Origin of the sequence: Microvirga aerophila (genome assembly GCF_003332305.1) — a bacterium.
Classification (GTDB): domain Bacteria; phylum Pseudomonadota; class Alphaproteobacteria; order Rhizobiales; family Beijerinckiaceae; genus Microvirga; species Microvirga aerophila.
In genome coordinates this window covers 230,687-274,748 of record NZ_QOIO01000001.1, presented here as the reverse complement: position 1 = coordinate 274,748, position 44,062 = coordinate 230,687, and the positions used below count along the sequence as shown (strand labels likewise).

General features: G+C 61.9%; 42 protein-coding genes and 3 pseudogenes (1 of these 45 only partly in view). 36 read left to right on the top strand and 9 right to left on the bottom strand.

Going from position 1 to position 44,062, the window contains the following annotated elements:
- The 7 genes and pseudogenes from DRB19_RS01280 to DRB19_RS01255 all read right to left on the bottom strand — a co-directional run.
- Positions 1-218: pseudogene (locus DRB19_RS01280) on the bottom strand (hypothetical protein); the annotation flags it as partial.
- Between the two features lie 794 nt (positions 219-1,012).
- A complete protein-coding gene (locus DRB19_RS29690; RefSeq protein ID WP_162815549.1) occupies positions 1,013-1,150 on the bottom strand; it encodes a hypothetical protein in 138 nt (45 codons plus the stop codon).
- A 514-nt stretch (positions 1,151-1,664) separates the two neighbouring features.
- On the bottom strand, positions 1,665-3,434 hold the full coding sequence (locus DRB19_RS01275; protein ID WP_114184221.1) for a DEAD/DEAH box helicase: 1,770 nt from the start codon (positions 3,432-3,434) through the stop codon (positions 1,665-1,667).
- Positions 3,435-3,487: 53 nt separating this feature from the next.
- On the bottom strand, positions 3,488-3,814 hold the full coding sequence (locus tag DRB19_RS01270) for a hypothetical protein (protein WP_114184191.1): 327 nt from the start codon (positions 3,812-3,814) through the stop codon (positions 3,488-3,490).
- A gap of 92 nt (positions 3,815-3,906) precedes the next feature.
- Positions 3,907-4,377, bottom strand: a complete 471-nt coding sequence (locus DRB19_RS29685) for a ribonuclease H family protein (protein ID WP_162815548.1) — start codon at positions 4,375-4,377, stop codon at positions 3,907-3,909.
- Positions 4,378-4,384: 7 nt separating this feature from the next.
- On the bottom strand, positions 4,385-5,218 hold the full coding sequence (locus DRB19_RS01260; RefSeq protein WP_114184190.1) for an exonuclease domain-containing protein: 834 nt from the start codon (positions 5,216-5,218) through the stop codon (positions 4,385-4,387).
- 116 nt (positions 5,219-5,334) lie between these two features.
- Positions 5,335-6,114, bottom strand: a complete 780-nt coding sequence (locus DRB19_RS01255) for an IclR family transcriptional regulator domain-containing protein (RefSeq protein ID WP_114184189.1) — start codon at positions 6,112-6,114, stop codon at positions 5,335-5,337.
- Between the two features lie 188 nt (positions 6,115-6,302).
- Between DRB19_RS01255 and DRB19_RS01250 the strand changes: the two genes are divergently transcribed.
- From DRB19_RS01250 to DRB19_RS01190, 13 genes are all read left to right on the top strand, one after another.
- Complete coding sequence (locus DRB19_RS01250; RefSeq protein ID WP_162815550.1) at positions 6,303-7,475, top strand: ABC transporter substrate-binding protein; 1,173 nt, start codon at positions 6,303-6,305, stop codon at positions 7,473-7,475.
- Between the two features lie 87 nt (positions 7,476-7,562).
- On the top strand, positions 7,563-8,426 hold the full coding sequence (locus DRB19_RS01245) for a branched-chain amino acid ABC transporter permease (protein ID WP_114184187.1): 864 nt from the start codon (positions 7,563-7,565) through the stop codon (positions 8,424-8,426).
- 10 nt (positions 8,427-8,436) lie between these two features.
- Positions 8,437-9,435 (top strand): branched-chain amino acid ABC transporter permease, encoded by a 999-nt coding sequence (locus tag DRB19_RS01240; protein WP_114184219.1) that lies wholly within the window; start codon positions 8,437-8,439, stop codon positions 9,433-9,435.
- The gene (locus DRB19_RS01235) at positions 9,435-10,199 is read left to right on the top strand and encodes an ABC transporter ATP-binding protein (RefSeq protein ID WP_114184186.1); all 765 of its coding nucleotides are present in this window, start codon (positions 9,435-9,437) and stop codon (positions 10,197-10,199) included. The genes DRB19_RS01240 and DRB19_RS01235 overlap by 1 nt, the downstream gene beginning before the upstream one ends.
- A complete protein-coding gene (locus DRB19_RS01230) occupies positions 10,180-10,896 on the top strand; it encodes an ABC transporter ATP-binding protein (RefSeq protein WP_114184185.1) in 717 nt (238 codons plus the stop codon). The genes DRB19_RS01235 and DRB19_RS01230 overlap by 20 nt, the downstream gene beginning before the upstream one ends.
- 8 nt (positions 10,897-10,904) lie before the next feature.
- The gene (gene pcaD, locus DRB19_RS01225) at positions 10,905-11,699 is read left to right on the top strand and encodes a 3-oxoadipate enol-lactonase (RefSeq protein ID WP_114184184.1); all 795 of its coding nucleotides are present in this window, start codon (positions 10,905-10,907) and stop codon (positions 11,697-11,699) included.
- A 31-nt stretch (positions 11,700-11,730) separates the two neighbouring features.
- On the top strand, positions 11,731-12,099 hold the full coding sequence (gene pcaC, locus DRB19_RS01220) for a 4-carboxymuconolactone decarboxylase (RefSeq protein WP_373867337.1): 369 nt from the start codon (positions 11,731-11,733) through the stop codon (positions 12,097-12,099).
- Between the two features lie 53 nt (positions 12,100-12,152).
- A complete protein-coding gene (pcaH, locus tag DRB19_RS01215) occupies positions 12,153-12,878 on the top strand; it encodes a protocatechuate 3,4-dioxygenase subunit beta (protein ID WP_114184182.1) in 726 nt (241 codons plus the stop codon).
- The gene (gene pcaG / locus DRB19_RS01210) at positions 12,878-13,504 is read left to right on the top strand and encodes a protocatechuate 3,4-dioxygenase subunit alpha (RefSeq protein WP_114184181.1); all 627 of its coding nucleotides are present in this window, start codon (positions 12,878-12,880) and stop codon (positions 13,502-13,504) included. The genes pcaH and pcaG overlap by 1 nt, the downstream gene beginning before the upstream one ends.
- Before the next feature lie 20 nt (positions 13,505-13,524).
- Complete coding sequence (locus DRB19_RS01205) at positions 13,525-14,370, top strand: CoA transferase subunit A (RefSeq protein WP_114184180.1); 846 nt, start codon at positions 13,525-13,527, stop codon at positions 14,368-14,370.
- Positions 14,371-14,379: 9 nt separating this feature from the next.
- Entirely contained in the window at positions 14,380-15,159 is a 780-nt protein-coding gene (locus tag DRB19_RS01200; RefSeq protein WP_114184179.1) for a CoA-transferase subunit beta, read from the top strand.
- 1 nt (position 15,160) lies between these two features.
- The gene (gene pcaF / locus DRB19_RS01195) at positions 15,161-16,366 is read left to right on the top strand and encodes a 3-oxoadipyl-CoA thiolase (protein WP_114184178.1); all 1,206 of its coding nucleotides are present in this window, start codon (positions 15,161-15,163) and stop codon (positions 16,364-16,366) included.
- A gap of 12 nt (positions 16,367-16,378) precedes the next feature.
- Entirely contained in the window at positions 16,379-17,446 is a 1,068-nt protein-coding gene (locus tag DRB19_RS01190) for a 3-carboxy-cis,cis-muconate cycloisomerase (protein WP_114184177.1), read from the top strand.
- Between the two features lie 20 nt (positions 17,447-17,466).
- Here DRB19_RS01190 and DRB19_RS30555 read toward each other — a convergent pair whose 3' ends face one another.
- Together DRB19_RS30555 and DRB19_RS01185 are read right to left on the bottom strand one after the other, a co-directional pair.
- On the bottom strand, positions 17,467-17,634 hold the full coding sequence (locus tag DRB19_RS30555) for a hypothetical protein (RefSeq protein ID WP_170148893.1): 168 nt from the start codon (positions 17,632-17,634) through the stop codon (positions 17,467-17,469).
- A complete protein-coding gene (locus DRB19_RS01185) occupies positions 17,631-18,587 on the bottom strand; it encodes a helix-turn-helix domain-containing protein (RefSeq protein ID WP_114184176.1) in 957 nt (318 codons plus the stop codon). The genes DRB19_RS30555 and DRB19_RS01185 overlap by 4 nt, the downstream gene beginning before the upstream one ends.
- A 139-nt stretch (positions 18,588-18,726) precedes the next feature.
- Here DRB19_RS01185 and pobA point away from each other — a divergent pair, with 139 nt between their 5' ends.
- The 23 genes and pseudogenes from pobA to metH all read left to right on the top strand — a co-directional run.
- Positions 18,727-19,896 (top strand): 4-hydroxybenzoate 3-monooxygenase, encoded by a 1,170-nt coding sequence (pobA, locus tag DRB19_RS01180; RefSeq protein ID WP_114184175.1) that lies wholly within the window; start codon positions 18,727-18,729, stop codon positions 19,894-19,896.
- A 90-nt stretch (positions 19,897-19,986) separates the two neighbouring features.
- Positions 19,987-20,868: a hypothetical protein gene (locus DRB19_RS01175; protein ID WP_114184174.1), complete on the top strand. Its 882-nt coding sequence runs from the start codon at positions 19,987-19,989 to the stop codon at positions 20,866-20,868.
- Between the two features lie 59 nt (positions 20,869-20,927).
- Positions 20,928-22,190, top strand: a pseudogene (locus DRB19_RS30965) (extracellular solute-binding protein).
- 62 nt (positions 22,191-22,252) lie between these two features.
- On the top strand, positions 22,253-23,185 hold the full coding sequence (locus DRB19_RS01165) for a carbohydrate ABC transporter permease (RefSeq protein WP_114184173.1): 933 nt from the start codon (positions 22,253-22,255) through the stop codon (positions 23,183-23,185).
- Positions 23,182-24,036, top strand: a complete 855-nt coding sequence (locus tag DRB19_RS01160) for a carbohydrate ABC transporter permease (protein WP_162815546.1) — start codon at positions 23,182-23,184, stop codon at positions 24,034-24,036. Before DRB19_RS01165 ends, DRB19_RS01160 begins: the two co-directional genes overlap by 4 nt.
- A 6-nt stretch (positions 24,037-24,042) precedes the next feature.
- On the top strand, positions 24,043-24,741 hold the full coding sequence (locus DRB19_RS01155) for an N-acetylmannosamine-6-phosphate 2-epimerase (protein ID WP_114184172.1): 699 nt from the start codon (positions 24,043-24,045) through the stop codon (positions 24,739-24,741).
- Between the two features lie 162 nt (positions 24,742-24,903).
- Positions 24,904-25,851: a protein-methionine-sulfoxide reductase catalytic subunit MsrP gene (msrP, locus tag DRB19_RS01150; protein ID WP_114184171.1), complete on the top strand. Its 948-nt coding sequence runs from the start codon at positions 24,904-24,906 to the stop codon at positions 25,849-25,851.
- Positions 25,851-26,495, top strand: a complete 645-nt coding sequence (gene msrQ, locus DRB19_RS01145; RefSeq protein WP_114184170.1) for a protein-methionine-sulfoxide reductase heme-binding subunit MsrQ — start codon at positions 25,851-25,853, stop codon at positions 26,493-26,495. Before msrP ends, msrQ begins: the two co-directional genes overlap by 1 nt.
- Positions 26,496-26,553: 58 nt before the next feature.
- Entirely contained in the window at positions 26,554-27,369 is an 816-nt protein-coding gene (gene modA / locus DRB19_RS01140) for a molybdate ABC transporter substrate-binding protein (RefSeq protein ID WP_114184169.1), read from the top strand.
- Positions 27,366-28,061 carry a molybdate ABC transporter permease subunit gene (gene modB / locus DRB19_RS01135; RefSeq protein ID WP_114184168.1) on the top strand — a complete coding sequence of 232 codons (696 nt, stop codon included), beginning with the start codon at positions 27,366-27,368 and terminating at the stop codon, positions 28,059-28,061. The genes modA and modB overlap by 4 nt, the downstream gene beginning before the upstream one ends.
- Positions 28,061-29,155, top strand: coding sequence for a molybdenum ABC transporter ATP-binding protein (gene modC, locus DRB19_RS01130; protein WP_114184217.1), 1,095 nt, complete (start codon positions 28,061-28,063; stop codon positions 29,153-29,155). The genes modB and modC overlap by 1 nt, the downstream gene beginning before the upstream one ends.
- Before the next feature lie 158 nt (positions 29,156-29,313).
- Positions 29,314-30,579, top strand: a complete 1,266-nt coding sequence (locus DRB19_RS01125) for an aminopeptidase (RefSeq protein WP_114184167.1) — start codon at positions 29,314-29,316, stop codon at positions 30,577-30,579.
- A 170-nt stretch (positions 30,580-30,749) separates the two neighbouring features.
- The gene (locus tag DRB19_RS01120) at positions 30,750-32,627 is read left to right on the top strand and encodes an ABC transporter ATP-binding protein (protein WP_114184166.1); all 1,878 of its coding nucleotides are present in this window, start codon (positions 30,750-30,752) and stop codon (positions 32,625-32,627) included.
- Between the two features lie 125 nt (positions 32,628-32,752).
- Positions 32,753-34,516 (top strand): M14 family zinc carboxypeptidase, encoded by a 1,764-nt coding sequence (locus DRB19_RS01115; protein WP_245439213.1) that lies wholly within the window; start codon positions 32,753-32,755, stop codon positions 34,514-34,516.
- A gap of 63 nt (positions 34,517-34,579) precedes the next feature.
- Positions 34,580-35,278 carry an SDR family oxidoreductase gene (locus tag DRB19_RS01110; RefSeq protein ID WP_114184216.1) on the top strand — a complete coding sequence of 233 codons (699 nt, stop codon included), beginning with the start codon at positions 34,580-34,582 and terminating at the stop codon, positions 35,276-35,278.
- Between the two features lie 81 nt (positions 35,279-35,359).
- Positions 35,360-36,703 (top strand): erythromycin esterase family protein, encoded by a 1,344-nt coding sequence (locus DRB19_RS01105; protein WP_114184164.1) that lies wholly within the window; start codon positions 35,360-35,362, stop codon positions 36,701-36,703.
- 95 nt (positions 36,704-36,798) lie between these two features.
- Positions 36,799-38,451 (top strand): energy-dependent translational throttle protein EttA, encoded by a 1,653-nt coding sequence (ettA, locus tag DRB19_RS01100; protein WP_114184163.1) that lies wholly within the window; start codon positions 36,799-36,801, stop codon positions 38,449-38,451.
- Positions 38,452-38,693: 242 nt separating this feature from the next.
- A complete protein-coding gene (locus DRB19_RS01095) occupies positions 38,694-39,134 on the top strand; it encodes a hypothetical protein (RefSeq protein ID WP_147021666.1) in 441 nt (146 codons plus the stop codon).
- A 164-nt stretch (positions 39,135-39,298) separates the two neighbouring features.
- On the top strand, positions 39,299-40,777 hold the full coding sequence (locus DRB19_RS01090) for an AMP nucleosidase (protein ID WP_114184161.1): 1,479 nt from the start codon (positions 39,299-39,301) through the stop codon (positions 40,775-40,777).
- Positions 40,778-40,784: 7 nt separating this feature from the next.
- The gene (locus tag DRB19_RS01085) at positions 40,785-41,558 is read left to right on the top strand and encodes a DMT family transporter (protein ID WP_245439212.1); all 774 of its coding nucleotides are present in this window, start codon (positions 40,785-40,787) and stop codon (positions 41,556-41,558) included.
- Positions 41,559-41,803: 245 nt separating this feature from the next.
- Positions 41,804-42,745, top strand: coding sequence for an ArsR/SmtB family transcription factor (locus DRB19_RS01080; RefSeq protein ID WP_373867334.1), 942 nt, complete (start codon positions 41,804-41,806; stop codon positions 42,743-42,745).
- Positions 42,745-43,651 (top strand): annotated as a pseudogene (gene metF / locus DRB19_RS01075) (methylenetetrahydrofolate reductase [NAD(P)H]). The gene DRB19_RS01080 and the pseudogene metF overlap by 1 nt, the downstream one beginning before the upstream one ends.
- Before the next feature lie 40 nt (positions 43,652-43,691).
- On the top strand, positions 43,692-44,062 hold the beginning of the coding sequence (gene metH / locus DRB19_RS01070) for a methionine synthase (protein ID WP_114184214.1). The gene runs 3,385 nt beyond the window's last position; only the first 371 of its 3,756 coding nucleotides appear in the window; it begins with the start codon at positions 43,692-43,694; its stop codon lies off the right edge, out of view.

The window sequence follows — 44,062 nt, the reverse complement described above, 5'->3', positions numbered from 1 at the left end:
TTGGCCACCCGCCGGGGGGTGTCGCGGGTGTTGTGGTCGTTCTCGTGGTCGATGCGCAGGATGTCGAACAGCTCCTCTACCTTCTGGGCGGCGGCCATCATCATGGATTTGCACTCGGCCTCGGTCAGCGGCTGATCGAGAGCCTCATTGCACAGGCGTGCGAGGTTCAGATCACGCGAATGGAAGTTCATCATAGCCCCACGTTTTGTCTTGTGCATGCGTCAATACCTACGAACACCCTTTAGCATGAAGGGCTCAACGCACGTCGCAATATTTGAGCCGGATTGAGTCTGAGGGAGCCAGACCACGCAAAGGCTTGATTGCAGGCTGGGCTGCGCCTGCGAACTATGCTTCCAATCCTATAAGGGACCAACGACACTCCGATTGCTCGTGTGCTTTTGTGTTAAAGCATAGTATCACCTTTGCGCTGAAGCCGATGATCGGCTTGTTCTGAGGCAATTGCAGGCGTGCAGAAGTTCTCCCAAGACCAGTCGGAAAGCCGCTTCTGGCCATTTCGGGCAAGATCGTTGCGACCAGCAACGATGATAGGGCCCAGGTCAACCGCATAATGCTGGAAGCGAATGGAGTAGTAACTGTCGGTTTCACCGCGCTATATTAAGCGGCAAAGTGAAGTTTGAGGGCGTTTCCACTTGGCCAGTTGATGACGCAGCTCAGTGCCAACGGGCAGCGCGTGGTCGTCTTGCACTGGATCAATACAACGGTGAGGTTCTGATCGAGGACATCTCGAAGTATGATGTCATCTCGTATTGAACTGGGGCGGCGAATACATGCCCGTCAGTGACAGTTGGGCAACCTGCAGGAAGGGCTGCTGTCCGTGGGAGGATACGGAGGAGCGACCCGACGCCAGATCAGTTGCTGGCCGATGCTCCGGCATTGAGAAAATGACGATGCAGTCGGACGTCGGTCGAGACCAAGCCTGACGCAGCGACGCAGTGGTTTTGGCCAGGTGTGAGCCCTTCCACGGCTGCTCTCAGTGGGCTGGCGCAACCTATCAGATCGCGATTCGGATTGCCGCGAGAAGCAGCAAGGTCAAGGCGAATAGCATCCCGAACCATGCGCTCGCCCGTGCTAATGCATCTTGGGCCGGGTGCGAGCGCGGCTCCGGCATCTCATCGTCGAAATCGTCCATATTGCGCCTCCCCGGGCCGCGATCCGGAGATAACCAAATCGTGTTGCAGCCATCAAGAGAACCTGCGCCAGAATCCCTAAAATCTGCGTTGCTGCCAGACGTATGAGCAAAGCCGTCTCAAGCTTCACCTTTGACAAATCCTGAGGCCAGCCCCGAGGACTGGCGCGAGAAGTCTCTGCCGCAGCCAAGCAGGCATGCGACAGCGCTGCCCAACGCGGGCATGAGTCAACGATTTCTACCTGCAGGGGCTATAACAGTTGGGTCATGGGTGACGGCAGCACTTCCGCTCCTGATCGGTCGCATTTGCTCGCCTGACTTGCTGCACGCTGATGTTTTGCAAACACCCGGATGGTCGAGCCGAATGTGAGAGCGCAAAAGGCCATTCACATTGCATTACCTTTCTCGCGCATCTCGTACCCTTTGTTGAAGGGTGGCACTTGTCTATTGTTTGAACTGGCCGGCGGTGCCGGCCAGTTCCTCTGTTCGAGAGGGCAATACAGGCCGTTTGCCGTGCTCACGACCCTTTGCGCTTCGCATGGTGGACAGGGTTAGGCTTCTTTCCGGGAGGCGGGAACTTCTTCCCCGTCTTATCCTTTGAAGCTACCTTCTTCGCGTCGCGAGGCTCCGCCCGGTCGAATTCGGCCGGCTCGATCCGAATATCCTCGTCGTTGGTCTTACGCGCAGCCGAAGCGAACTTGCTGGCGTGAGATTTGACGATTCCGAATTTGGTCTCGCGGTCGAAGATGCGGATCGGCCCGATTTCCTTTTTGGTCACGTGACCAAGACGGCAGATGATGGGAAGGAGCCAGCGCGGGTCCGCGTTGTTGCGGCGTCCCACGCTCATGCGGAACCACACCATTTCCTCGGATCCGCCGCGCGCATCCTCCGTTTCGGCGCGCGGACCACGTTCGCGCCGTCCTCTGTCCTCCCTGGGCTCCCGCTTGTCGCGAGGTGGACGGGCTTCGCGAGATGAGCTGTCGTCGAACATCTCCTCAGGAGCAGGCAGGCGGGCGCGATGGGAGCGGACCAGGGCCACGGCGATCTCCTCGGCCGAGCGTTCGGCCAGAAGGGCACGGGCCATGCCGAGATCGTCCTCGGACGACTCCTCCGAGAACACCGGATCCTTCAGGAGGCGCTCCTGATCACGCTGCCGGATCTCATCGGCCGATGGCGGTCCACCCCAGGTCACGTCGATGCGCGCCTCGTCCACCAGCCTCTCGGCCTTGCGCCGGCGGGTATAGGGAACAAGCATGACGCAGACGCCCTTGCGCCCGGCTCGGCCTGTGCGGCCGCTGCGGTGTAGGAGCGTTTCGTGATCATTGGGCAGCTCGGCGTGAATCACCAGCCCCAGGTCGGGCAGGTCGATGCCGCGGGAGGCGACGTCGGTTGCGATGCAGACCCGGGCCCGGCCGTCCCGGAGGGACTGAAGAGCATGACTGCGCTCATTCTGGCTCAGTTCGCCCGACAGGGCGACAGCCGAGAAACCCCGCTCGACCAGACTCGCGTGCAGGTGCCGGACGGCTTCACGGGTATGGCAGAACACCATAGCGCCCCGGCTCTCGTAGAACCGAAGCACGTTGACGACGCCATGCTCGATTTCGTTCGGCGCAAGCCTGACCGCCCGGTACTCGATGTCGCCATGGGGCTGGTTCTGAACCAGGGTATCGATTCGGACTGCATCGCGCTGATAGCGCCGCGCCAACGTGGCGATGTTCTTCGGGATTGTCGCCGAGAACAGAAGGGTCCGCCGTTCCGTGGGCGTGGAGTCCAGAATGAATTCAAGATCCTCGCGAAACCCAAGATCCAGCATCTCGTCGGCTTCGTCGAGCACCGCGACGCGGAGCTTTGAGGTGTCCAGCCTACCGCGCTCCAGGTGGTCGCGCAGGCGGCCAGGGGTTCCAACGACGATGTGGCATCCGTCCGCTAGGGCGCGCTGCTCCCGGCGAATGTCCATTCCGCCAACGCAGGAGGCGACCCGGGCTCCGGCGGGGCCGTAGAGCCAGATCAATTCCCGGTTGACCTGAAGGGCCAGCTCGCGGGTCGGCGCGATGATCAAGGCCAGCGGCTCCTGGGGCGGCTCCAGCCGCTCCGCGTCGCCGAGAAGCGTCGACGCCATGGCCAAGCCATAGGCGACCGTTTTCCCGGAGCCTGTCTGGGCCGAGACCAGAAGATCCCTGTTCTCGGCATCGGGCTGAAGCACTGCGGCCTGAACAGGGGTCGGTTCTTGATAGCCGCGATCGGCGAGGGCGCGCTCGAGGCTCGGGTTTGTATTAGGGAAGGGCATGTTCTTGAGGCTGAACCATTTCTGTGGAGCGTCGAGGGGCTCCGGTAAAAGCATCAGCCTGAGGCGGCGTCATCGTCGATCTCGTCGATAGAGACCAGGAAGACGACATCGATATCAAGGTCGTCGTCTCCGTCATCTTCGTCGTCGTCTTCGTATTCGTCCTCATCCTCTTCTTCCAGGGCTTCATTGAAAGCGTCGACTTCGTCTTCCGATGAGGGTCTGGTCGTCAAGGCAGCCGAGCCATCCCAGAGGGGGCGGCCCTCGCTCTTAAACGACGTGAGGTCTTCTTTGAAGCTCTCACTGAGAAAGAGTTCCCGGGCCTGATCTTCATCCGCATTGGTGACGGCAACTGCTGTCCCGGCAATCTCGAGGGTAAACATAGCTTTTCCTTTGTCGAGGGGAGTGGATCCAACGGACTAACGCCGATCCCGATGATTCGATCAAATTTTCCCAGGCCTCCAAGTTGGCTCGGTTATCCACGGCCCCGGGTGGCGGCAGCCAAGCAGGCCTGCCCATAGGCTAGGGCATGCACGCGCTCGTTCCTAGGGTCTCCTGCATGGCCTTTCAGCCAATGCCAGGCAATGGAGCGCTCTTCCTGGAGCGCGGACAGGCGCTGCCATAGGTTCTTATTGGCCAGTTTCCCGCCTTTGATGATGCGCCAGCCCCGGGAGCGCCACCATGGCAGACGCTCGGTGACCCCGATGACCACATACTGGCTGTCGCTGTAAATCTCGGCTGGGGTGTGCGCCGGGAGGGCCTCCAGGGCGCTGATCACACCCATCAGCTCCATCGCAGAGCTGGTTGTGGCCAAGCTTTGGCCGATGATAATCTGTTCCCGACCATCGAGCAGAACCAGTGCCGCGTATCCGCCCGGACATCCTCCGCCGCTGCCGATGCAGGCCCCGTCGGTGTAGATGAGGGCGCTGCCCATAATCGCTGGCATTGAAGCGTCAGGCTGAGAGCAGCCGCCAAAATTCGCTCTCAGAGACAATCGAAATCGGGTGCCCTCCGGAGATGAGGCGTTCCGCGTCGCGCTCCTTGGCGCTCTTCCCGAGGCTGGGCCTCTCGCCGCCAACGCATAACAAGGTGGTCGCCGGAGAAACGGTCCCTCCAACGCTGAAGCCTTGCGCGGCCGCCCTGCGGGCCGCCTCCTTGCGGGCAATCTGCATTCGTCCGGTGAACACCACCGTCTTGCCCGAAAAGGGACCATCGCTCGCGCCTTGAACCAGGATCGACGGCTGACGGTGGGTCCGCTCAGCGATCGCCGACACCCAGGCGCTTGCGGAGCGGCCGCTTTCGGACAGGGCGCGGCGGAAGATGTGAGCCGTCGCAACGGCATCCTCAAGTGCGTCGTGATGCCGGAATTCGATTCCGAAATGCTGGGCCAGATTGCCCAGAGAATATCCCCTCCGGGCGAATTGCGGCCATGTGCGGCGCACCACGGTCTGGTTGTCGAGCCATAGGGCATCGAAAACCGGAAGGTCATATCTCTGGCATGCCTTGGTGATCGCAATCCGGTCAAACGAGCCGTGGGTCACGATGATCTTGCCGTCCAGGAGAGGGGCCAGTTTCGGCAGGATATCGCAGAAAGACGGGCAGCCGGCGACATGATCGGGCTCGATGCCATGGACCTTGATGTTCCAGTAGTCGAACCTGTCCTGAGGGTCGATCAGATGCGAAATCGTGTCGACGATCTCGCCGTTTTCGACCGTCACGATGCCGATCTGACAGATGGAAGCGCAATCGGGATTGGCAGTTTCGAGATCGAGGACGAGGTAGTTCATGAACAGGGCTTTAAATCTCTGGCGAATCGGCGCGGCAGTCTAGACTGCCGAGAGCGACATGTAGTTGTTCCAAAGGTCAAACACGATCGATGCATTGTCGCATAGGGCGTCAGTGTTCAGAACGTGTAGCGAAGAGCCTCGCTGGCCTCCCGCAAGGTGGGCAGAAAGCGTTCTTCCATCTCCTGGGCCGAGACCCGGGCTGCCTGAGCGCTGATATTCAGCGCAATCGTGATCTTGTCGTTTTTCTGGATGAGCGGCACCGCGATGGACTGCAGGCCGAATTCCAGCTCTTCGCTGACCATGGCGTAGCCCTGCTGGCGGGCAGCCTCGAGCGCGGCGCGCAGGTCCGATTTCTGAGTCAGGGTCTTCGGGGTCTTCGGCTCAAGCTTGACCCTTTCAAGATAGGCTTCGATCTCGGCTGGCGTCTGGTAGGCCAGGATGGCGCGGCCAAGCGACGTGCAATAGGCGGGGAGGCGGCTTCCGACGCCGAGTCCTATGGACATGATGCGCCGGGTCGCCGAGCGGGCGATGTAGACGATATCGTCGCCGTCCAGGACGGCCGCTGAACTCGATTCTCCTGTTTCCTGGGAGATCTTCTCAAGGAACGGCTGCAGGCGCAGCGAGAGCGAGGTGGAGGAAAGATAGGCATAGCCAAGCCTCAGGATACGAGGGCTCAGGCTGAAATAACGCCCATCGAAATCCGCATAGTTCAGCTTGGTGAGCGTGCGGAGATACCGCCTCGCAGCCGCGCGGGTGATGCCCGTCAGCTTGGCCACGTCCGTCAGCGTCAGCCGGGGGCGGCTTGCATCGAAGGCCTCGATCACCGCGAGGCCCTTCTCCAGGCTGGCGACGAAATCCCGATCACCTGTCGGCTCGTCCATATCCGTATTCGCCATGCATACTCCCAAGACCCGTGCTGTCATGGACTTTGGTAGCCTTGACACTCTGGCCCAAATTGTACTTCATGTTCGCTATGGTTATCAATGTTCGCAATGCGAACACACATGAGACCAAAGGCTAAGGAGACCGCAGGTCCTTCTGATAGAGGCCAAGCGGCTCCAGGGAGGAAATGAAGATGTCATCTGTGAAGAAGCTTCTCGGCGCGGCTGTCGGCGCGCTGCTCGCGGGCACCGCGTCCGTGGCGGCCGACACGATCAAGGTTGGAGTGATCGGGCCCTTCTCCGGCCCCTTTGCTCTCCAGGGCAAGAATTTCCAGGCCGGGGTCGAGGCCTATATGGCGCTCAACGGCAAGACCGTGAAAGGCCATACCGTAGAAGTCGTCTATCGGGACCTTCCGGCGGCCAACCCCGCCCAATCCCGCGCCTTGGCGCAGGAGCTCATTGTCAAGGATAAGGTGCAATATCTCGGGGGCGTCTATTTCACCCCCGACGCCCTGGCGATTACGCCCCTGCTCAAGCAGGCCAACGCACCACTGGTCATCTTCAACGCCGCGACATCGGCCATTATGACCCAGTCGCCCCTCGTCGTGCGCACGTCCTTCACCACGGCCCAGACCACGACGCCCCTGGGCAAGATCGCAGTTGACCGCGGGGTCAAGAAGATCATTTCGGCCGTCAGTGACTATGGTCCCGGCGTCGATGCGGAAGCGGCCTTCAAGAAGGCGTTCGAGGCAGCCGGCGGGCAGGTGGTCGAAGCCATCAGGATGCCGCTCAACACCAACGACTTCAGCCCTATCATGCAGCGGGTCCGCTCATCCGGCGCCGAAGGCGTTTTTGCTTTCCTGCCGTCCGGCCCGACCACGCTTGGATTCGTGAAGGCGTTCAACGATACGGGACTGAAGCAGGCCGGCATCAAGTTCTTCGCGCCGGGTGACTTGACGCAGGAATCGGACCTGCCGGCTTTGGGCGACGGAGCCTTGGGGCTGCTCACCACGTTCCACTATGCCGTCTCCCACGAATCTCCTGAGAACAAGCGCTTCGTCGAAGCAGCCACGAAGGCCATCGGTTCGCCCGAGCAACTCTCGTTTCCGTCGGTCGGCGCTTATGACGGCATGCATGTCATCTACAAGATGATCGAAGCCACCGATGGCAAGCAGGATGCCCAGAAGGCTGTCGACGCCGTCAAGGGGCTTGCCTGGACCAGCCCGCGCGGTCCCGTGAGCATCGACGCAGAGACCCGGCACATCACCGAGAACATCTACCTGCGCGAAGTCGTGAAGGGGCCGGACGGCAAGACCTTCAACAAGGAAATCGAGACCTTCCCGAACCAAAAGGATCCGGGACTCGCTTCTCAGTAGAGCCTGCGAGGTTCCATACTCGAGCGCGGCTTTCCAAGGCCGCGCTCTTCGCCCATCATCGGGATGGCCGCTGACCGAGACATTCACATGCAGACCATTCTCAGTATCGGACTCGATGCCTTCGCGTACGGCATGGCCCTGTTCATCATCTGCATTGGCCTGTCGCTCACGATGGGGCTGATGCGAGTGGTCAACCTGGCCCACGGGGCGTTCGCGATGATCGCCGGCTATATCGCATCCTATGCGGCGCGGGATCTGGGGATGGGCTACGCGATTGCGATCGCCCTCGCGATCCTGGGCACGATTGTCATCTCAATTCCTCTGGAGCGTTTGCTCTTTCGTCGGATTTACGGCAGTCCGGAGCTTACCCAGGTGCTGATGACAATCGGCATCACGTTCTGCGTCATCGGCATCACGAACTACTTCTTCGGCCCCACCCTGAAGACCATTCCACTTCCGGAAGCGCTGGCGCAGCCGGTCGATGTGGGCTTTCGCACCATCTCGGCGCACAGGCTTTTCGTGATCGCCTGCGGGGTCGTCGTTGCGACAGGCCTTTGGTTCCTGATCGAGAAGACAGCCTTCGGCATCAAACTCCGCGCCACCGTCGACAACGCCGCCATGGCCGATGCGCTCGGCGTGCGCACTCAGGTGGTCTATGCCGTCAGCTTCGCCATCGCCATTGGCTTGGCTGCGCTGGGCGGCGTGGTTGGAGCCGAGTTTCTGCCTATCGAACCCTATTACGCCCTTCGCTACATGGTGACCTTTCTTGTGGTCGTCTCTGTCGGCGGGGCGGGTTCTATCCCCGGGGCCGTGGTGGCCTGCATCGTGCTCGGCGCGATCGACACCACGGGACGATATCTCATGCCGGAGTTCGGCAACTTCTTCTTCTACGCAGCCGTAATCGGTATCGTTTGCGTGTTCCCGCGCGGCTTCTTTGGAAGGGCTCAGTAAAGTGCAGGTCATCGCTCCATCGGAAAAGCTTGTCGCGCCGTCGCACACCGGGGCTCAGATTGGCCGTGATGTGGCAGGAGTGCTCCTGATCATTGCGGCGGGCCTTGCAGGTTATTGGCTGTTTCCGGACAATCTGGCGCTGCTGACCCGTGTAATCGCAGTCGCGCTGATGGTTCTGTCCCTGGACCTTATCGTCGGCTATTGCGGAATCGCTACGCTCGGCCACGCGGCTCTGTTCGGAGCCGGCGCATACGCGGCGGGCATCGCTTGCGTGAACGGCGTCACCGAGCCATTGACGCTGATCGTTATCGGGGCGGTTGGCGGCGCGGCAGCGGGTCTCGTCATGGGCACGATCATGCTCAGGGCCCACGGGCTGCCGCAGCTCGTGCTTTCGATCGCCATCGTCCAGCTCTTCCATGAGGCTGCGAACAAGGCATCCGCCTACACGGGCGGCAGCGACGGCCTTTCCGGATTGATGCCGAGCCCGCTTTTCGGCGTCTTCGAGTTCGATCTCTGGGGGCAGACGGCCTATCTCTTCGGCCTGATTTTGCTGGTTTTCGTCTTCATCGTTCTCAAGTTCGTCGTCTCATCGCCGTTCGGCATGCTCTGCCGGGGCATTAAGGAAGACCAGGTGCGCATCCGCGCCATGGGGGCTTTCGTGTTCCCGGTCCTTCTGAAGATGTTCGTCATTTCAGGCGCGGTCGCCGGAATGGGCGGTGCATTGGCGGCGATTTCCACGCAGGTCGTCGGCCTCGACAGCGTCAGCTTCGAACTCTCCGCCAATGCTTTGGTCATGCTGGTGCTGGGCGGGTTGGGAACGCTTTACGGAGCGCTTGTTGGAACGGTAATCTTCATGGGGTTCGAGCACGTGGTATCCTCCATCAACCCCTTCCACTGGATGACCATGGTCGGAGCTCTGCTGATCGCCGTGGTGCTCGCGGCGCCCAAGGGACTTAGCGGGCTCACCGACAGGCTGTTCGCGTCCGGCCGCGCCAAGGGAGGCCGGTGATGAGCGAACTTTTTCGCGTCGAGGGCTTGACCAAGTCCTTCGGAGGGCTTGCGGTCAGCCGCAACATTTCACTTGCCATGCCGGCCGGAGAGAGGCTTGCCCTCATTGGTCCCAACGGGGCCGGTAAGACCACCTTCGTGAATCTCGTCACCGGCCAGATCAAGCCAAGCGCCGGCAGGGTCGTCCTGAACGGTGACGACGTCACGGATCTTGGAGCCGTACGGCGCGTGCGTAAGGGGCTCGTGCGCACCTTCCAGGTCACACGGCTTTTCTCGGACATGACGCCGGAAGAGCATGTCACCCTCACGGTGCTGCAGCGCGAGGGCAGGGCATCCCGCATTCTGAGCCGCTTCACGGGCGACTCCACGGTGGCCGATGAGGTCCATGGCCTGCTCGGCGCGTTGGGCCTCGTCGAGGTCGCTAGACGCAAGGTCGGAGAGATCGCCTATGGCCAGCAGCGTCTTCTCGAGATTGCCATCGCGCTCGCCTTGAAGCCCAAGGTGCTGCTTCTCGACGAACCGGCGGCCGGCGTGCCGTCGAGCGAGACGCCTCGAATCGAGCAGGCCCTGGAGCGCCTGCCGCCCAGCCTCGCGGTGCTGATGATCGAGCACGACATGGACCTCGTGTTCCGTTTCGCCAAGCGTGTGGTCGTACTGGCCGCGGGTGAGATTATTTTCGAAGGGCTGCCATTCGAGGTCGCCGCCAACGACAAGGTTCGCGAAGCCTATTTGGGGAATTATGCCAATGCCCGCAGCGTCGCTTGAAGTCCGCAGCCTGAGCGCCGGTTACGGCCCGACTGTGGTGCTGGAAGACGTCTCGTTCTCCGTGCCTGCCGGTTCGCGCCTCTCGATCCTGGGCCGCAACGGCATGGGCAAGACGACCCTCCTGTCCAGCCTCATGGGACTGACACGCCGATATGGAGGCGAGATCAGGGTCAACGGCAACGATGTGGCCGGTGACAAAAGTTCGGAACGCGCCCTAAAAGGGGTGGGCCTCGTGCCCCAGACGCGCGACATCTTCCGGTCCCTCACCGTTGAGGAGAACCTGCTCGTCGGCATCAAGGACCGCCCGCGCAGTGTGATCCAAGAGGCCTACGACATGTTTCCGAGGCTTCACGAGCGACGACGAAACCTGGGCTGGCAGCTATCCGGCGGCGAGCAGCAAATGCTCTCCACAGCCCGCACGATCCTCGGGCGCCCTTCGGTTCTGCTCCTCGATGAGCCCCTTGAGGGCCTGGCTCCGGTCATCTGCGATGAGCTCATGGCTGCGTTCACGCGCCTTGCGGCGAGCGGTGAAATGACCATCCTGCTCGTGGAGCAGCGCCTGGAGAGCGCTCTCGACTTCGCCGAATCCGTCCTCATCCTCGAGCGCGGGCAGATCGTCTGGCAGGGATCAAGCGAGGCGCTTCGGTCCGATCATTCCCTGGTCGAGCATTATATCGGCGTCGGCTCCTTGCACTGAGTTCAAACATGGCATTCGCACGCGCAAACGGCATCGTTCTTCACTATCAGGTTCTTGGAAATCCCGATGGCCCGGCTCTTGTCTTCGTGAATTCCCTTGGAAGCGATTTCCGCATCTGGCAGGACATCGTGCCGGCGTTCCTCGATCGTTTTCGTGTCGTTCTCTACGACGAGCGGGGGCATGGTTTGTCTGATGCGCCGCCCGCGCCCTACACGATCGATGATCATGTTGATGATCTTCTGGCGCTGCTCGATCTTCTAACGGTCGATCGCGCCGCTTTCGTGGGCCTGTCCGTCGGAGGCATGATCGGGCAACGCATTGCGGTGCGCGCGCCGGAGCGTGTCCTGGCCCTGACCCTCTGCTGTACGGCGGCAAAGATTGGCACCCCGGAAACCTGGGCCGAGCGGATTGCAGCGGTCGAGAACGGCGGCATCGAGGCTGTCGTCGAAGGCGTGCTGCAACGCTGGTTCACGCCCTCGTTTCGTCGTGACAAGGCCGAGGCCTGCGCCGGTTGGCGGAACATGTTGGTTCGCACCCCTGCTCATGGCTATACGGGAACCTGCGCGTCGATCCGTGATGCGGATCTGACCATGGATGCAGGGCGCATTGCCGCGCCGACCTTGTGCGTCGCGGGCGATCAGGATGGTTCGACGCCGCCGGATCTCGTGCGGCATACGGCAGGCCTGATCCCGAACGCGCACTTCGAGCTCATCGAGTCGGCAGGTCATATCCCCTGTGTCGAGCAACCGGCAGTGCTGTCGAAGCTCATCAACCGGCATCTTCAGGAGGTGGGACTTGTCTGAGAAGCACCAGAGCGAGCGCTACAAGGCAGGAATGGTGGTTCGCCGCCAGGTACTGGGCGACGCGCATGTAGACCGGGCAAGCGCCCAGATGACGGAATTTGATGCAGACTTCCAGACCTTCATCACAGAGGGGGCCTGGGGCTCCGTGTGGTCGCGTCCGGGCTTCACCAAGCGCGAGCGCTCCATCGTGACCATCGCGCTCCTGGCGGCCCTCGGGCAGGACGACGAGGTCGCCATGCATGTCCGTGCGACCCGCAACACCCGCGCGACCAAGGAAGATATCAAGGAGGCGTTGTTGCACGTGGCCGTCTATGCAGGCGTTCCCGCGGCCAACCACGCCATCAAGATCGTCAAGAAGACTTTGGCCGAAATGGAAGCCGATCCGGAGCCCGGACAGTAACCCGGACGAACGGAGCCTCCGCTATCTCGGGGTGGGGTTCCAGAGGAGGAAACATGGTGGATCAAGGAACTTTCTATCAGCGCGACCGGAGCTGGCATCCGCCTGCTTTCTCGGCACCCTATAAGACAACCGTGCTGCGCTCCCCGCAGCAGCCGCTCCTGTCGCTTGAGAACACGATCTCCGAATTGACCGGGCCGGTTTTCGGGCACGACAAGATCGGACCGCTGGATAACGATCTCATCCGCAACTACGCCAAGACCGGCGATCCGATCGGCCAGAGGATTGTCGTCTATGGTCGCGTGCTGGACGAGAATGCCCGTCCGGTTCCTGGAGCCTTGCTGGAGTTCTGGCAGGCCAATGCGGGCGGGCGCTATCGTCACAAGAAGGAAACCTATCTCGCCGCCATCGATCCGAACTTCGGCGGTTGCGGGCGAGCCATCACGGACGAGGACGGACGCTTCTGGTTCAGAACCATCAAGCCTGGCGCCTACCCTTGGCCTAATGGCGTCAACGATTGGCGGCCGGCCCATATCCACTTCTCGGTCTTCGGACACGCTTTCGCACAGCGCCTGATCACGCAGATGTATTTCGAGGGCGATCCGATGATCTGGCAGGATCCCATTGTAGCGACCATCCCTGACAAGACTGCCATCGAGCAGCTCGTTGCGGCGCTCGACCGTGAGAACACGCTGCCGATGGACTCGCTCGCGTATAAATTCGACATCGTCCTTCGCGGCCGCCGCTCGACGATGTTCGAGAATCGGATGGAGGGGAACTGATGACCCAGAAGCTGACCCGCCTCAAGGAATCGCCATCCCAGACCGCCGGCCCCTACGTGCATATCGGCACGAACCCGAACTGGGTCGAGATCACGGGTGTGTGGAACGAGGATCTGGGGCTCGTGCTTGTCGGTCCCGAGACGAAGGGCGAGCGCGTCGTCATCAAGGGGCATGTCTATGACGGCGTAGGCGACCCACTGAAGGATGCGCTGATCGAAATATGGCAAGCCGATGCGGATGGGCTCTACAACAGCCCGCAGGAGCGGCGCGGGCGGGCCGATCCGAACTTCGTCGGCTGGGGACGCCAGCCAGCGGATGGGGCGACCGGCGAATACCGCTTCGAGACGATCAAGCCGGGCCGTGTACCCTATAAGGACGGACGCCTGATGGCCCCGCACATCACCGTTTGGATCGTTGCACGAGGCATCAATGTCGGCCTCCACACGCGGATGTATTTTAGCGACGAAGAAGCTGCCAACGCAGAATGCCCGGTTCTTTCCAGGATCGCCCACAAGGCCCGAGTGCCAACCCTGATCGCCACGCGGACCGAGGAAAAGGGGCTGCCGACCTACACCTTCGACATCCATCTGCAGGGTGAGAAGGAAACTGTTTTCTTCGATATTTAATGGTTACCTGAAAGCGTATCATGGCCAAGTTTCAGAGCCTCCAAGAGGCTGTCGCAGAGAACCTCCGCGACGGCGATACCGTCGCCTTCGAAGGCTTCACCCACCTCATCCCTCATGCGGCCGCTCACGAAGTGATCCGCCAGGGACGTAAGGACCTGACGCTGATCCGCATGACGCCGGACATCATCTATGATCAGATGATCGGCATGGGCCTCGCCAGGAAGGTCATCTTCTCCTACGCGGGCAACCCTGGCGTGGGTCTTCTGCGCCGCATGCGTGACGCCATCGAGAACAGCTGGCCCCGTTCCATCGAAACCGTGGAGCACAGCCACGCCGCTATGGCGAACGCCTATGAGGCCGGGGCTGCGGGCCTGCCGTGCGCGGTCTTCCGCGGTTATCGCGGCGCGGGCCTCAAGGAGGTCAACCCCGCGATCAAGAGCGTGACTTGTCCGTTCACCGGCGAGGAACTCGCGGCTGTCCCGGCCCACCGCCCGGATGTCACATTCATTCATGCCCAGAAGGCCAGCAAGCGTGGCGAGGTTCTGGTCGAGGGCATCGTGGGCGTGCAGAAGGAGGCTGTGCTTTCGGCCAAGCGCGCCGTGGTGACGGTGGAGGAGATCGTGGACGATTTCGACGATCTGCATCCGAACCTGTGCATCCTCCCGCACTGGACCGTCACATCCATCGTTCATGTGCCGGGCGGCGCGCATCCGTCCTACACGCACGGCTACTACGATCGCGACAACGCCAATTATCTCGAGTGGGACAAGATTTCCGCTGACCGTGACCTCTTCGCCCAGTGGATGAAGGACAACGTGTTGAATGTCGGCCCGGAAGTCTTTGCTGCCCGCGTACAGGGATTGTGAGAAAAATAAATGTCCGGCTTTACTCCCACCGAGATGATGACCATTGCGGCCGCCCGCGCGCTCTCCAACGATGATGTGTGCTTCGTCGGGATCGGCGCGCCGTCAGCGGCCTGCAACGTGGCGCGGCTGACCCACGCACCCGACATCACCTTGATCTACGAGAGCGGCACCATTGGCACCGCGCCCGAGGTTCTTCCGCTGTCCATTGGCGACGGCGAGCTCTGCGAGACCGCCGTGTCCACTGTGCCGGTACCGGAAATGTTCCGCTACTGGCTGCAGGGCGGGCGCATCTCCATCGGGTTTCTAGGTGCAGCTCAGTTGGACCGCTTCGGCAATATCAACACCACGGTGATCGGCGATTACAACCACCCCAAGGTCCGCCTGCCCGGCGGCGGCGGGGCTCCTGAAATCGCCACCTCCTGCAAGGAGGTCTATATCACTATGAAGCAGTCGACCCGCGGCATGGTGGAGAAGATCGACTTCTACACCTCCTTCGGTCACGGGGACGGCGGCGATCACCGGCAACGACTTGGCATCGACACCAAGGGTCCAACCCTCCTGATTACGGATCTGGCGACTTGGAAGCCGGATCCAGACACAAAGGAATTCACCGTTGTGTCCATGCATCCGGGGGTGACAAGGGAACAGGTTCAGGAGACGTGCGGCTGGAAGGTGCGGTTTGCCGATAACGTCGAGGAAACCCCGCCTCCATCCGAACTTGAGCTGTCGACCTTGCGCGATCTCCAGGCGCGAACCGAGAGAGCCCACGGCGGCAAGAAGGGAGTCTAAGATGTCCGAGGCTTATATCTGCGCCTATGTCCGCACTCCCATCGGTCGCTACGGCGGCTCGCTCTCCGGTGTCCGCACCGATGATCTTGGAGCAGTCCCGCTGAAAGCTCTTATGGAACGCTTGCCGAATGTCGACTTCGAGGCCGTTGACGACTTGATCTACGGCTGCGCCAACCAGGCGGGTGAGGACAATCGCAACGTCGCCCGCATGTCCCTGCTGCTCGCCGGTCTTCCCGGCTCGATTCCCGGCACGACCATCAACCGGCTCTGCGGCTCCGGAATGGATGCGGTGATCGCGGCCGCTCGCGCGATCAAGGCAGGGGAGGCGGAGCTGATGATCGCCGGCGGTGTGGAGTCCATGTCGCGTGCGCCTTTCGTAATGCCGAAAGCGGAATCGGCCTTCTCACGCGCGGCCGAAATTTATGACACCACCATCGGCTGGCGCTTCATTAATCCGCTGATGAAGACTCAGTACGGCGTCGATTCCATGCCCGAAACCGGCGAGAACGTGGCCGAAGAGTTCCAGATCTCCCGGGCGGACCAGGATGCGTTTGCCGTTCGGTCCCAGAAGAAGGCAGGCGCGGCTCAAGCCAATGGCCGCTTCGCCAAGGAGATTGTCCCGGTCTCGATCCCGAAGCGAAAGGGCGACCCTGCCGTCATCGACAAAGACGAGCATCCCCGAGCCGACACGACACTGGAGGGGCTTGCTAAACTGTCGACACCATTCCGCAGGGATGGAACGGTGACAGCTGGCAACGCTTCCGGCGTCAACGATGGCTCGGCCGCTCTCATCATTGCATCGGAAGAGGCCGTGCGGAAGTACGGCCTCGAACCGATCGCAAGGGTCGTCGGCGGAGCTGCCGCCGGCGTCGAGCCGCGCATCATGGGAATCGGCCCGGCGCCGGCCACCAAGAAGCTCTGCGCCCGCCTCGGGTTGAAGCCAACGGATTTCGACGTCATCGAGCTGAACGAGGCGTTTGCCAGCCAAGGCATCGCGGTCCTGCGCGAACTCGGCGTGCCGGAGGACGCGGAGCACGTGAATCCCAATGGCGGCGCCATTGCGCTCGGACACCCGCTCGGCATGTCTGGTGCGCGGATCACCGGCACAGCGGCCTTGGAGCTCAAGCTTTCGAGGAAGAAGCGGGCATTGGCCACCATGTGCGTCGGGGTCGGGCAGGGCATTTCAATCGCCCTCGAGGCCGTCTAGAGGGCTCATCGGATGACGACTGAACCGCTATCCTCTCCGCTCCTGCAATCCCTCATCGGCGATGAGGAAGCGTCTGCATTTTTTTCGAATGAGGCCGAACTGCGCGCTATGCTGCAGGTCGAGGAGGCTCTTGCGGACGCCGAGGCGGAGGTTGGTCTCATCGAGAGCGCGGCTGCAAGCCGGATTTCGGAGGCGTGCCGGAACTTCCAGCCGGATTGGTCCCGGCTTGCCCAAGGGCTCGCACAGGACGGAGTGATCGTCCCGGAATTCGTGAAGCAGCTCCGCGCCGCTGTCGGCGAGACTCACGCCAAGTCTGTCCATGTCGGTGCAACGAGCCAGGACATCATCGACACGGGATTGATCCTGCGCCTGAAGGATCTGACGCAAATCTATCTCCACCGCTTGAACGCACTCGTCCACTCCCTCGGGGCATTGAAGGCCCGCGACGGTGAAATCCGCCTGATGGCCCATACGCGGATGCAGCAGGCGCTTCCGTTCACGGCCGCCGACAAGATCGACACATGGCTACAACCCATCGAGCGGCTCAGGGATTTATTGCAGCAACTCCAGCCGCGCCTGCTGGTGCTGCAACTGGGTGGTCCGGTCGGGACGCGCGGAGAACTGAAGCAACACGGTGATGCGATCGCGGATGGCATGGCCGAGCGGCTTGGGCTTGGCTTTGTGCCCTCATGGCATTCCCAGCGAGATCGCATCGGCGAGTTCGGGGCCTGGCTTTCCCTCGCGTCCGGGACCCTCGGCAAGATCGGTCAGGACGTCGCCTTGATGACGCAGAACGAAGTTGGCGAGGTACGCCTCGCCACGGGTGGCGGCTCATCGGCTATGCCTCACAAGTCCAATCCGGTTCCGGCCGAAGTTCTCGTGACGCTTGCGCGCTTCAATGCAGGCATGCTTGGTACTCTCCACCAGGCCCTTGTGCACGAGAACGAGCGGTCCGGTGCGGCATGGACCCTTGAGTGGATGGTCCTGCCCCAGATGGCAATCGCGACTGGCGCGGCATTGAGCAAGGCCAACGCCCTTCTGGAAGGCCTCACCTTCGTGGCGCATCAAGCGCAGCCGTGAGGATGGGTTGATGGCAAGCTTCAGGCATCGCCGACGATCACGGTAATCTTTCCGCTGCCTCCACAATCCGGACAGGGCTTTTGCTGCAGATTCCCGGAACCGTTGCAGGTGGGGCAGATATCGTCTCCCGTCTGAGACGTTCCGGGCACGTCTTCATCGCCCGGGTTCTTTCGCTCCGTCTCTGTCATGGTCGGTCTCCTTTGATGAGGGAACGTGAATCGTGCGGCAACGGTTCATCCGTTTGAGATGTCCCCGAATGAGCGATGGTGGCTTTCTGCAGGGCGCGGAACGTGAGCGGCGATAGACCGGTCTTATGCTTGAAGAAGCGCGTGAAATACGACGGATCGTCGAAGCTTAGGGAAAGCGCCACTTCCTTGGCGCTCATGGACGTGAAGGTCAGATAGCGCTTGGCTTCCAGAACAATGCGCTGATGAATGACTCCGAGAGCCGTGTCGCCCAGATGCTCCCGGCAGATCCTGTTGAGATGGGTCGGGGTGAGACCCAGCCTCTCCGCATAGAGTTCGAGGGGCTTGTGGGCGCGAAAATCCTGATCGACGAGTTGGCGGAAGCGCATGGCGTGATGGCGGCTTCTGTCGCCTTGGCCAGGTTGGGCCTGAAGAGTAAGTCGCTTCATGCGGTGCAGGCCGATAAGGACGAGCGTCAGCCGCGCCTTAATGATGCCGAGACGGCCTGGAGCCCGGTTTGCGAATTCGGCCGCAATCACGCTGATGTCAGCCTCCACGCCTCGGGCGACGTCAGGGTGCTCTCCTAGGGCAACGAGCTGCACCTGCTGAAACGTGTCTTCGATCCCGTCCTCTGCATCAAGAACATCGGCAAGGCTCCTGTCCAACAGGGTCAGCACCGTTCCGGCCACATTGGGCGAGAACCTGTAACCGTGGACCACTGCAGGGGGCAGGGTCAGGATGCAAGGCGCATGGACCGTGCTCCGCCTGCCATCGATGACGACATCCGCCTGCCCCTCGGTCAGGTGGAGGATCTGAAACAGGCTCTCGTGGCGATGGGGCTGGATCTCGTAATTGTGCAACCGGCTGCGCGACTGGATCGTTTCGCAATGGACCCAGTCAGCACTGAGATTGTCGTTGAGCTCTCCATAGAGAGCATAGGTCGGGATCATTGCCATGGCGAAGTTGGTCGGGTTTCGGCGAATGTTCGGATTGTCCTATCCTATGATGGCTTTGTCCATTGGCCGGCAGGCCGCCGGCGTCCATCTTCTCTAAACTGGCGAGTGCGGCCTGAGCCGCCGTGGGAGGATCCCGGGAATGCGAACCAAGGTCGTGATCATCGGCGCGGGGCCCGCGGGCTTGCTATTGGGGCGTCTGCTCGAGAACGAAGGCATCGAGACAATCGTCCTGGAGCGGCGGAGCCAGGATTACGTGCTCGGGCGGATCAGGGCAGGGGTGCTTGAGCAGAGCACCGTCGAGCTGCTGGAAAAGGCTGCCGTCAGCGAGAGACTGCATGAGGAAGGCCTCGTCCATGACGGGGTCGAACTCTGCTTCGATGGCGATCGCCATCGGTTCAATTTCCGCGAACTGATCGGCCGTACCGTAACCGTCTATGGGCAGACCGAGGTTACCCGCGACCTGATGCAGGCCCGTGACGCCTCTGGGGCGAAAACGATCTACGAAGCGCAGGACGTCTCCCTTCATGATTTCGACGGCGACAGCCCCAAGGTGCGCTTCAGGAAAGACGGCGTCGAGCACGAGATCGCTTGTGACTTTATCGCCGGCTGCGACGGCTATCATGGGGTTTCGCGCGCCAGCGTGCCCAATCACGCGTTGAGGACCTTCGAGCGGGTCTATCCCTTCGGCTGGCTTGGGATCCTGGTGGATTGCCCGCCGGTTTCGGACGAGCTGATCTATGCCCATCATGCCCGGGGCTTTGCGCTCTGCTCCATGCGATCTCCAACCCGCAGTCGCTATTATGTGCAGGTTCCGGCCGACGAGAAGGTGGCGGCGTGGTCGGATGAGCGCTTTTGGGATGAACTCCGCAGCCGCCTCGATGAGGAGACGGCAGACCACCTGGTTACCGGTCCATCCATCGAGAAGTCCATCGCGCCTCTTCGAAGCTTCGTGGCCGAGCCATTGCGGTTCGGGCGTCTGTTCCTGGCCGGGGACGCGGCCCACATCGTTCCGCCCACGGGCGCGAAGGGCCTGAACCTCGCAGCCAGCGACGTGCGCTACCTGTCTGAAGCCCTGATCGAATATTATGGCGAACGCTCGTCTGCCGGAATCGACAGCTATTCGTCCCTGGCCCTTGCGCGGGTCTGGAAGGCTGAACGCTTCTCCTGGTGGATGACGTCGATTCTCCACACCTTCCCGGATACGGATACCTTCGGCCGGCGGATCCAGCGGACCGAGTTCGAGTATCTGGTCGCGTCCGAGGCGGCAGCCCGGTCCATGGCTGAGAATTACACGGGGCTTCCTTATTGATCCGCCTGCCGTCTGTCCGCGAAGACAGGGTGTGAACAGGCACCAGGACCAATATGGACAGGACGCAACCAATATGAGACCAGTTAGGGCGTGACCCATACTGGCCTCGAATTCTGTTTCCAGCCTCTGTATCAGCAGTCCGTCCCCGGCTTCCGCATCAACGAGGACGGCTTTGGGCTGTCTGGACATTGTGCCTGGGTCATCGATGGCGCGACCGGGGTGTTGGACGAACGCTTGACGCCAGGGCCGACCGACGCCGCGTGGCTGGTTCAGGCCATGTCCCGCCAGCTCGAAAATTCCGCCACCTCTGTCCAGACGACCCGGGAAGCTTTCTCTGCCTTGGAGGCTGATCTTCAGGCCGCCTTCCGGGATGTGACGGCCCATGTACCGGCCGTGCAGGACGACCACGCGCCTTCGGCCTGCCTGGGCTTTATCAGGCTTTCAGGGCTGCCCGGAAATGGACGGACGTTCGTAGAAGGAGCCTTCCTGGGCGACGTGGTCGCGCTGGTCCCGTCGCAGGATGGCATCGTCCGATGGACGGACGAGCGGGCAAAGCCCTTCGAGCGGCGGACGCTGGCGGCTCTTGGAGCGGAGGGACACGAGCCCGGCCGCATCCCTCAGGCGGTGAGACGCCAGATCCTGGAAAACCGCTCCAAGCTGAACCAACCGGACGGCTACTGGGTCGTTAATCCGCGTCGTCCCTGGGCTGGGCGGGAGTTGACGTTCAGGGCTGCGGTCAGGCCTGAAGAGCCGATCGTGCTCGCCACTGCCGGATTCATGCGTCTTGTCGACGTGTTCGGGCGCTATTCCGACGGCACTCTCCATGCGCGTCTGGCAGCCGGGGAGGGTGAGAGCCTTATGAATGAGCTGAGAGACTTGGAACGAGCCGACCCCGTGGCGCGCGCCCATGTCCGTGTTAAAACCCACGATGACGCCACGGTCCTCGTGATCGCACCGGAGCCATACAGCTGAGAATTCCGAGAGGGCGCGTCCGTGCAAGCGCTCTCCGGTGGTTAGAAAGGATTACAACGATGAGGGAGCTCAAGATGAAGCTGACGAGACGAATGCTGATGGGAGCCGCGGTTGGCGGTTACCTTCTCTCCACCGCCGCCGCCATGGCCAAGACCGAGCTGACCTTCTGGAGCTGGCGTCAGGAAGACAAGGCGTTCTACAACGAGATCATCAAGAAGTTTCAGGAAAAGGAACCCGAGATCTCGGTCAAGTTCGAGACCTATGCGCCGGAGAATTACCAGACGATTCTTTCTACCGCGCTCGCCGCCGGCCGCGGCCCGGACGTGATTCAGGTTCGCGCCTACGGCAACCTGGAGACCATTGCGACCCCAGGCTATCTCCTTGCGCTCGACAAGCAGAGCGTGCCCGAACTCGCAAAATTCCCGGAGCCTGCTCTGGCGGCAGAAACCCTGCGCTCCGACGGCAAGGTCTATGCCGTGCCCTTCGCCATGCAGACCCAGCTCGTTGTCTACAACAAGAAGCTGTTCAAGGACGCGGGCGTGAACCCGCCCAAGACCTGGGATGAGCTGATGGCCTTGGCCTAGGCCCTGAAGGCCAAGAACATCAATCCCTTTGCGAACGGCACTGCGACCGCATGGCAGAATGAGACCATCGTGGGCGGCCTGCTCTCCTCCATGCTCGGCAAGCAGTTCGAGGAAGACATCATCTCAGGCAAGGCGAACTTCACCGACCCGCGCTTCGTCAATGCCTTGGCCAAGTTGAAGGACGTGAGCCAGTACTTCGCGCCGAACTTCACGGGCGTCGATTACCCGTCGTCGCAGCAGCTCTTCGTGGCCGGCCGCGCCGCCATGTTCGCGGGCGGGTCCTATGAGGTTGCTAACTTCACGAAGCAGAACCCGACGCTCGATCTCGGCGTGTTCCCGGCGCCTGTCCTCAAGGCCGGGGACCAGGCGCTCGTCGCCACCTACTACGACGGCGGTTATGCCGTGAACGCCAAGTCCGACAAGAAGGACGCGGCGCTCAAGTTCGTGCGCTACTTGGCGACACCCGAATATGGCACGGCCTTCACCAATACCCTCAAGAACCTGTCGCCGATCCAGGGCATCAAGATCGAGGACCCGATCACGCAGGAAGTGGCGAAGCTGGCCGAAAACTCCATGTCGTACCTGATGCTTGTCCGCTTCCGCTATCAGGAGCCGAGCGGCTCGGTGCTTCTGCAGTCGAACGTGCAGAAGATGCTCGCCGGCCAGCAGACGCCCGAGCAGGCTGCCGCCGAGATCAACAAGGGCATCGCGACCTACTACAAGCCGTTCCAAAAGTAAGGCTTTGAACACCGGAGCGGCGGGCCACGAGCCCGCCGCTCGTCTTTCGAAGGGTTAAGCCTATGCCCGTCTCGCCCATACAGGCCCACACACTCAAGCATCGCAGCTGGGTAGCGTTTCTCGTCATCCCGCCTGTCGTCTTCATGTCCCTGTTCGTAGTCTATCCCATCCTGTCGGCGTTCGCTTACGCCTTCTATGAGTGGCGGGGCTTGGCGCGCGGCGAGTTCGTGGGCTTGGCGAACTTCAAGGAAGTGCTGTTCGGGCCCACCATGGCGCCCGTTGTCTGGAACGCCTTCCTTCATAACGTCTATGCGCTCATCGCGCTGATGATCATCCAGAACGGCGGCGGTTTTCTTCTCGCGTGGCTCCTCTACAAGGAGCCTTTCGGCTACCGCTTCCACCGGCTCGCGGTCTTCGTTCCCGTGGTGCTGTCGACGATCATCGTGGGCTTTCTCTGGAAGCTTTTTCTCAATCCCAATTTCGGCCTCGTGAACCAAGCGCTAAATTCGGTGGGGCTCGACGCCCTGGCAAAGCCCTGGCTTGGCGATTCCTCGACCGCGCTCGGCGCGTTGATCCTCGCTAATGCCTGGCACTTCATCGGCTTTCCGACGCTGGTTTATCTTGCGGGCATGCAGCGTATCCCCTCCGAGATCATCGAGGCGGCGCGCCTCGATGGCACGAACGAGTGGCAGCTTCTCAAGAACATCGTGTGGCCGCTCGTTGCACCGAGCACCACGATCCTGTTCACGCTGCTCTTCATTGGCGCTTTCAACTGGTTCGAGATCCCTTACGTGATGGCCGGGCTCGACGGCTCGCCCTTCGGTTCCACTGACGTGCTGGGTCTCGTATTCTACCGCACGGCTTTCGGCAATCAGAGCGCCAGCATTCAGAATTTCGGCCAGGGTTCCGCTCTCGCCACGATGATCTTCCTGTTCATCGTGGTGTTCGCATCGGCGCTGACTCTGTGGCTGCGTCGCCGGGAGATCCAGTTTTGAACACCAAGGCCCTTGCCGATGACACGGCGTCCCAGCCTGCCTCCTTCGCGTTCCTGGCTCAGGTCATCCTGATCATGAACTCGTTCATCATGCTCTATCCGGTCGTGGTTATGGTCCTGTCGGCCTTCAAGACCACCGGCGAGATTTTCGAGCATCCCTTCGCTCTTCCCGACTTCACGCAGGTCCAGAACTTCACCCGCGTGCTCGGTGAAACCGCGATGCCGACTTACTTCCTCAACTCGATCGTCGTAACGGGTGCGTCAGTCATCCTGATCCTCGTGCTCGGCACAATGGCGGGCTACGCAGTGGCCCGCTACGAATCCCGCACCAACACCTTCATCCTGCTGTTCTTCCTGGCAGGCCTGATGCTGCCCTTGAAGCTTGCGGTGATCCCCCTCTTCATCCTGCTGCGTGACCTCAACCTGCTCGACAGCCGCTGGAGCCTGATCGTTACCTACACGGCCATCGGTTTGCCGTCCGCAGTCTTCATCATGGCGGGTTTCCTACGCTCGCTTCCATCGGAGCTCGAGGATGCGGCCCGCATCGACGGCGCCTCCGAGCCACGGATCATGTGGTCCGTCATGCTGCCCCTCGCGCGGCCACCCATGGCAATTGCGGCGATTCAGAACGCCGTGCCGATCTGGAACGATTTCTTCTTCCCGCTCGTGTTCATCCAGTCCGACCAGTACAAAACATTGCCGCAAGGCCTGACGACCTTCATGGGGGAGTATACGACCGATTGGGGAATGCTGTTTGCCGGGCTGACCATCGCGGCAGCGCCGATCACGCTTCTTTACCTTGCACTGTCCCGGCAGTTCATCCAGGGCATGACGGCAGGTGCGGTGAAATAGGCGCAGATGACTGTCCTGATCCCGAAGGGTGCTCTGATCGTCTCCTGCCAGGCCCGCGCTGACAACCCGCTTCACGGGCCAGTATATATGTCTGCGATGGCCTGCGCGGCGGAGGCAGGCGGCGCGATGGGCGTTCGGGCCAACGGCGTCGCGGACGTGAGAGCCGTACGGGCCGTTACATCCCTGCCGATCATCGGCATCTGCAAGGTCTGGGACGACCGCTTCCCGGTCTACATCACGCCGAGTTTCGAGAATGCATCCTGCATCGCGCAGGCTGGTGCGCACATCATCGGCCTCGATGCAACGCCGCGCCCACGGGACGGGGAACCGGTGGATCGGCTGATCTCCCGTATCAGAACCGAACTCGGCCGCGAGGTCTTCGCCGATATTTCCACCATCGAAGAGGGCAGGGCCGCACATGCATCTGGGGCAACCTATGTGGCGACCACCCTGTCAGGCTACACCGAATATACCGCTACCCAGAAGAACACGGGACCGGATCTCGACCTGATTGCGACTCTGGTGAGTGAGTTGCCACTGCCGGTCGTCGCCGAGGGGCGCTTCGATACTCCCGATCTCGTCGCAGCGGCGTTCGAGCGGGGTGCCCATGCGGTGGTAGTCGGTACGGCGATCACCAATCCGCGAGAGATCACCCGGAGGTTTGTCCGGGCGGCGCAGGCTCGAATGGGTAATAGGGGTTCGTGACACGCTGAGCATTGCGTGCGGGGCCAGCGTCCTGAGAACCCATGCCGCAGCGTCAGCGTTGGTTCGGCAGGGAAGACCAGCAGGTTATAACGCAAACGTGAAAGCGCGCGTAGGCCTGCCGGGTGTACGCATCTTCCGAATGGGTTCCAAAAAGGTGCCGCCATGCTGATCCGCCGCTCCGCCAATATCGTTCCGTCCGAGATCACTCCTCGGGACGTCTACTTCAACCGCCGGCAGCTCATGGCGGGAGCCGCAGGCCTCGTGGCCGCGGCGGCATGGCCCGATGCCCTGAGGGCCGCCCCTCTATCCGCAACCAAGAGCCCGCTTTCGGCGACGGACGAGAAGCTGACGAGCCGCAAGGACATCACAACCTACAACAACTATTATGAATTCGGCACCGACAAAGCGTCACCGGCCCAGAACGCCCATACGCTCAAGACCACGCCCTGGACGGTCAAGGTCGATGGCCTCGTGGCCAAGCCTGCGGCATACGCCGTGGAGGACCTGATCAAGGAGTCCTCCCTCGAGGAGCGGATCTACCGCATGCGCTGTGTGGAAGGCTGGTCCATGGTGATCCCTTGGGTCGGAATTCCTCTCGCTGATGTGATCAAGCGCGTGGAGCCGCAGGGGAGCGCAAAGTACGTGGCCTTTGAGACGGCCTATCGTCCGGATGAAATGTCCGGGGTCGATACCCTCATCCCGATTCTCGATTGGCCCTATGTGGAGGGCCTGCGGATGGACGAGGCCATGCACCCCCTCACCATCTTGGCCGTCGGGCTTTATGGCGAAACCCTGCCGAACCAGAACGGCGCGCCAATCCGCCTCGTGGTGCCGTGGAAGTACGGCTTCAAGGGCATCAAGTCGATCACGCGCATCAGCTTCGTCGAGAAGCAGCCGGAAACTTCCTGGAACAAGCAGGCTTCGAACGAATACGGCTTCTACGCCAACGTGAATCCGGCGGTGGATCACCCTCGTTGGAGCCAGGCGACTGAGCGGCGGATCGGCGAAGGCGGTCTTTTCGTGAAGCGCCGGCCGACCTTGATGTTCAACGGATATGCAGACCAAGTTGCTCAGCTCTACATGGGCATGGACCTGAAGAAGTTCTACTGATGGCCGGACAAGCATCGACCGGAGGGGCCAAGCGCGGCTTTAGCGTGCCTCAGATCCCTAAGATCGCCGTGTACATCGTGGGGTTCGTCCCAGCCGTGTGGCTGTTCTACGAGGGCGTCAACGACCGTCTCGGCGCAGACCCCATGCGCTATCTGGAACAGGCGCTCGGCCTATGGGCCTTGCGCTTCCTGATCGCCAGCCTCACGGTCACGCCGCTTCGACAGCTCTTCAGCGTCAACCTCCTGCGCTACCGCCGAGCGCTCGGATTGCTCGCCTTCTATTATGCGGCCCTGCACCTGCTGATCTATCTCGTGCTCGATCAGGGGCTCGACCTGGCGGCGATTGGAGCGGACATCATTAAGCGTCCCTACATCACCATCGGAATGGCGACCTTCATCATCCTGACTCCGCTGGCCCTCACGTCGAACAATGCCGCCATCAAGCGTCTCGGCGGCCAGGCATGGGCGCGGTTGCATCGCCTCGTCTACGCGGCAGCCATCGGGGCCGTGCTGCATTTCGTGCTGGTGGTGAAGTCCTGGCCCTTGGAGCCTCTGGTCTATGCAGCCATCGTGATGGCGCTTCTGGGCTATCGGCTCGCGCGTTCGTTCACGAAGAAGCCCTCTCCCAGAAGACGCCCTGCTTGAAGGCTTTGCCGGGTTCATTAGGATGCTCCCATGGGGGCGGCCCCCATGGGAGGAGAATATGAGGCGGGCGCGTCGCAGCTGGACCAATCCATTTCGGGCCTCGGCCTTCGCGCTTGCTCTTGGCCTCTGGGCTGTTGCGTCTGGGGCGTCGGCCCAGTCCGGCGGCGTGGTAATCTTCGCGGCGGCAAGTCTCAAGAACGCCCTGGATGATATCAACGCGGCCTGGTCCCGCGGGTCGGAACGAAAGGCCGTGATATCCTATGCGGCGACCAATGCCCTCGCTAAGCAGATCGAGGCAGGCGCGCCGGCCGATATCTTCTTTTCAGCCGATCTCGAATGGATGGATTACGCGGCTTCCAAGAAACTCATCAGGCCCGAGACCCGTGTGCACCTGCTCGGCAACACGCTGGTTCTGGTTGCACCCAAGGATTCGGCCGTACAAGTTTCGGTTCAGCCCGGCCTCGATCTCGCCGGCGTCTTGGGCTCTGGGCGTCTCGCGATGGCCAATGTGGAGGCTGTCCCGGCCGGCAAGTACGGCAAGGCGGCTCTGGAGAAGCTCGGAGCTTGGAACGCCGTGAAGGACAGGGTCGCGCAGGCCGAGAGTGTTCGTGCCGCCTTGCTCCTCGTGTCGCGCGCGGAAGCCCCCCTGGGCATCGTCTATCGGACCGACGCCGTCTCGGACCCGAATGTCAAAATCCTCGGAACCTTTCCGGACGGGAGTCATGAACCTATCGTGTATCCGGTGGCGCTGATGGTGGATTCAAACAAGCCGGACGCGCAGGCATTTCTCGATTATCTGCGCTCGGGTAAAGCGCGGAGCTTGTTCGAGGCTCAAGGTTTCACCGTCATCAACAAGCCGGCAACCGGTTCGTGAGCGACTGGCTTTCCCCCGAGGAGTGGATTGCGGTCTGGCTCAGCCTCAAAGTGGCCCTGACCGCCATGGCCGCAAGCCTCATCCCCGGCATCGCCGTTGCGTTGCTGCTGGAACGGGGACGCTTCTGGGGCCGGCAGGCGCTCGACGTCCTTGTCCACCTGCCCCTGGTCCTGCCGCCGGTCGTCGTGGGCTACGCGCTGCTGCTGAGCTTCGGGCGGCGCGGCCCTGTCGGATCCTTTCTGTCCGAGGAGTTCGGAATCGTCTTCTCGTTCCGATGGACGGGCGCCGCTCTGGCCTGCGCCATCATGGGGTTTCCCCTGCTCGTGCGGGCGATCCGCCTGTCTGTCGAGGCGGTGGATCACAAGCTTGAGGATGCAGCCGGTACGCTGGGGGCCGGTCCCGTCTGGGTCTTCTTCGTGGTGACCTTGCCGCTGATCCTGCCGGGGATCGTCGTCGGCATGATCCTGTGTTTCGCCAAGGCCATGGGTGAGTTCGGGGCGACCATCACGTTCGTGTCCAACATCCCGGGCGAGACGCAGACCATTCCGTCTGCCATCTACACCCTGACCCAAGTGCCAGGAGGCGAGGGAGGAGCCCTACGCTTGACCCTGGTGTCGGTGATCATTTCGATCGGCGCGCTCTGGATTTCAGAGTGGCTGGCGCGGCGGGTGCGGCGGAGGCTTTTGGCCTGATGAGCATCGAGGTCGACATCCGCCACAAGCAGGGTTCGTTCGCCCTCGATGCCCGGTTTCGCTCCGAGGAGCGCCTGACGGCGTTGTTTGGCTCATCGGGCTCGGGCAAGACCACCCTCGTCAACCTGATCGGCGGGCTGATCCATCCAACCAAGGGGCGGATCGTGGCAAACGGCCGAACCCTCGTCGACACCGATCAGGGCATCCTGATCCCACCGCATCGCCGGCGCGTCGGCTATGTCTTCCAGGAGGGGCGCCTCTTTCCCCATCTGAATGTGCGGCAGAACCTCCTGTTCGGCCGCTGGTTCACGCCCAGGCGTGAGCGCATTGCAAGCTTTGAAGCCGTCGTTGGGCTTCTCGGCATCGAACACCTGCTGACCAGGCGACCCTCGACCCTCTCAGGCGGGGAAAAGCAGCGGGTCGCCATCGGGCGGGCTCTCCTTGCCGATCCTCAGCTCCTGTTGATGGACGAGCCCCTTGCGTCTCTGGACGACGCGAGAAAGGCCGAGATCTACCCCTATATCGAGCGGCTGCGGGACGAGGGCGGGATTCCGATCATCCTCGTCAGCCACTCGGTGGCCGAGATCGCTCGTCTGGCAACCGCCGTCGTGGTCCTCTCCGACGGGCGGGTCACCGCATCGGGACGTGCCGGAGACGTTCTGCGCCATACCAGCCTCTTGCCCCAAACCGGCCCGACCGAGGCCGGGGCTTTGCTCGACACGCGGGTGTTGCGGCACGAGGACGAGTACGGATTGACGGTTCTGGAGGTGAGGGCAGGTCCATTGTCGGTTCCGCGTCTCGATCTTCCTATTGGCGCCCCTTTGCGTGTGCGCCTTCGGGCACGGGACATCATCCTGTCCTTGAACCCGCCGGAGACGATCAGCGCCCTGAATGTGCTGCGCGGAACGGTTTCCTCGATCGACGAACCGGATGCGTCGAGCGTGGATGTCACGGTCGATTGCGCCGGGGACATCATAGTCGCCCGCGTGACGCGAAAATCCGTCGAGGGATTGGGGCTGACGCCCGGATCGGAGGTTCATGCCATCATCAAGAGCGTGGCCTTCGATCAGCAGACCTTCGGCGGCACCTGCTAGAGCATCGTGCGGAAAGGCGGCCCGGGCTTTCGGCTCCGCCGATGCGCCAGGAGTGCCAGGAGTGAATGGGCGAAAAACCTCTTGCGAGGGTTGCACCCCGAGACCGGGTGTGTAGCTTTGCGCTCAATCCCATGAATGATTTTTCGAGAGATGCGAACATGAACGAGCAATTCCGGAATCCCTCCGAGGCTACGTCCCACGCCGTGCTTCTCGACCGTCTGGCCGAGGTAGCGGTGCGTGTCGGACTGGGGCTGAAGCCGGGCCAGGAGGTCGTCATGACCGCTCCGCTCGAGGCGGTGGCCCTGGTGCGCCGGATCACCGAGCATGCCTACAAGGCGGGCGCTTCCCTGGTATCGACCTTCTTCTCCGACGAGGAGGCGACGCTGATGCGCTTCCGCCATGGGCGGGAGGAGAGCTTCGATGCGGCCTCGGCTTGGCTGTACGAGGGAATGGCCACGGCCTATAAGAACGGCGCAGCTCGGCTGGCCATCGTAGGCGAGGATCCCTCGCTGCTTGCCGGTCAAGATCCCGAAAAGGTCTCGCGTGCCAATCGTGCCCGGTCCAAGGCCTATATGCCGGCCCTGAACCTGATTGCCGGTTTCGACACCAACTGGACCATCGTGTCCGCCGCGACGCCCGCATGGGCGAAGGCGGTCTTCCCCAACGACCCGGAGGAGGTCGCCGTGGCCAAGCTGTGGCGGGCGATCTTTGCAGCGTCCCGGGCGGACACGCCGGACCCGCTGGCGAGCTGGGAGGAGCATAACGCGAGCCTGCAGACCCGCACCCGCATGCTGAACGAGAAGAACTACGCGGCGCTCCACTTCCGTGGGCCGGGCACGGATTTGCGCGTGGGCCTCGCCGATGACCACGAATGGAATGGCGGATCGACGAAGGCCAAGAACGGCGTTGTCTGTAACGCTAATATTCCCACCGAGGAGGTCTTCACCACGCCGCACAAGGACAGGGTCGACGGCTATGTGACCAGCACGAAGCCGTTGTCCTATCAGGGAACCTTGATCCAGGACATTCAGGTTAGGTTCGAGGGCGGCAAGATCGTCGATGGCAAGGCGCGGACCGGTGAGGCCGTGCTCAACAAGGTCCTGGAGACCGACGAGGGAGCCCGCCGTCTCGGCGAGGTGGCGCTCGTGCCCTATTCGTCGCCCATCTCCCAGAGCGGCCTTCTGTTCTACAACACCCTCTTCGATGAGAATGCCTCCAGTCACATCGCCCTGGGCCAAGCCTACAGCAAGTGCATCAGGAACGGCGGGACCATGAGCGAAGACGAGCTCGCCGCGCGTGGCTCGAACCGCAGCCTGATTCACATTGACTGGATGATCGGCTCTGATCAGATCGATGTGGACGGGGTCACCGCAAGCGGGCAGGCGGAGCCCCTTATGCGCGGAGGCGAGTGGGTGACGCCGTGACAGGAAGCTGGCAGAATTCCCATGGCGGCATCTGTTGCACCTTTATAGTGCCAAACGTTGAGCCAACAGGCTTGACGTAAGCCCTGCCTCGCTGTGTTTTGGGACAGGTATCAAAAAGGTACCGTTTCGATATTCCCTTGGGCGGTACCCTATTGATGAGTTCTTGATTGATGTCGGATATCGCCGTCAGGTCCACACCCGAATCTCTTTTGTCCGTCCGCTCGCTCTCGGTCGAGTTCGGCCCCCGGCATGGGGCGTTCCGGGCGGTCAAGAATGTCAGCTTCGACGTGCTGCCGGGGCAGACGGTGGCGGTCGTGGGGGAATCCGGGTCCGGCAAATCGGTTACGTCCCTGGCAATCATGCGGCTGACTGACTACACGGGCGGCCGCATCGCCAGTGGCGAGGTCCTGTTCCGGACCTCTGCCGGCGAGACAGTCGACCTCGTGAAGGCCTCCGACAGCAAGCTCAGGGAAGTCCGCGGCAACGACATCGCGATGATCTTCCAGGAGCCGATGACCTCGCTCAATCCGGTCTTCACCATCGGCAACCAGATCACCGAGACCCTGACGCTGCATGAGGGGCTTAACACCCGCGACGCACGGCTGCGGGCGAAGGAGCTGTTGCAGAAGGTGCGCCTGCCGGACACCGACAAGCTCCTCGACCGTTATCCCCATCAGCTCTCCGGCGGCATGCGTCAGCGTGTCATGATCGCCATGGCGCTGGCCTGCAACCCGAGGCTCCTCATCGCCGACGAGCCGACGACTGCGCTCGACGTCACGATCCAAGCGCAGATCCTGAACATCATCCGCGATCTTCAAGCCGAGATGGGCACTGCCGTCATCTTCATCACCCACGACATGGGCGTGGTGGCCGAGATGGCCGACGATGTGGTGGTGATGTGGAAGGGCGACAAGGTGGAGCAGGGCCCCGTGCGGGAGATTTACGTCACACCCAGGCATGCCTATACCCGCACGCTTCTCTCGGCCGTTCCGCGCTTGGGCAGCCTGCAGGGCCAGCCGCTGCCCAAGCGGACACCTGTCATGGTGATGGACGGCGAAGTGCCGAAGCAGATTGGCGAGACCCACGTTCAGGACACGGCCGACTACACGAAGCCGATTCTCCAAGTCGACAAGCTGACCACCCGTTTCGACGCGGGAAAAACCTTCTTCGGACGCGTGACGCACCGGGTTCATGCGGTCGAGGAGGTGAGCTTCGACATCTATCCCGGCGAGACGCTGGCGCTTGTGGGCGAATCCGGCAGCGGAAAATCCACCATCGGGCGCACCCTCCAGCAACTCGTGGAGCCGACAGGGGGTATTGTGCGCTTCGATGGTCGCGACATGGCGGCCATGAGCCAGGCTGAGCGGCGTCGTTTGCGACAGGACATCCAGTACGTTTTCCAGGACCCTTTCGCGTCGCTCGACCCGCGCCATACGGTCGGCTACAGCATCGCCGAGCCGATCGTCGTGCACAACCTCATCAAGGACCGCAGAGCCATAGAGCGCCGGGTGCACGAACTACTCGATCAGGTCGGATTGCCGCCGCAGCACGCCAAACGCTATCCGCATGAATTCTCCGGAGGGCAGCGCCAGCGTGTCTGCATCGCCCGCGCACTTGCGAGCAATCCGAAACTCGTCATTGCGGACGAATCCGTCTCCGCACTCGACGTCTCGATCCAGGCGCAGATCGTGAACCTGCTCATGGAACTGCAGGAACGCAGGCAACTGTCTTATCTCTTCATCACCCACGACATGGCGGTGGCGGAAAAGATCAGTCATCGGGTTGCTGTCATGTATCTTGGGCAGATCGTCGAGATCGGCACGCGACAGGCGGTGTTCGAGAACCCGCAGCATTCCTACACCAGAAAGCTGCTCTCAGCGGTTCCCATCGCCGCTCCGGGGCATGAACGCGCCCGCGCACGGATCGAGGGTGAAATCCCAAGCCCCGTGCGGCCGGTCGGACAGGAGCCTGCCATTCATCGCATGCGCGAGGTCGAGCCGGGTCACTGGGCGGCCATCGAAGTCAACCAGCTCCGCGGGGCGGCCTGAACCCTGTGCACGGGAAGCAGCAGATGAAGTTCTCACGAACCTTGAATGCCCTGAGCTGATATGCTGCCGCGGCAATGCATTATGGTGGTGACGCCCAAGGACTTGCGCGATCTTCCGGACACCACATGTCAAATACTGAAATGACCGCTCTTCTCGACGAGCGCATCCCTCGGACCATCGATACCCTTGTGCATGCCTGGGCCACCGGGGAACATCAGGGAGCGCAGCTGGAGGCCTGGCTTTTCGAGGATGAGGCCGCAAGGCGCAGTGCCGAGCAGGTGCTGTCCCAGGGCGGCGTCAAGGCGCGGCTGCGGAGCGCTTACAAGCCGTTGGTTCATGCGTTCCTGGAAGAGATCGATACTGCCGGATTGAAGCGCGCAACGATCCGTTATCCGGTGCATGTGGAAGCGGATCCGAAGCGATTTCTGTCAGAGGCCTATCCGCTGGCAGCGCTGCTCGACGGCGTCGCAATTCATTTCGAGCCTGGCGAAGCAAACCTGATTTATCAGGTGGTCGTCGAATACCAGGATGGCCGCTTGGAAAAACATGAGGTCGTCGCGCCGAACCGCCTCCGTGTCGGCCATCTGGAACAGGTCGATCTGACGCCGACCGGTTGGCTGAAGGTATCCAACCGGCCCCATGGCGCGCCTGATATCGACGAGGGGCTCGAGACCGAAGCCGAAGCCGTCTTCCATACGGTCATGCATGCGGTAGCGGCCCATGAATGGCCGTCCGAAGAGCCCTACGCGGAAACGCTCGCCATCAATGTCCAGATTCCCGGCATCGAGCGCCCTCTCGCGTATGACGACGAGGTCATGAGCACGCGGGAGGCGCTGCACGAGGATTTCTATTTCTCGCTCCTGGAATTCTTCAAGCATAAGTCCGGCCGCTCGCCCGAGGATCGTAGCCTGCAGCCGGGCCAGATCGCGCCCGACATCCGGGCACACGAAGGCGATGCGCACGTGCGTGTCGAACTGCGTCCTTTCGGAACTCCGATCGATCCGGCCCGCGCGGAGCAGGATCTCGAAGCCGCCGATGCAGCTCCTGGATTGGCGCAGATCCATCGTGAACTGGCGGCCCTTCCTGGTGAGCCTTTTGAGGGAGTTTCCCGGGAAGGACGCCCCGTGCGCGGGATCTATCGTCCCGGTTCCCGTCCGGCGGTTCTCGTGAGCGGAGGCCAGCACGCCAACGAGACGTCGGGCCCGGTGGGAGCCCTGCGGGCAGTCCGCCGTTTGCTTGCCGATCCTGAGACGAACATCGCTGTCATTCCCGTCGAGAATCCGGACGGATATGCCCTGCATGGACGTCTCTGCGAAGGCAATCCCCGTCACATGCACCATGCGGCCCGCTACACCTCGCTCGGGAACGACCTGGAATACGACCGGGGGAGTTCAACCTACGAGAAGGGCGCGCGGATCAGCGCGATCGAGATGTCGGGCGCAAAGCTGCACGTGAACCTGCATGGCTATCCGGCCCATGAATGGACGAGGCCTTTCACTGGGTACCTCCCGCATGGATTCGAGCTGTGGTCGATCCCTAAGGGATTCTTCCTGGTGATGCGGCACAATTCTGCCTGGGCTCATCAAGCCAGAGCACTTGTCGAAGCCGTGACGGCGCGTCTCGCAGAGCTGCCCGGTCTCGCCGAGTTCAACCGGCGGCAGGTGGAGATCTGCTCGATTCATTCGGGCGGCACTCCCTACGAGATCATCAATCACGTGCCGTGTCTCCTGAGCCCGGACGAGCGTTACTCGACGCCGCTCACCCTCATCACCGAATTTCCCGACGAAACGATCTACGGCGACGCCTATCGTTTTGCCCATACGGTGCAGATGACGACGGTGCTGGCGGCCGAGGAGGCTTATGCCGAGATGATGATGGCGGTGGCCTGAGCACGGGACTTGATGTCCGGTCCGAACTATGGCCCCTTCGCCAAGCCAGAGAGAGAAGGTCCCATGAATCCCGTCGCTATCGTCACCGCAGCCAGCAAAGGCATGGGCGCAGCCATCGCCAGGGAATTGCACGCCCGCGGGTACCAGCTTGCGCTCCTTGCCCGGTCCGACAACTTGCAGGAGATCGCGGGTGAAACCCAGGCCCTTGCAGTGCAGGGCTCCGTCACCGCACTGTCCGATCTGGAGCGGCTCGTAAGCCAGACCCTCGACCGGTATGGCCGCATCGACGCGGTCGTGAATCATACGGGCCATCCGCCCAAAGGGGATCTTCTGGCCATTCCGGATGCTGATTGGCACGCAGGTCTCGACGTCGTCCTGATGAACGTGGTGCGCATGGCCCGCCTCGTGACGCCTGTGATGGAGAAGGCTAGCCGAGGAGCCATCGTCAATATCTCGACCTTCGCGGCTTTCGAGCCTGATGCGGATTTTCCCGTCTCGGCCAGCCTCCGGGCGGCGCTGGGATCGTTCACGAAACTGTACGCCGACCGTTACGCCCAAGTCGGCATTCGTATGAACAACATCCTGCCGGGCTTCATCGACAGCCTGCCGGAAAAGGCGGACCGCAAAGCTCGCATTCCCATGGGGCGCTACGGCACCGTCGATGAGGTGGCGAAAACAACTGCGTTCCTCCTGTCGGACGATGCGGCCTATATCACTGGTCAGAACATTCTCGTCGATGGTGGACTCGTCCGCGGCCTATAGGGCCGGAACAAGGGGAATCAGCCTGCCGTTAGAGAGGCGAGGCCCAGGCAGTCCCTGGCTTCAGCTTCAAGAGGTGCAGCCATGGCCAGATTGTCCTGGAAGCAGGGCGAGAGCGACGCCACGATCAGGGAAGCCGTTCAGATCGTCCGCGATCAGGGCGAGGAGCTGCCGCCGATCTCTGAGGGACAGGCCTTTGGGGCGTTGTTCGATCGCTTCGCGGACGCCAAGGTGGTGCTTCTCGGTGAGGCGACCCATGGGACCTCCGAGTTCTACCGGGCCCGGGCCGCTATCACACAGCGTCTGATCATGGAACATGGCTTCAACATCGTGGCTGTGGAAGCTGACTGGCCGGACGCGGCTCGTATCGACGCCTATGTGCGGCACAGGCCCGTTCCGGACGGGGATGACGTGGCCTTCGAGCGCTTTCCCATCTGGATGTGGCGCAACGAGGAGGTGGCCGATTTCGTCAACTGGATACGCGACCGCAACAGGGACCTGAAGGAGGATCAGCGCGTCGAGTTCCGAGGGCTGGACGTCTACAGTCTCAATTCCTCCATCCGGGCGGTCCTCGAATATCTCGATAAGGTTGACCCGGACGCTGCCGGGGACGCGAGGGGGCGCTATGGCTGCCTCAGCCCCTGGCAGTCCGATCCGGCCCAATATGGCCGCGCCGTCATGACCGGCCGGAAGCGGCCCTGCGACGAGGCCCTGCTGACCCAGCTTCAGGAAATCCTCGATCGGAGGATTGAATACCTGCAGGCGGACGGGGGCGAAGCCTTTTTCGACGCCGTCCAGAATGCCAAGATCGTGCACTCGGCGGCGCATTACTACCGGATCATGTACGAGGGCTCGACTGAGTCCTGGAACCTGCGCGACCGGCACATGTTCGACACCCTTCAGAGTCTCCTGGCCAGACGAGACAACGCCAAGGCCGTGGTCTGGGCGCACAACTCCCATATCGGCAATGCCGCTGCCACGGCCATGGGCTGGCAGGGCGAGTGGAACATCGGGGAGCTCTGCCGCAAAGCCTACCAGGACGATGCGGTCCTCATCGGGTTCGGCACGGATCGGGGCACGGTGGCGGCCGCCACCGACTGGGACGGGCATATGGAGGTCAAGACGGTTCTCCCGGCCCGGCCCGACAGCCATGAGCGCATCTTCCGCGACACGGGCCTGGGCTGCTTCCTGACGGATTGGCGGCAAACCGGCCAGCACGGGTTGAAGGACGCCCTCGCGCGGCCGCGGCTGGAGCGGGCCATCGGGGTCATCTACCGGCCGGACACCGAGCTCTACAGCCACTACTTCGAGGCTGTCATGGCCGACCAGTTCGACGCCTTCGTGTGGTTCGAGGAAACCAAGGCGGTGACGCCGCTGACAAGGGCGCACGGACAGGGAATGCCGGAAACCTACCCCTTTGGCCTCTAGACGTGAGACCTCCAAGCGCCTTGCCGGTCTGGGCCGCCCCTGCTAACTGACGCGCAATCCATTCATCGCGTTCAGCATTCAGCAGGGTTTTTGCCGTGTCCCGTCAGTTCATCTACCACATGCGTGGTCTGTCCAAGTCCTACCCCAATGGCAAGAAGGTCCTGGATAACGTTCACCTGTCCTTCTATCCGGACGCCAAGATCGGTGTGCTGGGCGTCAACGGCGCCGGTAAGTCGACCCTGCTGCGCATCATGGCGGGAATCGACAAGGATTGGAACGGCGAAGCTTGGGTCGCCGAGGGGGCGCGGGTCGGTTACCTGCCGCAGGAGCCTCAGCTCGACCCGACGAAGAACGTGCGCGAAAACGTCATGGAGGGCGTTGCCGCCAAGAAGGCGATCCTCGACCGCTACAACGAACTCGCCATGAACTACTCGGACGAGACGATGGACGAGATGACTCGACTCCAGGACGAGATCGAGGCGAAGGGACTCTGGGACCTGGACTCTCAGGTTGATCAGGCCATGGATGCCCTGCGCTGCCCGCCTGACGATTGGTCGGTGGACAAGCTCTCGGGCGGCGAGCGCCGCCGCGTGGCGCTCTGCAAGCTGCTCCTCGAACAGCCGGAACTTCTCCTCCTCGACGAGCCGACCAACCACCTGGACGCCGAGACCACCGCTTGGCTCGAAGGCCATCTGCGCAGCTACCCGGGCGCCATCCTGATCGTCACCCACGACCGCTACTTCCTCGACAACGTGACCGGCTGGATTCTCGAGCTCGACCGTGGCCGGGGTATTCCGTACGAGGGCAACTACTCCTCCTGGCTCGAGCAGAAGCAGAAGCGCCTCGAGCAGGAGGGACGAGAGGACGAAGCCCACAAGCGTACGATCGAACGGGAGCGCGAGTGGGTGTCGGCCTCTCCCAAGGCCCGCCAAGCCAAGTCGAAGGCCCGTATCCAGCGCTACGAGGAGCTCGTCGCCAAGGCCAACGAGAAGGGCCCCACCACGGCTCAGATCATCATCCCCATCGCCGAGCGGCTGGGCAACAACGTCATCGAGTTCGACGGCCTCAAGAAGGCCTTCGGCGACAAGCTGCTCATCGACGGCCTGTCCTTCAAGCTGCCGCCGGGCGGCATCGTCGGCATCATCGGCCCGAACGGCGCCGGTAAGACCACTCTGTTCCGCATGATCACCGGGCAGGACCAGCCGGACGAAGGCAAAATCGAGATCGGAGAAAGCGTGAAGCTGGGCTACGTGGACCAGAGCCGCGACTCGCTGGACGCCAACAAGACGCTCTACGAGGAAATCTCGGGCGGCAACGAAGTGCTCTACCTCGGCAAGCGGGAAATCAATGCCCGCGCCTATTGCGGTGCGTTCAACTTCAAGGGGGGCGACCAGCAGAAGAAGGTCGGCGTGCTCTCGGGCGGCGAGCGCAACCGCGTGCACCTCGCCAAGATCCTGAAATCCGGCTCGAACGTCCTTCTTCTCGACGAACCGACCAACGATCTCGACGTCGACACCTTGAGGGCTCTCGAAGAGGCCTTGGAGGATTATGCGGGCTGCGCCGTGATCATCAGCCACGATCGCTGGTTCCTCGACCGCATCGCCACCCACATCCTCGCTTTCGAGGGCGACAGCCATGTGGAATGGTTCGAGGGCAACTTCGCAGATTACGAGGAGGACAAGAAGCGCCGCCTCGGGACGGATTCCACCATTCCGCACCGGATCAAGTACAAGAAGTTCGCGCGATAACGGCTAAATTACTATTCTGTAGCGACTTGGATGGCCGCCCGTACGGGCGGCCATTTGCATTGAAGGCAGTCGGATAGCAAGGAAAGAGGCGATAATTTTGCTTCACGCGACTGAGCGGGTTTTAGAAAAGCCTCTAGTTGTGCGGGCATGAAAATTCATCGCGAGTTCAGTTAGAAAGCGTTATTATTTGTTCGTAACTTTTAGGAGCAAAGTTCTGAAAGGTCGCTCCTTTGGAGGGTTGGATGTTCCGCGGGAAATTAGTTTTGACTGCCGGCTTCGCTACTATGGTTCTGGGCGGAGCTCTTCTGACGTCAGTGCCGGCGGAAGCCGGCGCCAGAACGGGAACGTGGCGCAACGGTATGGTGGCCGGCCCTCGTGGGGTGGTTTATAATGGCGGTTACGCTTACCGGCCTGCCCGATACGGTTACAGGGGCGGCGGGTATTACAGGCGCAACAATGGCGGCGCCATTGCGGCAGGCCTGATTGGCGGACTGGCGCTGGGCGCTCTGGCGTCGGCCCCAGCCTATTCGTATCCGAACTATCCTTATTCGGCCTACCCTGCGTCCTATCCGGGCTATTATGGCAACGGCTATTACGCAGCTCCTGCGTGCTACACCGTACCTCGTCGGTTCGTTGACGCATGGGGTCGGGTGTTTGTGCGCCAGACGCAGGTCTGCCAATAAGACTCGAGAGTTTAGCCCCTCGACTACTACCTCTCCAAGAGGCGGAACCGTCCGGTTTCCGCCTCTTGCTTGCGCGGCTTCTTGCGGGCTCCTCAATCCGGTTGGGTTCGTGGGTAAAACCGTGTATGACCCTTGAGGCACGGGACCAGAGATGAGTTGTCGACGTGCCTGCTGATCAGATTACATCCTTCCAAACCGTTGCTAACCCTGGAGAAGCTGTCGAACGGCTCATCCACCTCTATGACTCGGCCATCGAGGCGCAACGGGATGCGTTGGAGCGCTTCTTTTCCAAGGGCACAGCCCCGACCTCCGGCGAAAGGTCCCGGTTTCGTTATCCGGAGCTTCGCGTCGTCTACCGGGCGACCTCAGTGCCGCCGATCAAGCAGCGCGCCTATGCGAAGTTCCAAGGCCCCGGCGTCTACGCCACCACCATCACGCAGCCGGCTTATTTCAAGAACTACCTCCTCGAGCAGCTGAACCATCTGGTGAGCGATTATGGCGCGACCCTCGAGGTTGGGGTGAGCGATCAGGAAATCCCTTATCCCTACGTGTTCGAGCGCGGCGACGAGCTTGGCCGGGGAGCGCTCAGCGCCTCCGAGCTCGCACAGCATTTTCCAACGCCGCTTCTGGCCAAGGTGGGCGACGAGATTGCCGACGGCACCTGGAATTTCGACGAGAACGAGCCGAGGCCGCTGGCGCTTTTCGATGCGGCACGCGTGGACTATTCGCTCCGGCGTCTCGTTCACTATACTGGCAGCGATTGGCGCTCGGTTCAGCCCTGGATTCTGCTGACGAACTATCACCGCTACGTGGATCAGTTCGTCCGCTGGGCTGTGGAGGTCCTCTCCAATGACGAGAGCCCTTTCATCAAACTTCTTTTGCCGGGTGGAATTACCATCGAGCGCGGGCTCGATGAATCTACAATTGCAGAGCTTGTCGGCTCGTCGCCGTGGCACCGGTTCCAGATGCCGGCCTATCACCTGATCCACCGCGACGGTCATGGGGTGACCCTGGTGAATATCGGGGTCGGTCCATCGAACGCGAAGAATATCACGGATCATCTGGCAGTCATCCGACCCCATTGCTGGCTCATGGTGGGCCATTGTGGCGGCTTGCGTCAGTCCCAGGTGATTGGCGACTACGTGCTCGCCCACGGCTACCTGCGACGCGACAGTATTCTTGATGGCGCCGTGCCGCCGGAAATTCCGATCCCGGCCTTGGCTGAAGTCCAGGTGGCCCTTCAGGAGGCCGCCGCCCAGGTGACCCATGCCCGGGGCGACGAGCTGAAACGGCGGTTGCGCACCGGAACGGTCGTGACCTATGACGATCGCAACTGGGAACTCCGCTGGAGCCAGGAGCGACGTCAGATCAACCTGTCCAGGGCTATCGCGGTCGATATGGAAAGCGGCACCATCGCGGCACAGGGCTACCGCCTGCGCGTGCCGTACGGTACGCTGCTCTGCGTGTCCGACAAGCCGCTCCACGGCGAGATCAAGCTCCCGGGCGCCGCCAATGCGTTCTATGAGAGAGCCGTCAGCGAACACCTTATGATCGGTCTTGCGGCTCTCGACATCCTGCGGGATCAGCGTTCCTCCCTCCACTCGCGAAAGCTGCGCAGCTTCGACGAACCTCCATTCCGCTAGGTTGCTGATGCAGCGTGAAACCCTCGGCTTGCTCCTCGGCTTCGTGGGCGTGTTCATTTTCGCCGGGACGCTGCCCTTCACCCATCTGGCCGTCGAGCATCTAAGCCCGGTCTTCGTCACCGCAGGGCGGGCGGCACTGGCGGGGCTTTTGGCCGGGTCGACCTTGCTGATCCTGCGCAAGCCATGGCCAGCGCGGAAGCACCTTTCCACCATTGCACTCGCGGCGGTGTGCCTCGTGGCCAGCTTTCCGGGCTTTTCGGCCCTTGCCATGACAAGCGTGCCTGCGTCCCATGGCGGCGTGGTGCTCGCAATCCAGCCGCTCGCCACGTCTGCCATAAGTGCGTTGATCGCGGGCGAGCGCCCAAGCGCAGCCTTTTGGATGGCCTCCCTGGCAGGTGCGGCCCTCGTGATCGGCTTCACGCTGCATGAAGGGGGAGGGGCCCTGGAAGTCGGGGACATCTTCCTACTCGCCGCTGCTGCTTCCTCCGCCCTGGGATACGTGCTGTCGGGCAAGCTTGTCCGCAGCGGCTATTCCGGCTGGGAGGTCATTTCATGGGTTCTCGTAGTAGCGCTGCCCGTGACAGTTCCTGTTGCTCTTTTGGCGAGCCCGGACGATCCTGCCATGATCCCGGTCTGGAGCTGGCTCGGCTTCGCCTATGTGACCCTGATGAGCCAATATCTCGGCTTCTTTGCCTGGAACGCCGGCTTGGCAATGGGCGGGATTGCTCATGTGAGCCAAGTTCAACTCCTTCAAACCTTCATCACGCTCCTGTTCGCCTAGGCTCTCAACCGAGAGCCGATCAGCCTGTCGTCCTGGTTCGTGGCGGCTGCGGTGGTGCTTCTCGTCCTGGCGGCCCAGCGCGCGAGGGTTCGAAAGACGAGCTAACTTGATCTTGCCGTCAGCTCCCAAAGAAGATATAAACATATCTTTATATGTACGAGCGAGATTTGACTGTGCCCGGTGCAGCGCCCCCATCCCTGGATTTGACCTTAAGCATCCTACGGGCAGCCGCAGAGGAGACGCGCATGCGGATCCTGGCCTTGCTGACCGAGGGCGAGCTTTCCGTCTCTGACCTCACGGACATCCTCGGCCAGTCTCAACCGCGAATCTCCCGCCATCTCAAGCTGCTGGCGGAAGCCGGCCTCGTCGAGCGGCACCGGGAGGGCGCTTGGGCGTTCTTTCGTCTGACGGACCAGAGCAGTGCTCTCGCCATTCTCCGTCCCATGCTGGACAATCTCGATCGGTCCGACCCCCAACTGCTGGAGGATCGCACCCGGCTTGAGACGGTCCGCGCTCAGCGCTCCCAATCCGCACAGGCATTCTTCTCGCGCCTCGCCCCCGACTGGGACCGGATTCGTTCTCTTCATGCGCCTGAAACCGTGGTCGAAGCCGCTGTGCTGGATGTTCTGGGGTCCCGGCCCATCCGCAACCTAGTCGATCTCGGCACCGGCACCGGCCGAATGCTACAGCTTCTCGCGCCGCAGGCCCTGCGGACCATCGGGCTCGATGCCAGCCACGCGATGCTCTCAGTCGCCCGTGCAAACCTGGAGAAAGCCGGGCTGATGCGGATCGAGCTCCGGCAGGGCGACATCTACGCTCCACCGTTCCCGCGGGACACGTTTGACCTCGTCGTCATTCACCAGGTGCTGCACTACCTCGACGATCCCGCGCGGGCGATCCGGGAGGCGGCCCGACTCGTGGCTCCGGGTGGTCGCATTCTTGTGGTCGATTTCGCCCCCCATAACCTCGAGTTCCTGCGCGAAGCCCAGGCCCATCGTCGCCTCGGCTTTGCGCCGGAGCAGGTAGCCAGCTGGCTCGATGAGGCCGGGCTCGGCTGCACGCTCACGCGAGAACTCGCCCCGCCCAAGAAGGGTGATGAGCAATTGACCGTTTCCCTTTGGCTGGGTCAGGACCGTCGCGTGGTGACGGACTGGCCGATGCTCGAACCCGACAGAGAGGTTGCCTGATGTCTCCGCTTACCCTTCGCCCCAGCCGTCAGGACACTTGCTCCATTCGCGTCTCGTTCGAGTTTTTCCCGCCGAAGACGCCCGAAATGGAAACGACCCTCTGGTCATCCATCGAGCGTCTGGCTCCGCTCGACCCGCAATTCGTCTCCGTGACCTATGGAGCAGGCGGATCGACCCGGGAACGAACCCATGCCACCGTCTCGCGCTTGGTGCGCGAAACGAACCTCCGGCCTGCCGCGCACCTGACCTGCGTGGCGGCCACGAAGGAGGAGGTGAATGACGTCATCCGTTCCTACTGGGATGCCGGCGTTCGTCATGTGGTGGCCCTGCGTGGCGATCCGGTCGGGGGGGCTCGGCACCGCTTACGTGCCCCATCCTGGTGGATATCAGCAGGCCTGCGATTTGGTCGCCGCCATCAAGGGCGTTGGTGATTTTGAGGTGTCGGTCTCAGCCTATCCGGAGAAGCACCCGGAAGCCGCGTCCCTCGATGCGGATATCGATGCCCTCAAGGCAAAGGTCGATTGTGGGGCGGATCGCGCCATTACCCAGTTCTTCTTCGATAACGATCATTACTTCCGCTATCTCGACCGCGTTCGCGCGAAGGGCATCAACATCTCGATCGTGCCGGGCATCGTCCCTGTTCAGAACTTCAAGCAGACGTCGAATTTCGCCGCGAAGACTGGCGCCAGCATTCCGGCATGGCTCGCCGCGCGCTTCGACGGCCTGGATAATGATGTCGATACGCGCAAACTGATCGCCGCCGCCGTTGCGGCCGAGCAGGTGATCGACCTCGTCGATCACGGCGTCAATGAATTCCACTTCTACACCATGAACCGCGCCGATCTGGTCTACGCGATCTGTCATCTCCTTGGATTGCGCGACCACACTGTGAAAGCTGCGGCCTAACTTAGCGTGTCATGCTCACGTCATGACGAAAGAAAAGAAAATGACCAGCTTTACTCCTTCGCCGGCCAATGGCGCCGATATTTTCAGAGCGCTTCGCGAGGCCGCATCCAAGTGCATCCTCGTGCTCGACGGCGCAATGGGAACCGAGCTGCAAAGGTCCCGGTTCTCTGAAGAGGACTTCCGCGGCCCGCGTTTCAAAGACTGGAAACAGGACGTCAAGGGCAACAACGACCTCCTGATCCTGACGCAGCCGGATGCAGTGCGGGAGGTCCATCTCAACTATTTCCTCGCCGGTGCAGACATCGTTGAGACGAACACATTCTCCGGCACCTCGATCGCCCAAGCCGATTACGGCATGGAGGAGATCGTCTACGAGCTCAACTTCGAGGGCTCGCGCCTAGCACGTGAAGC

What these genes read in the sequence shown, in the direction of transcription:
- DRB19_RS01200 (WP_114184179.1), top strand. Translation starts at nt 14,380, where the DNA reads ATGTCCGGCTTTACTCCCACCGAGATGATGACCATTGCGGCCGCCCGC.
- pcaF (WP_114184178.1), top strand. Translation starts at nt 15,161, where the DNA reads ATGTCCGAGGCTTATATCTGCGCCTATGTCCGCACTCCCATCGGTCGC.
- pcaH (WP_114184182.1), top strand. Translation starts at nt 12,153, where the DNA reads ATGGTGGATCAAGGAACTTTCTATCAGCGCGACCGGAGCTGGCATCCG.
- pcaC (WP_373867337.1), top strand. Translation starts at nt 11,731, where the DNA reads ATGGTGGTTCGCCGCCAGGTACTGGGCGACGCGCATGTAGACCGGGCA.
- DRB19_RS01095 (WP_147021666.1), top strand. Translation starts at nt 38,694, where the DNA reads ATGTTCCGCGGGAAATTAGTTTTGACTGCCGGCTTCGCTACTATGGTT.
- DRB19_RS01205 (WP_114184180.1), top strand. Translation starts at nt 13,525, where the DNA reads ATGGCCAAGTTTCAGAGCCTCCAAGAGGCTGTCGCAGAGAACCTCCGC.
- DRB19_RS01230 (WP_114184185.1), top strand. Translation starts at nt 10,180, where the DNA reads ATGCCCGCAGCGTCGCTTGAAGTCCGCAGCCTGAGCGCCGGTTACGGC.
- pcaD (WP_114184184.1), top strand. Translation starts at nt 10,905, where the DNA reads ATGGCATTCGCACGCGCAAACGGCATCGTTCTTCACTATCAGGTTCTT.
- pcaG (WP_114184181.1), top strand. Translation starts at nt 12,878, where the DNA reads ATGACCCAGAAGCTGACCCGCCTCAAGGAATCGCCATCCCAGACCGCC.
- DRB19_RS01275 (WP_114184221.1), bottom strand. Translation starts at nt 3,434, where the DNA reads ATGCCCTTCCCTAATACAAACCCGAGCCTCGAGCGCGCCCTCGCCGAT.
- msrQ (WP_114184170.1), top strand. Translation starts at nt 25,851, where the DNA reads ATGGCCGGACAAGCATCGACCGGAGGGGCCAAGCGCGGCTTTAGCGTG.
- msrP (WP_114184171.1), top strand. Translation starts at nt 24,904, where the DNA reads ATGCTGATCCGCCGCTCCGCCAATATCGTTCCGTCCGAGATCACTCCT.
- DRB19_RS01245 (WP_114184187.1), top strand. Translation starts at nt 7,563, where the DNA reads ATGCAGACCATTCTCAGTATCGGACTCGATGCCTTCGCGTACGGCATG.
- DRB19_RS01115 (WP_245439213.1), top strand. Translation starts at nt 32,753, where the DNA reads ATGTCAAATACTGAAATGACCGCTCTTCTCGACGAGCGCATCCCTCGG.
- DRB19_RS01260 (WP_114184190.1), bottom strand. Translation starts at nt 5,218, where the DNA reads ATGAACTACCTCGTCCTCGATCTCGAAACTGCCAATCCCGATTGCGCT.
- DRB19_RS01235 (WP_114184186.1), top strand. Translation starts at nt 9,435, where the DNA reads ATGAGCGAACTTTTTCGCGTCGAGGGCTTGACCAAGTCCTTCGGAGGG.
- DRB19_RS01125 (WP_114184167.1), top strand. Translation starts at nt 29,314, where the DNA reads ATGAACGAGCAATTCCGGAATCCCTCCGAGGCTACGTCCCACGCCGTG.
- DRB19_RS29690 (WP_162815549.1), bottom strand. Translation starts at nt 1,150, where the DNA reads ATGGACGATTTCGACGATGAGATGCCGGAGCCGCGCTCGCACCCGGCC.
- DRB19_RS01190 (WP_114184177.1), top strand. Translation starts at nt 16,379, where the DNA reads ATGACGACTGAACCGCTATCCTCTCCGCTCCTGCAATCCCTCATCGGC.
- DRB19_RS01080 (WP_373867334.1), top strand. Translation starts at nt 41,804, where the DNA reads ATGCGGATCCTGGCCTTGCTGACCGAGGGCGAGCTTTCCGTCTCTGAC.
- DRB19_RS01120 (WP_114184166.1), top strand. Translation starts at nt 30,750, where the DNA reads ATGTCGGATATCGCCGTCAGGTCCACACCCGAATCTCTTTTGTCCGTC.
- DRB19_RS01165 (WP_114184173.1), top strand. Translation starts at nt 22,253, where the DNA reads ATGCCCGTCTCGCCCATACAGGCCCACACACTCAAGCATCGCAGCTGG.
- DRB19_RS01155 (WP_114184172.1), top strand. Translation starts at nt 24,043, where the DNA reads ATGACTGTCCTGATCCCGAAGGGTGCTCTGATCGTCTCCTGCCAGGCC.
- DRB19_RS01110 (WP_114184216.1), top strand. Translation starts at nt 34,580, where the DNA reads ATGAATCCCGTCGCTATCGTCACCGCAGCCAGCAAAGGCATGGGCGCA.
- DRB19_RS01270 (WP_114184191.1), bottom strand. Translation starts at nt 3,814, where the DNA reads ATGTTTACCCTCGAGATTGCCGGGACAGCAGTTGCCGTCACCAATGCG.
- DRB19_RS30555 (WP_170148893.1), bottom strand. Translation starts at nt 17,634, where the DNA reads ATGACAGAGACGGAGCGAAAGAACCCGGGCGATGAAGACGTGCCCGGA.
- DRB19_RS01255 (WP_114184189.1), bottom strand. Translation starts at nt 6,114, where the DNA reads ATGGCGAATACGGATATGGACGAGCCGACAGGTGATCGGGATTTCGTC.
- DRB19_RS01185 (WP_114184176.1), bottom strand. Translation starts at nt 18,587, where the DNA reads ATGGCAATGATCCCGACCTATGCTCTCTATGGAGAGCTCAACGACAAT.
- DRB19_RS29685 (WP_162815548.1), bottom strand. Translation starts at nt 4,377, where the DNA reads ATGCCAGCGATTATGGGCAGCGCCCTCATCTACACCGACGGGGCCTGC.
- modA (WP_114184169.1), top strand. Translation starts at nt 26,554, where the DNA reads ATGAGGCGGGCGCGTCGCAGCTGGACCAATCCATTTCGGGCCTCGGCC.
- modC (WP_114184217.1), top strand. Translation starts at nt 28,061, where the DNA reads ATGAGCATCGAGGTCGACATCCGCCACAAGCAGGGTTCGTTCGCCCTC.
- DRB19_RS01085 (WP_245439212.1), top strand. Translation starts at nt 40,785, where the DNA reads ATGCAGCGTGAAACCCTCGGCTTGCTCCTCGGCTTCGTGGGCGTGTTC.
- pobA (WP_114184175.1), top strand. Translation starts at nt 18,727, where the DNA reads ATGCGAACCAAGGTCGTGATCATCGGCGCGGGGCCCGCGGGCTTGCTA.
- DRB19_RS01105 (WP_114184164.1), top strand. Translation starts at nt 35,360, where the DNA reads ATGGCCAGATTGTCCTGGAAGCAGGGCGAGAGCGACGCCACGATCAGG.